Raw genomic sequence first — 57671 nt, 5'->3', positions numbered from 1 at the left:
TGAGCGAACCGGCCGTCGCGACCGTCGCGTTGCCGATGTCCAGCATGATGACCGGCAGGCCCGCGGACGCGCCCATGAACGTCTGCACCACAGGCAGGCAGAACGCGCCCAGATTCAGGCCGGACGCGTTGAGCATCTGGAACGCGCGGTAGTTGCGCTCGTCGCCGCGCGAACCCGCGTAGACGACGAACAGCGGGACGGCGCACGCGAAGAAGCCGAACAGCACGATCCACAGCATGCGCATGTCATGCTTGTTCGTGGCGAACGAGAGGATGATCGCGCACGGCAGGGTCAGGTTGAATACGAGACCCTGCGTCACCTTGTAGTCGCGGTCGCCGAACACGTGCAGATGCTTGAGCGCGTACGGGCCGATGATGGCGAGCAGCAGCGCGCCGGATTGGAACAGCATGGAATGGCCTTTTTGATGTGGGGTTGGTGTGGGTTGGTGTGATTGCGTAGGTTGTGGTTATGCGTGGGTTGTGGTTATCGGATACGCAAGACACCATAGGCGCGTGAAGGGCGGGCGGCGGCGGGACGGTCACATGGCGTTCATCGTTGGTGGCGGCGGTGGTATTGGCGCTGGCTCAGGACCAACGCGGTCAGCCGGATCAGGAACTCGCGCCACTGTTCGGCGTCCTTCAAGGTGTTGTTGTGCGCGGTCAGCACCTCCCAACCGACCGCGGTGAGCGCGGACTGGCGGGACACGTCGTCGCTCCACTGGTCGGCGTGATGACGTCCCGCGTATTCGATGCCGATGCGCAGATCGGGCAACGCCATATCCAGATATACGAAGGCACCGTTTTCGTTAATCGCCACCTTGTGGTTGACCTGTAATGAGCGAAGCTCCGGCAGCGGCTCGGCCTCCAATCTGAGACGAAGCCGGGTCTCCATCGAGGAATCGGTGTTCTCGCGCATGCGGCGCATGGCGTTTAGGCATTTCACGCGGCCTTTGAACCGCGGCGGCAGGACTTCGAACAGCGCATTGAAATCATCCGGGGTGAAATGCGGGTCGGATTGGTTGCGGCGCATCATCGAGTCGGCAAGCACCGTCAGCTCGTCCTCGTCGAGAATCCGCGCCATCTGAGCCCAGACCAGCAGCGGATGCGTCGCTTGCACGCCCTCGATGATCTGGCCGGGCGAATACTCGCGACGGTGTTCTTGGGGAATGGTCAGCCACGCGGGCTTGGTCAACAGATGGCATTGCACTCCATTCCAGATGCGCCGCTTCGCGGGGTCGTCCACGACGATGTGCAGCTTCTCCAGGTCAAGCGCGCCGCGCGGGAGCAGCGGCAGCTCGATGCCATGCAGCCGGAGGGCTGAAATCAGACCGCACTCGAATGCGACACCATGCCTGTTCGCGAGGTCCATGGCCTTGCGCAGTTCGTCAAGCCGGTTCAGCGCCAATTGCCTCATCGCAATGCCCGGGGTCGTCGGTGTGGTTGCAACGTTCATGGCATGAAGCGTAGGCGGTCATGGATCGGAGCTGAAATCCAGCCGGCCCGCGGTGGAGGAGCACGTATGAGACGGTGGATAACCGGAGATGACTTTCGGGAGGAACCGTACATGGGAGCCGCCGAGTGAGGATTTGCCCCATGCTTGGCAGTTCTGCACGCCATCGGGCCGGCCCGGGCCGGCCGGGGCCGGCCAAGTGTGTACAGGCGCATGGGGACAGGACCATACAGGGCGTATCCGTATCCGAACTTGTATGCTTCAGACGCATTCCTGCATGGTTCGGGTAGGTACCTGCATAGTCCAGGCGGAAACCTGTAGAAGAACCGGACGAACCTGTAGCCGATTGGCTTGAACCTGTAGGGCACGACCTTGAAGAACGTCTTCCCGCCGGCTGCCTGCAAGACCACGATCCTTGGAATTCCGCGGAAGTCGGCGACATAAATAATCGTAGATGCGGATGCCTTCAGGACCATACACTGCAGGTTGGCGTTATTCTCCTACATGTTGCATGCTCGTTTATGCACGTTGCCCTTCCAACCATGCACGTTACGTGCCCAACCACGCACAAAGCGGGGCAAACCATACATGTTCGAGAGCCCCAAGTCTCCGCGTTCCGGAGTTTCCACGCAGGTTCATGCCCTGTGGGCAAATCAGCCTGCAGCGTGCGCGGCATGCACAGCGTGCGCAGCATGCACAACGCAAGGCGGAGAGAACGAGGCCGCAGAAGGAGTGACGAGGCAAACGGGCATACGCGCCCGCGCGCTGCCCCCCATACGCCTATGTGATTTACGGGGGTGCCGTAACCAATAGGGGGTCAGGAAGGGGGCATGCAGCCTATCCGCTGAAGCTGAACAGGGGTATGGAGCCATACATACCCCCTAACCAGCAATCGGTGCACGCGTACGGGCGGCACAGACAATAACGGCGCTAGCACGAAAGCGGCGAGTTTCCGGGATTACCCGAGTCGCGCACATTACAGGCCTGACATGGCACCCCGTTCTGCGGTCCTCCATTCTGTCGATAGGGGGTATAAACGGGGGTAATGCGATTCGAAGACGCCCGGGCAGTAAGGGGGGAATAGCCCCCTAAAATGCCCCCATATTTTTTAGTAGTCAAACAGGCAACGCGGCACGGCGCCTTCCGTCCGAGCCCCAGGGGACGTGGTCGAGCCACCGAACGTTCGTTGTGTGTCACGGAGCACCATTCACGCCGCTAGCTCCTGCACCACCTGAGCCGAATGAGGCAGCTGAGATCAATCGGACATGTCTTGAGGGCAGGGTTAGTAGCCCAACTCCAATACTCCGTTCTTCTTTACACCATACCCCCGTAAAGATTCTTCGCAGCTGTCCCCCTATGCAATCCCCCTATAGGCAGAAATACCCCCTATTGTCAGCCACCACGGGGGGCTCCAGATCTCGCCACTTCTACCTGCATAGATCTGACAAGCTCTGGAACATCACGCCTCCGGGCGTCAGCACCGACATGACTCCGTCCGCTTCTTGCGCGTGGGTGTTATACCCCCTTCAATGCCCCCCTAACACCCCAAGAGCGCAAGCCATTAAAAATGGGGTTTATAGGGGGCATACCCCCTATAAACCCCTGTTGGCAGACCGTACTCAAGCGCCATCACCAATCGCGCGGCAGACACAACGGCAGACGCATCCGCAGCGCACCGGTCGGCGGAACCGGCCCCGAATCAGTCGTCGAGCACGTCGGGCAGCGGGCACGGCATCGGACGCCACGCGTTGTCGTGCAGGAGCTTGCGGGAATCCCACCAGCCCTTCGCGATCTGGACGACGCCGGTCTTCAAGTGCTCGCGGTCGACCATGACGAGGCGGATGAGCTCCTTCGCGGCGGTGGCGATTGTGCCGAGGCCGAAGAGGAACGGACGGTAGTCGCCGTACACCATGAAGTAGCGGGCCATGTAGCCGCGGTTGCGCATGATGTGGTAGCGGTTCATGTCGGACGTGGAGTTGAGCTGACGCAGGCCGGCGATGTCCCAGTTGCCGATTTCGCGCGTACGGCGCAGCACGACGTCGGGGATGACGATCGGCGCGGTGACCTTGCTCGCGCGGTAGCCGTAGATCGTGTCATCCCAATAGATGAAGAAGCGCGGATCGGGCAGGCCGATCTCCTTGACGACGCGACGGTTGAACAGGCCGCCCTCGAAGCACAGCGTGTTCATCGTGCGGAAGCCGGCGCGGCCGAACGCGGCCGGCGCGATCGGGTTCGGGATGCCGAGACCGATGCGGAAATCGTACTGCCAGTAGAACGGGCCGCCGTCATAGTCGAAGCGGCTGCCCTGGATGACCTCGTGGCGACGGGTCCACGGGGCGAGCTTGGCGATGCCGTCGGGCAGGACGGCGACGTCGTCGTCCATCACCCAGAACCATTCCGCGCCGAGCTGGTACGCCTTCTTCACGCCGGCGGAGAAGCCGCCCGCGCCGCCCAGATTCTCGGTCTGCGGCGCGTAGACGACGCGCGACTGGTTGCCGGAACGGTCGGCGACGGTCTTGCCCCACTGCGCGGTGACGTCGGCGGCGAAATCCTCGACCATGGACTTGGTCTCGTCGGAATGCTCGTTGTCGACGACGATGACGCGCCACGGCGCCTGTTCGAGCGCGAGAATCGACTCGAACAGGGTGGCGAGCAGGTTCTGGCGCTTGTAGGTGGTGATGACCATGGCGAGCTTGTCGATGGTCCTGGGGTCCTTCTTCGCGGTCTTCGCGGTCTTCGTGGTCTTCGCGACGGTTTTGTCGGTCTTCGCGGCGTTCGCGGTCGTCTTCACTTCGGTCATGGACGTATTCTCTCACCACCCGACGAACGGCGGCCACGACGTTTCCGGCATCGTCAGCACCCGGTCGACGACCACCACATTCCGTTAACCTTCACACCCTATGATTGTCAGTGGGGAGAAGGCTCACGACGCCCCGGAACGAGGCGAACGAGACCACCGTCGTCAACGTCGACGACGGCTCGCGACACGCCGATGGCACACAAGATTGGACACATCCGCAAATCCCATGCTATTCTCTCTCAATTGTGTGCTGAGCTTGCTTGTTCAGGAGTTCAGGGAAACACATGGAGGATTCGCCTAGTGGTCTATGGCGCACGCTTGGAAAGCGTGTTGGTGTAACAGCCTCACGAGTTCGAATCTCGTATCCTCCGCCAACAGGGTTTTCGGAGTTTTCCGGAAACCCTTTTTCATTGCCGACGACCCCGAGAAGTGGGGTCCAAGCGCTGCGGCGTCCAGCCCAAGGCGGACACGTCGAGACGGTGCGCTCGTTCAACAACCGGTTCGGACAGACGCGCAGCCAGAGCCCCGCATCCCACAGGCATCCCCCATCGGCCCGCACCCGTACCCGAACCTAGGAACCTTACCCACACCCCACTTCCTAGGTTCCTAGGTAACTTCCCAGGTTCGGGTTCGGAGTACGCAACGCAGCCCCGGCTTCTACTCGGAAGCCACCAGCCGGTACCGGCGCTTGGGACTGTACTTGGACCCGATGCCCTCGACGAGGTTCTCGTCCATCAAACCGGACAGGTAGTCGCGGATGGTTTTCGCCGATACTCCCGCCGCGTCGGCCAGTTCGGATGTGCTGGCGCTGTTCCGCTCCGCCAGATACGAGAGAATCGCCTGACGCATGTTGTCCCGCGAGTATGAGGTTCCTTCCTGCTCGGTCATTCTGCGATGTCCGAAGATGATGCGGAATTCGCTCAACGTACTCACCGGCACCGGCGGATCCATGAGCGCATCGGCTCGGACAGACGCGGCGCATGGCGCATCCTCACCCCATCACAGTCATCCCATGAGTGATGCGACGGCTCGTGCCAACATGGCGTGGACACAGTGACGGAGACGGAATCGTGGACTCCTGATGGAACCCAACCTCCACCCGAACCTAGGAACCTTACCCACACCCACTTCCTAGGTTCAGACCCCTAGGCCCGCTCCCGGGCAAGACACACGATTCCCATCACCCTTTAGCGAGCGACCCGCTCCATGCCATCGGCGAATCTGTCCAGGCGTAGCCTACGCAGATGTGCCAGCTCCTCGGCCATGGTACGCGGCGGATTATCCTTACTGGACACGACGGCGTTCATCGCATTCACGATGCCATCGTGGTCGCGCGTGAGCATCGTGCTCAGGAACTCGTCCGGATGAACGGCTTCCACAGCGTACCGTTCAAGACTCAGCGGCGGGAAATCCTTGAGGTTGTACGTAACGATGTAATCGGCATCGGCGGACAGGGCAGCGGCGAGCACGTGCCGGTCATCCGGGTCCGGCAGCTCAAGCGTCGCTTCGAGATGTTCCCAACCGTAGACGCAATGGGTAGGGTTCATCGGCGTGATGAACGAGAGCAGACGATCCGCCTGTTCCGGCGTACGATTGCGTCTTTCAATGAGCGCGCGGCGAGCCTCCTCTAGAATCCGCTCGGACCACACGGCGTCGATCACCTGTTCCTCGTCCAGCGTGAGCATGATGTCGAGCAGCCAGACCGCGGGAAAGACATTGGCGTCAAGCAATACGACGGGTTTCGTCACGATTCGTCCCCGGCTCGTCAGTCGAAATCGGCGACGTAGGCCGCATCATCGTCGCCGTACAGCCCCATCTCCACAGCCGCGTGGCGCATCGAAGCCAGGGACCGTTCCATGCGCTCACGCTCACGCTTCTGATAGTCCATCACATCGACCACATCCACCATGCGGCGACCGGCGGCACCATTGCGGGTGAACGGCAGCCTGCCGGAATCGAGGATGCGGGCCACCGTGCGCGCCGAGCAGTTCAGCAACTTCGCTGCCTCTCCCGTCGTAATCATGCGGCGACGTCCCATCGCACCGAACGCCGCGTTCAACGCCGCCTCATACGCCTCGGCGCTCAACTCCACCACGTCACCGTCCGAACCGACGAGCGCGCGATTGCCGCGCGGAATCGTCGTCCCACCGGCACGCGGCATTTCAAGTACAGCCGTCATGATTCCTCCTTATGTTGCCGCCATTCTATCAGTTTCTGACAAAATCGACAATAGTCAAAATTGTCCTGTTAATTCGCGTCGAATGGGCGCGAAGATGAGTCCGTGGAACCGTCGAAACGCGAAACCCCAGTCGGCAGTAAGGCGGAGCCAGCGTGAAGGTTGGGGTCTCGCATCCTCCGCCATCGCCCCGGAACCACGCGGTTCTGGGGTTTTTCGTTTTCCAGCAACCCCACGTAACCGGGCAACAGAGGCAACCCGGCAACCCCTTCAGGGCAATGCATCGATGTTGTTTCGCAGGTGCTCGATGAATCGCATGGCCGCCAAGGGGAGCCTGTCGCGGTCGGCATAGGCGATGGCGATGGTGCGGTCCACGGGCGGGTCGGTGGGACGCAGGACGATCCGGTAGTTGGCACTGGTGCGGTGGAGGATGAGTTCGGCGAGGATGCTGAAGCCCAATCCGGCCTCGACCATGGTCATGATCGAGTAGTCGTCGTGGATGCGCAACCGCACATTCGGCTTGAGCCCGATAGACGCGAACGCCTCCAACGGCTCGGAATAATGCCCCTCCTCCAGCAGGATCATGGGTTCCTTGGCGAGCGCGGCCAATGGCACCCGGTCAAGTGCTGCGAGCGGATGACCTTGCGGCAGGACGGCGAGCATGGCGCCCCGTTTGATGGTGATGGTCTGCACGTCGCGCGCGGCGGCGGGGTTGATGAATCCGAAGTCGATGGTGCCGTTGTGGATCCATTCCTGGATGGTGGTGTAGTCGCCTTGGTGCAGGACGAACCGCACGTTCGGGTGACGCTGTTGGAAGCCGCTGATGAGCCCCGGCAGCCAGTGGGCGGAGATGCTGGCGATGGTGCCCATGCGGATCACGCCGGTGTCGAGGCCGAGGATCTCGTCGGTCCGTTCGCGGATGCGCAGACCGTCCTCCACGTAGCGTTCGATGAGCGGGTAGAGCTGGCGTCCCTCCTCGGTGAGCGTGCATCCGCCGCGCTGCCGGTTGAGCAGGGTGACGTCGAGTTCCTTCTCCAGCGATGCGATCATCTGGCTGACGGCCGACTGGCTGCATCGCAGCTCGTCGGCGGCCGCGGAGAAGCTGCCGTATTCGACGATGTGCCGCAGGGCGAGATACCGGTTGTCCATAATCGTTCATCATAGACGTTGCATAAGCATCGCTTACATGTCCATTAGCGGATTTGATTGTACTTATCGTATATGCACGTCATACGATGGCCGCCATCGGACACGTCCAGCGCAGTTGGATCGTTCGACACATGCACGGGAACATCAATGAAGGAAAGGATCCCCCGATATGGCGTTGTTGCGTACGGCGTTCCGGGCCGCGTTGCCGCCCACGCTGCCGATCGCCGCCGGCTTCCTGTTCTTCGGCGGATCCTACGGACTACTCATGCATGCCAAGGGATTCCCAATCGTGTACCCGCTGGCCATGGGCTACGTCATCTTTGCCGGGTCGATGGAGTTCGTCACCGTGAATCTGCTGTTGTCCGCGTTCGATCCGTGGTCCGCGTTCCTGTTGGCGATCATGGTCAACGCGCGTCATCTGTTCTACGGTCTGTCGATGCTGGACACATTTCGTGGATTGGGCTGGAGAAAACCGTATCTGATCTTCACGATGATTGACGAGACATTCGCCATCGGTTCCAGCGTTCATATTCCGGCATCGGTCGACCGGGGATGGTTCATGGTGTTCGTCTCCGTCCTCTGCCGCTCCTACTGGTTCGGTGGAATAGCGTTGGGTTGGCTGGCCGGCGGCGTGCTTCCGTTCGACACCAAGGGCATCGAGTTCGTGCTCGCCGCCCTGTTCCTGTCGATTCTCCTCGAACAGTGGGATGACGACCGGAACCGGAAGGAGAGCGACGACAGCGACCCGCGTCCACACCCGGCGGTCGCGAATCTCGTGGATTCGGCTCGGCCTCATGCGCCTGCGCTGGTCGGGCTGTCGGCCTCCGCGATCTGTCTGGCGCTGTTCGGCCCGGACCGGTTCATGATTCCGGCCATGGCGCTGATGCTGGTGACGTTCCTGATATTGCGTACGAGATTGGAAGACGCGGACGACGAGCACGGCACCCGGAACAGGGAGGAACGATGATGACCATGACCACATGGCAAGCCGTCGTGACCATAGCGGCGGTCTCGTTGGGCACCATACTCACCCGCTTCCTGCCGTTCACGCTGTTTCCCGATTCACGCCGACCACCCAGAACCGTGACCTACCTCGGCAGGGTTCTGCCGCATGCGATGACCGGTCTGCTGGTGGTGTACGCGCTCAAGGACGTGTCGCCGCTCTCCGGATCCCATGGAGCGCCCGAGGCGATCACGGTCCTCGTCATCGTGCTGCTGCATCGGTGGCGCCACAGCATGCTGGTGTCCGTCGCCGGAGGAACCATCGCGTATATGATGCTCGTCCAGCTGGTGTTCGTGTGACGGGTTTGCGGATTCCTGCCCCGTTGGGGGATTCATGGCGACGGACATCCGACGGTAGACGACGACGGTAGACGACGAAAGCAATGGGAGACAAGTATGGCTATGCGGCAGTATGTGGTGGATGCGTTCACGGACAGGGTGTTCAAGGGCAATCCGGCGGCGGTGTGCCTGCCGGAATCATGGCCCTCTGACGAACTGATGGCGGATATCGCGATGGAGAACCTGTTCTCCGAGACCGCGTTCGTCGTACGCGAACCGGAAGGATGGCACCTGCGCTGGTTCACGCCGGGCGGCGAGATCGACCTGTGCGGTCACGCGACGCTCGCCTCCGCGTATGTGGTGCTGCGGTTCGTGGAACCGGACGCCGACGTGGTGCGGTTCCGCACGATGAGCGGCGTGCTGACCGTGACCCGACGGCGGGGCGGCGGGCGTGATGGCGACGACCACGCCGGCGACGTGTTCACGATGGACTTCCCCGCCTTCGACCTGAAACCCACACCGGTCACCGACGCGATGGAGCAGGCGTTGGGTGCCCGTCCGGCTGAGGCGTGGCTCGGCCGCGACCTGCTGTGCGTGATGCCCGACGAGCGGACCGTGCGCGGACTCGATCCCGACCAAGGGCTGCTTGAGGACCTGCCCGGCCTGCTGGCCAACGTCACGGCGGCCGGCGATGCGAGGTCGGGCTTCGACTGCGTGTCCCGCTCATTCGCACCGAAGCTCAACGTCCCCGAGGACCCGGTCTGTGGCTCCGGCCATTGCCACATCCTGCCATACTGGAGCAAACGCCTCGACAAGACCACGCTCACCGCGTATCAGGCCTCGGCGCGCGGCGGCGTCATCCACGCCACGGTCGGCGACGGCCGCGTCAGCCTCGGCGGCGGCGCGGCGCTGTTCTCCATCGGCACCATCCTGCCCGACTTCGGTTTTCGAATGTCCCGCATCGATTGACTTGTCCGCCCTGCAGTTCGATGATGGCGGGCGTGGGCATCATGGTGAAACGTATCTATGACGAGCCGGAACCCGATGACGGCTGCAGGATTCTGGTGGATCGGCTGTGGCCGCGCGGCATGAGCCGGGAACGCGCCGCCCTTGACCTGTGGCTAAAGGACATCGCGCCCTCACCCGGACTGCGCAAATGGTTCGGACATGATCCGGCGCGCTTTGCGAAGTTCTCCGAACGGTACCGGGCGGAACTGGACGCCAACGTAGAGACGGTCGCGTCCCTGCGCGACGTCGTCATGACCCATGAAACCGTCACGCTCCTGTATGCGGCCAAGAATCCGCTGGTCAATCACGCGGTCGTCCTGTGCGACTACATGGCCGGCGGTACGGGAATCATCAAGTCACACTGAAACGCAGGGGCACGGAAAGGAATCGGCCATGAGGAAGCTGGGACTGATCGGCGGGACCGGGCCGGAATCCACGATCATCTACTACAAGGAGATCACCGACGGGGCGCGCAGACGCTTGGGACAAGACCGGTTCCCGCATCTGAGCATCGAAAGTCTGGACGTGTTCGAGGTGCTGGGCTTCTGCAGACGCGCAGACTATGACGGGCTCACCGACTACCTGACCCATGGAATCGCCAATCTCGCCGTCGCGGGGGCCGAGTTCGCCGCGTTCACGGGCATTACGCCGCATGTGGTGTTCGACGAGGTGACGCGACGCTCGCCCATCCCGATCGTCAGCATGCTGGACACGTCCTGCCAGTACGCGGTTGACCGGCATTACGATCGAGTCGTCTTGATGGGTACCGGTCCGACCATGGACGGCGATTTCTTCCAGCACCCATTCCAAGTGCATGGCATCGACGTCGTCACACCGGACGATGAGGACAAGCGGTACATAGCCAAGGCAATCGAAACGGAATTGGAATACGGCATCGTCAGACCGGCGACCCGGAAGGCGCTGCGAGACATCGCCGTTCGGCTGGCCGAACGGGAGCATGCCGAGGCGATCGTGCTGGGCTGCACGGAACTGCCATTGGCGTTCGATGGCACGAGCCTACCGGTGAACGTCATGGACGTCATGCGCATCCACATCAACGCCCTCATCGACCGCATCATCGGCGAATGACCAGCACAATAGATCCTCTACTGAAACGACCACCAGCACATGTGGAAGTCACCCGCGCCTCACGGAACGCCCTATGGGTCGGGATGAAACGTTTCAGCGACTCCTCCTTGCCCAGCAGCAGCAATCCGGTCAATGTCGGCATGATCTTGCCGTCGATGGTCACCGTCAGCTGCAGGGATCGCTCCAGTTCCCCGTCAGTGAGCTCCAGTAGATTACGGTCGCCGGACTGGTACGTACCGATGATTCGGCGCAGCGAACTCACGCGCATTCCACGCCCCACACACACCGCGAAGGCCCGTCACCGAGCCGGCCTGTCTGCGCCGTCGGGGCTCTCGGCATGCTGCTGTAACCTGTAGCTGGTATCCGCAAGGAGGGCAGCATGGCCGTATTCGAGGACGATTTCATGGACATCCAGGCGGGTCTGGTCGCGCTTGCCTTGGAGGCCGTCGGCGACGTCAACGTGGAGGATGTGTACATATACGGATCCATCGAGGGCTGTATGACGGCCTTCAACGTGTTCTTCCGCGTGGACGGAACGATTCAATACCTGCGGGATGTGGTCGACGACCAGTCAATCAGATTGCAGGTGCTGGAATTGGGCACCGGCGACTTGGGAAAGCTCCGCGACCTGTGCTTCGCGAACGGCCACGACTGCCCAACCCAGATCCGGGGTCGCTACAACGCGGCCTCCGGCGGCTACCGTGCCCATTATGCCTATGATCCCATCGTCTGCGACGAGCAGCATGGCATCGCGCCTTCCGAGGCGTTCGTCATGTGGGTGGACGACGTGCGGGCCGGCCGTGACGATCTGGCCTCGGACGATGCCGAGGAATAGGTGAAGCTCAGCGCTCGATGCCGTATTCGTCGTACACGTAGGCATCGTACTGGCTGTCGTCGAGATGCGACGTGTTGTAGTGATACGCGTCGTAATGGTTGTCGTTCTGCATGATCGCTCCTTCGTTCGTTCGTCCCTTGAGTCGGACCTCATCGTTGTCGGTATCCGGTGTACTCCGCGCGCGTTTCCGCAGGATGTGTGTTCGACCACGCGCAGGTGAACTCGTGCCGTCATCATCGTGAATGCGATGATGACGGGTGCCGCGACCGCGACGGTACGGCGCGACCCGCGCGACCTGCGCGACCCGCGCGACGTGCCGACTTGCGCGATGTGCGATGACGTGCCATTATGTTCAGGTTGCCTTTATGGGGTCGGGCTGAAAGGCCTGGCCGCGGAGGGAACGGATCGGCGGATTTCCCAAGCGGTCAAAGGGAGCTGACTGTAAATCAGCCGCTTCGTGCTTCAGTGGTTCGAATCCACTATCCGCCACGCCCCGATAGCTCAGTGGTAGAGCACTTCCTTGGTAAGGAAGAGGTCGTGAGTCCAATTCTCACTCGGGGCTCTCCGAAAGGAACCAACTACGCCCCTGTAGCTCAGTTGGTTAGAGCAGCTGACTCTTAATCAGCGTGTCCAGGGTTCGAATCCCTGCGGGGGCACAGACAAGACCGGAATCGAAAGATTCCGGTCCTTTTGCATTTCCGGCCGCCCTCAGTCAGGCGGCCTATAGGAATTTTGGCTCGGCCTGTCAGCTCCCGCCGGCGGGAGTGGGAGGCCGGGCGCCGACGACCATCCAGTTCAGGGTTTCTCGCTTGAGAGGGGTACATCTCTGCTGTCTCGAATGCGTATCTGCGTTGCGAGGGGTACCAGACCCGAGTCATTCCGAGGCCACACACCGATATGACGCCATCTGCACCGGCATTCCCCCTGTCCAAGTACCCCTCATACGCCAGTTACGCTTGGAGAGCGACGGGGAAGTACCCCTTTCAACCGAGAAAGCACAGGAATCGGCAGCTCCCGCACATCGCCAGCGGAGGCCGCAAGCGAATGCTCCCATCGGCATCGCCGCGATTGGACGCGCCGAGGCCCACAACGCATCGCGATCGCCGCACAGGCGACCGGAAGACCTGATGCCTGATAATGGATGGTGACGAAACATCCATACGCCCAACGGGGCCGACGAACGGGAGCGCATCATGGCAGATGAGACCACCCAGACCACCAACGAGACCGGGCAGCCCGCACAGCCGCAGCCAGCACAGCCCACGCAAACCGGGCGACCCGCACAGCCCACGCAAACCGGGCAACCCGCACGGCACCACCAGTGCAGGTGCGGCAACGGACACGGGCACGGCGCATGCCGCCGCGACGCCGAAGGGCACGCCATCACCGCCGAATCGCATCTGGGTTATGTCGCCGATCTGGCCTCGCTGATCGACATCCAGGAGGAGGCGACCGTGTCGCGCACGGTGCTGCGCGAGGACGGGCTGCGCGCCGTGCTGTTCGCTTTCGACAAGGACCAGGCGCTGAGCGAACACACCGCGGCCATGCCCGTGACGATCCAGGTGCTCGAAGGCCGGCTGCGCATCGGCGGCGGTGAGCGCGAGGTCGAGCTCACGGCGGGCGGCATCGTGTATCTGAGCGCGCGCCTGCCGCACACGGTCTACGCGCTCGAGCCGAGCAAGATGCTGCTGCAGATGTTCGACAACCGCGGCTGAACGCAACCGCTCCGGACGGGCGAAGGCGCGGAGACACGAGAGCCGGAGGAACGGCAACCCGAGGGCCCGCCGATGCGTGACAAACGCGTCGACGGGCCCTCGCCGGATCGGCACCAGACCGGCCTCACCGGATCACCGGGAGGCCGGCCCCGCGCCGATTCCAATCACTTGGTCGGGACCTTGCCTTCCTGCGCGTGGTCGAAGTTCGGCACGTTCTTCGCGTCGAACTTGTACACGCCGATGTTGGCGGAGCTCGGGTCGTTGCTCGAATTGAACGGGCCGATGCCGGTCACGCCCTTATAGTGGATGCTCTTGCCGGACTTCAACGCGGCGAGGCACTCCTTGTAGGTCGTGCACACGGTGCCGCCGTTCGCGCCGGAGACGGCGGCCATGTTCTTCTGGATGGTCTCGCCGTCGGCGCTGCCGCCCTTCTGCGCGGCGAGCGCGGCGAGGATGATGCCGTCATACGTTTCGGCGCCGTAGGTGAAGGTGCTGATGTCCTTGCCGTACGCGCCGACGAGCTTCTTCTGGAACTCGTCGGACGCCTGCACGCCCGGGATCGTGCCCTTCGAACCTTCGAGGAGCCCCGCGTCGAGGTCCTTCGAATAGTCGGACGTGTTGCCGTCGACGAAGTACAGTTTGTGCGTGTCGACACCGGCGCTCTTCAGCGCCTTGACGAGCGGCTTGGTCTGGCCGAAGGCGATCACGGCGACGGCGTCCGGGTTGCTCGCCTTGATTGCGGTGGCGATGGACGAGAAGTTCGTCTCGGTCGGGTCGAACGCGTCCTTCTCGCCGTAGACGATGTTGACGCCCGCGTCCTTCACGGTCTTGACGACCGTGTCGCGCAGACCGGTGCCGTACTCGTCGTTGAACACCGCGATGGCGAGGTTCTTCACGCCGTCCTGCGCGATGACCTGGCCGAGCACGGTGCCCTGCACGGTGTCCGGCGGGACGGTGCGGAAGAAGTACGGGCTCAGTCCGGAGAAGTCGGAGCTGGTGGCGCCCATCGAGAGCATCGGGATTTTCTGTTCGGTGATGGTCTTGTACACGTTCTTGACGACGGCGCTGGAGGCTGGGCCGATCACGAACGACGGGTTCTTCGACATCACGGACTGCACGGCGGACGTGTTCTGGTCCGCGTGATCCGCGTCGGAGGTGTCGGCGTCGGTGGTGGTCACGTCTTTGCCGAGCACGCCGCCTGCCGCGTTGATGTCGCTGACGGCGAGTTTCTCGGCGGCGAGTTCCGGCGGTGCGAGGTACGCGAGCGAGCCGGTTTCCGGCCAGAGTCCGCCGAGCACGAACGCGTCCTTCTTGCCGGATGAGCCGGATGCGCCGGCACTGGACGACGAGCCGGCCGAGCCGCAGCCGGCGAGCGCCATGACGGCGGCTGCGACGACAGCCGTCGCGGTGATTAGGATCCTCTTTTTGCTGTTCATGATTGCTTCCTCTCTATTCAAGCGAATATGAACGTGTGACGGGGCGATGTGATTGTCGCCTTGTGATGGTGCACCCCCTCAGTCCCGCTTCGCGGGACAGCTCCCCCTTCAGGGGGAGCAAGGAAATCGCATGCGCCGAGCGCATTCCGCCCCTGCGTTCCTGCGCCCCCTTTAGGGGGAGCTGGCGGCCGGAGGCCGACTGAGGGGGCGCTTGCGGCCGGGATTCGGTGTCTCTCCCTCCGTCCGCCTTCAGCGGCCACCTCCCACGTCAGAGGGAGGCAGAGCCGGGGTACAGGTCACTGGCCTTCTGCGAGAAGGTCGGTGATGTGTGTGGCTTCAAGGCGCACCGAGGGAAGGCGTGCGAAGGCACGTCGACCGAGGAGCAACGCCGAAGACACACCATCACTGGCCTTCTTCTTCGACTTCTTGTTCGAGGTTGCCTAGGTAGAGGGAGATGACTTTGGGGTCTTCCAGGAGGTCTCGGCCGCGGCCGGAGTAGGCGTTGCGGCCTTGGTCGAGGACGTAGCCGCGGTCGCAGATCTGCAGGCAGCGGCGCGCGTTCTGTTCGACGATGATGACGGAGACGCCGGCCTTGTTGACCTGGCGCACGCGGATGAAGGTCTCGTCCTGGAGCATCGGCGACAGGCCGGCGGAGGGCTCGTCGAGGAGCAGCACGGACGGGTTCATCATCAGGGCGCGGGCCATGGCGACCATCTGGCGTTCGCCGCCGGACAGGGAGCCGGCGAGCTGGTCCTTGCGCTCCCCCAGCTTGGGGAAGATCGAGCACACGTAGTCGAAGCGTTCGTTGAACTTCTTCGGTGCCTGGTAGGCGCCCATGTGCATGTTCTCCGCGATGGTGAGCGAGGGGAACACGTTTTCGGTCTGCGGTACGAAGCCGACGCCGAGGGAGACGAGCTTGTCGGCACGCAGGTTGGTGATGTCCTCACCTTTCAGGATCAGGTGCCCGGAGTGGATGTGGACGAGTCCGAACAGTGATTTGAGGAGCGTGGATTTGCCGGCGCCGTTCGGGCCGATGATGCCGACGATCTCGCCTTCGTGGAGGGTGAGGGATGCGCCGTTGAGGATGTTCACGCCGGGGATGTAGCCGGCGACGAGGTCGACGGCGTCGAGGAGGGGTTCGCCTTCCGGCTCGCCCACGTGGATTTCGGCGCGCGGGCGCGTGTCGGTCGTGGGCGCGGCGGGCGCGGTCAGTGTTGCGGTGTCAGTCATCGTATGGCCTCCTTGACCCCCTCAGTCCGCTTCGCGGACAGCTCCCCCTGAAGGGGGAGCAGGATGTTGGGATACCCGCCCAGTCCGGCCGAACCGGACAGCTCCCCCTGAAGGGAGCGCATAGTGTCGGAACCGGTCATGTCAGTGTTCCTCGCTTTCCTTGAGGTCCATCACCGAGTCGTCGCCGAGGTCGATGTTGGCGTGGGCGCCGAGGTACGCGTCGATGACGGCGGGGTCGTTCATCACGCTCTTCGGCTGGCCTTCGGCGACGATCTTGCCTTCGGCCATGACGGTCACCCAGTCGGCGATGTGGCGGACCATGTTGATGTCATGTTCGACGAACAGCACGGTGGTGCCCTCCTCGCGCAGCGACAGGATGTGGTCGAGCAGCGACTGCTTCAACGCCGGGTTGACGCCGGCCATCGGCTCGTCGAGCATGACGAGCTGCGGGTCGCTCATCAGCGCACGCGCCATTTCGAGCAGCTTCCTCTGGCCGCCGGAAAGCGAGCCGGCGAAATCGTCCTTCTTCTTGATGAGCAGGAAGCGTTCGAGCAGCGCCTCCGCCTTCTCGATGTTCGCCTGCTCCTGGCGACGCCACAGGCCGGGCACGAGCGCGCGGAACAGGCCCTCGCCGGGCTGGACGGGCGCGCCGAGCAGCATGTTGTCGAGCACGGTGAGGCGGCTCATCACCTTGGTCAGCTGGAACGTGCGGACCATGCCCATGCGCGCCACCTGTTCGGGGTGCACGTGCGCGAGATCCTTGCCGTCGAACCGCCACGCGCCCGTGTTCGGGGCGTCGAAGCCGGTCATCAGGTTGAAGAACGTGGTCTTGCCGGCGCCGTTCGGGCCGATCAGCGCGGTGATGCCGTGCCGTTCGATCTCGAAGTGCCTGACGTCGACGGCGGTCATGCCGCCGAACCGGCGCGTCACGTTGTCGGCCACGAGGATCGGATCGGGCTTGTGCACGCCGGGCTCGTTCTTGACGAACTTGAGATCCTCCTTCACCTTGTCGCCGAACGCGGTGGAGATGAGATGCTCACCTTCCGGGGCCTTGGTGGCCCATTTGGCGAGGTCGTGGAACGGCTTGTTCCTGAGTGGTTCAGCTGTGTTCTCAGACATTGAAGGCCAGCTCCTTTCGGTCTCCCAGCAGACCCTGCGGTCTGAAGATCACCAGGCACATCAGTGCGACGCCGACGATCACCCATCCGAGCGATTCGACCTGGTTGGAGGAAATGACGGTTTCGGGGATCGCGCCGCGCATCAGTTCCTTGACGAACGTGAGTAGCACCCACAGCAGGCAGGAGCCGATGATCGGCCCGAAGATCGTGGCGGCGCCGCCGAGCAGCAGGATCGTCCACGCGTAGAACGTGACCGCGCGTCCCAGCGAATCGGGCTGCACGGAACGCGGCAGGACGAAGATGATGCCGCCGAGCGCGCCGAAGATGCCGCCGATGATGAGCGCCTGCATCTTGTAGACGGTGACGTTCTTGCCGAGCGAGCGGATCGCGTTCTCATCCTCGCGGATGCCCTTGAGCACGCGGCCCCACGGGGAGCGGAACCAGCGCCAGCACAGCACGGCGGCGATCGCGACGAGCACCCAGGCGACGATGCGCAGCCACCACGAGTTCGCGATGTTGTTCGAATACGTCCAGAACAGGAACGTGGTCGAATCGTTCGGCAGCGGCGAAAGGTTCTCGAACTTCGTGGTGAAGTCCTGCGGCGAGATGCCGGCCGAGCCGCCGGTGATCGTCGTCATCGCCGTGGAACGGCCGATGATGCGGATGATCTCGGCCGCGGCGAGCGTGACCATGGCGAGATAGTCGGGCCCGAGCTTCAACGTCGGGATGCCGAGCAGCAGTGCGTAGATCACGGCGAGCAGGATCGCGGCGCACACGGAGGTGAACAGGTTCGCGCCCATCGACTGCGTGATCGCGAAACCGTACGCGCCGAGCAGCATGAAGCCCGCCTGGCCCATGTTCATCAGTCCGGTCATGCCGAAGTGGATGTTCAATCCGATGGCGGCGAGCGCGTACGCCGCCGTGGTGGGCGCGATGAGCTCGCCCAGCGTGTTGGTGATGATGGTCATGATGTCCATGTCTCAGCCCACCCTTTGCTGTTTGCCGAAGATGCCCTGCGGGCGCACCAGCAGGACGATGATGAGGATCGCCAGCGCGCTGGCGTATCGCATGTCGTTGGGGATAACGAGCGAGCTCATGTCCGCGACGATGCCGATGATCAGCGAGCCGACGAGCGCGCCGTTCGCGGTGCCGAGGCCACCGAGCGTGACGGCGGCGAACATGAGGAGCAGCAGCGTCGCGCCGGTGTTCCACGAGATGCCGTTCAGGTAGACGCCGAGCAGTACGCCGGACAACGCGGCCATCGCGCAGGAGATGATCCACACGATGCGCACGACCTGTTCGACGTTGATGCCGGATGCGGCGGCGAGCGCGGCGTTGTCGGAGACGGCGCGCGTGGCGCGGCCGAGTCGCGTCCGGTAGAGGAACAGGCTCACGCCGACAATCGCGACGATCGCGATGGCCGCGGAGATGAGCGTCGGCGAATCGGTGGTGATCGGGCCGACCTGGAAGCTGTTCGGCACGGATTTGACGATGCCTTTGATGTCGCCGCCGAAGAAGAACTGGAACAGGTATTGCAGCGCCATCGACAGGCCGATCGTGACGATCATCTGCTGCATGGTGCCGACGTGCTTGCGGCGCAGCGGCGCCCACACGATCTCGTTCTGAATCCAGCCGGTGAGACCGCCGATCGCGATCGCGACGATCGCGGCGGGCACGAGCGGCCAGTGCAGGATCTGCGTGCCGACGAACGCCATGAGGCCGCCGAGCGTGACCTGCTCGCCGTGTGAGAAGGAGCTCAGTCCGGTGGTGCCGTAGACGAGATTCATGCCGACGGACATGAGGCCGAGCATGAGGCCGAAGATCACACCGGAGTAGAGCTGCTGCCAGAATCGTGCGCCGATGTTCGAGCCCGCGCCGCCGGCGTCGGACGAGGCCGGCGCGGTCGAGGAGGTCGAGCCGGACGCGCTCGAACCCGAACCGGATTTGCCGGACGCGGTGCCGGAACCGGAACCGCCCGACCCGCTCCCGGCCGGTGCGGGCTTGTCGAAGCGGACCACCTGGCGGGCCGCGTCGAAGCTGTTCTTCTCGACCTTGACGGTGGCGGTCGCGGCCTTGAGTCCGTGCTCCTTGGCGACGGACTCGTCCATCGTGACGGTGTACGAGCCGTCCTTGCCGACGCTGAACGCCCAGTTGCCATTCGCGTCGGTCGTGGTCGTGGCGCTTTCCGCGCCGGTGAGCTTCAGTTCGACGCCGGCGATCGGCTTCTTGGACGCGTCCTGCAGGATGCCGTTGACGCATCCGTTCGTGGCGGACGGGTTGCATGTGGGGACGGCTTCGGCCGCCTGGGCTTGGTTGGGTGGTGTGAAACAGAACGCCATCAGTAGGGTCAATGCCGCCGCGCAAAGCGACGAGCGCAACAATCCCATTCGACGACGCCGTTCGATGTTCTTCACGGCTGTCATGTGAATGTCCTCTCTGGATTTGTCTCACAACCTAGAGAGGCAAACAGCGCTCACCGTTATGCCATGATTTCCCGCGAGTTACCGTGAGGCCCGCATATTACCCGAGTATGTCGCGGCGCCGCGTTTGGTTTCACGGGCATTACAACATGTCGCCCACGTTACAGAATCGGGGCGCGTGATGGCCCCCTCTGACGAGGGGGCTCCCGGCGAAGCCGGGTGGGGGAGAGATACCGGGAACGTTACGTTCCAGCTATCTCTCCCTCCGTCATCGCTACGCGATGCCACCTCCCTCGTCAGAGGGAGGCGAAGAAGATGGGTCTCCTCCTCAGAGGGTGTCGGATATCGTCATGCGCCGAGGGAGGCGAGCCACCAGCCAGCGGCGACGCACAGAATCGGCACGAGAATCGTCATCGCGCAGTAGAACGCGGCCATGCGGTGGCGGCCGGCGCGCGCGAGCGACACCATCTCGTTGATCGCGGTGGAGAACGTCGAGAATCCGCCGAGGAATCCGGTCACGAACAGCAGATACGCGTGATGGTCGACGGTGGCGGACGCGTAGGCGCCGGCGGCGATGCCCGCGCAGAACGTGGCGATCACGTTGATGATGAACGTGGACAGCGGGAACGCGCGGCTCCACCAGCGCTGCACCGACGTGTTCACGATGAAACGCGTCACCGCGCCGACGCCGCCGCACAGGCAGACAAGCAGGAACGTCATCGCGTCGCCTCCCGTCCGTCGCCATGCGACAATCCGTCCTGCGACGGTCCGGCGTGACGCGCGGCGTCGTCGCGACGCTCCTCGCCATGCGCGTCGCCGGTGACGGGATCGCCGACCATCGGAATCTCATCGGTGACCGGCGCCGGCTCGAACGACGGAATCGCCGATCCGCCGACGAAATCACCCGAAACACCGGAATCATCGGAAACACCGGACGCCGCCGACGCCGCGACACGCGGCACGGCAGGCGGCAACGGCTGACCATAATCACCCTCCGGCGGCGTGGACGCCTTGATCTCGACCGGACCGGACGCCGGATCGCCGACCATGATCGGCTTGTCGGCGAGCGCGACGCCGTCGACGTCACGCTTCGGCGCGGCGTGCGCAGGACCCGCCGCGCCGGAAGCGGCGGCGAGCGCATCGGCGACGACGCGCGCGGAGCGGCGCGAGGACGCCGCCAGCGCGAGACGCACGCCCGTCGCGGCGACGATGAGACCGCCCGCGAAACTGGCGAACATATAGAAGAGGAAGCCGCCGATTTGATCGGCGTGAATGGAGATGAGCTCCTCGATGACCATCGCGGACAGGGTGGAGAAACCGCCGCACATGCCCATGCCGATGCCGCGCGAGGCGAGCTGTCGCACGCGTTTGCGGATCCACGCGGCTTGCGACATGTAGGTGGAGACGAACGCGAAGACGAGACACGCAATCATGTTCGCGAGGAACGTGGCCGTGTGGAACGCGCTGAAGAAACCGTGCGCGGCGGCGGGCGCGGGCAGCAGCAACGACAGAGCGTAGCGCATGGCGGTGCCCACGCAGCCGCCGACGAACACGACGAGATAGATCATGCCGTCGGCGAGCGGATTGAACTGCGCCTGCACGCGCTTGGCGGGGGCGAGCGGAATCGCGGGAGGGGCGGGCGCGGCGGCGGCGCCCTGCGGATGCGGCACACCCGCCGCGTACGAACGGGCGTGCGCGGCGGTCATCTCCTGCGTCGCCGGATCAGGCTCGGCGAAATATTCGGGCTGTTCGGTCGTGACGGCCATATCGGCTCGGCGGACGGGCCGGCGTCAGTCGATGAGCGAGTGGACGGAGATGATGTGGTCGCGCTGCGGGCCGGTGCCGATCGCGGAGATGCGGCAGTTGCTCAGCTCCTCGAGACGCTTCACGTACGCCTGGCAGGTGGCGGGCAGCTCGTCGAAGCTGTGGCAGCCGGAGATGTCCTCGTCCCAGCCGGGCATGGTCTCGTAGATCGGCTTCGCGGCGGCGAAGGCGGCCTGGTCGGTCGGCATGTCGTCGTGGCGTTCGCCGTCCACGTCGTAGGCGACGCAGATCGGAATCTCCTTGAGGCCGGTGAGCACATCGAGTTTCGTGAGCACGATGTCGGTCAGGCCGTTCACCTGGCTCGCGTAACGGTTGACGACCGCGTCGAACCAGCCGCAGCGGCGCGGGCGGCCGGTGGTCACGCCGAACTCGTGGCCCTGCTGGCGCAGCCATTCGCCGGACTCGTCGAACAGCTCGGTCGGGAACGGGCCCTCGCCCACGCGGGTCACGTACGCCTTGGAGACGCCGATCACGCGGGTGATCTTCGTGGGGCCGACGCCGGTGCCGGTGCAGGCGCCGCCGGCGGTCGGGTTGGAGGAGGTGACGAACGGGTAGGTGCCGTGGTCCACGTCGAGCATCGTGGCCTGGGCGCCCTCGAACAGGACGGTCTTGCCTTCGTCGAGCGCCTTGTTGAGGATGAGGCCCGTGTTGGCGACGTACGGCTTGAGACGCTCGCCGAGCTTCAGGAGCTCGTCGGTGGTCTGGTCCACGTCGATGGCGCGACGGTTGTACAGCTTGACGAGGATCTGGTTCTTCTGGTGCAGGCTCGCCTCGACCTTGTCGTGCAGGTGGTCGGCGTTGAACAGGTCGTGCACGCGGATGCCGACGCGGTTGATCTTGTCCGCGTAGGCGGGGCCGATGCCGCGGCCGGTGGTGCCGATCTTGTGCTTGCCGAGGAAGCGTTCGGTCACCTTGTCGAGCGTGCGATGGTACGGCGCGATGATGTGCGCCGCCTCGGAGACGAGCAGGTGGGAGCAGTCGATGCCACGGGCCTCGAGGCCGTCGATCTCCTCGAACAGGACCTCCGGGTCGACGACGACGCCGTTGCCGATCACCGGGGTGAGATGCGTGTTGATGATGCCGGAGGGCAGAAGGTGCAGCGCGTACGACTCATCGCCGACGACGACGCTGTGACCCGCGTTGTTGCCGCCGTTGAAACGCGCGACGTAATCGACCTTCGTGCCGATCAAATCCGTGGCCTTGCCTTTGCCTTCGTCGCCCCACTGGGCGCCGATCAGAACGATTCCAGGCATGATGCACCTCCGCAATTGCATGATTTCCGCATGATTCCGCCGGGGAACAAGACTACCTTACGGCCCCTACGGTGGCGCGCGGCGTCTCGTTTGGGGGAAGACCCTCCGAGGTGGAATCCGTGAGACAAGCGGCCCGGCGGACCGTTGGCAGGCGACGTTGCGGACGGCCGGCGCAAGAAATCCCGGGAATACGCCCTATCGTCCGGGATTCCTTGCACTGAGATGACGCCAGCGCAAAGAATCCCGGAAAACAACGGCCTCGTCCGGGAATGGTTGTACTGACCTTGTCTCAGCGCAACTATTCCCGGACGAGAGGAAACGAGCAGACCATCGGGCATACATGTTGGCCCATAGCCTGATTTCGTTTTCTTGGTTGGCAGGGGTACTTTCCCGTCATTCTCCGAGCGTAACCGGCGTATGAGGGGTACATGACCGGGGGAATATCTCGGTTTGTGCCGGTGCAGATGGCACCATGTCGGCGTGTGGACTCGGAATAATCCGGGTCTGATACCCCTCGCAACGCAGATACGCGCTCGAGACAGCAGAGATGTACCCCTCCCGAGCGAGAAACCGCGCTCAACCATAAACCCGCGCTCGGCTTTCTGAACAGTCGGTCAAGATTACAAAAAGGAAACCCCTCCGCGGGCTGCGCCGCCCGGAGAACAGTCCAGTGGACTGTTCTTAGGCGCAGGTCGGCGAAGCCGACGACGGCCGGCCGACACATGGGCGGGAATCAGTAAAAGAAAAACCCTCCGGGGCCAAGCCGTAAAGCGAACGGTCCAGTGGGCCGTTCGCAGGCTTGGGTCGGCGAAGCCGACAGCTGCCAGCCCGGCGGTCGGGCGGGAATCAAGTAAAAGAAAAACCCTCCGGGGTGGAATCCGGAGGGTTTGTGGAGCTGATGGTAATCGAAACCACGACCTCTTCGATGCGAACGAAGCGCTCTACCAACTGAGCTACAGCCCCTTGGTTTGTTGTCTTGCTCCGCAGGACAACTCGACCAATATTATCCCGCGTTCAGGATTTCGCAACCCGACACGCCCGGGAAATTGAAGATCGCTCGCGATCGCACAGCGACCACCCGGCGATCACTCCGCCTCAGCCACGTGGTGCGGAGCCGGCTCGGCGGTCTCCCCCTTCTTCTTGCCGAACTTCGCCTTGACGAGGCCGACGATCGTCGGAATCAGCGAGACGGCGAGAATCAGCACAATCACGAGCTCGAAGTGCTTCTGCACGGCGGGGATGTTGCCGAAGAAGTAGCCGAGCAGCGTGAACAGGGACGACCAGATGAAGCCGCCAAGCACCGAGAACGGCGTGAAGCGGCGCCAGCGCATGCCGGAGATGCCGGAGATGAACGGCATGAACGTGCGGATGAACGGGAAGAAGCGGCCGAGGAACACGGCGAGCGGACCCCACTTCTCGATCATCGCCTCGGTCTTCGCGATGCGCTCCGGCGTCATGGCCTTGACCTTGCCGGAGGCGATGATGCGGCGACCGAAGAAGTGGCCAATGAAGTAGTTGCACTGGTCGCCGATGATCGGTGCGCACCACACGACGGGCAGCAGGTAGTGCAACGGCAGCGCGACCTGGCCGGTGGCGACGTCGGGCGCGGCGAACACGCCGGCCGCGAACAGCAGGGAGTCACCGGGCAGGAACGGGAAGAAGACAACGCCGGTCTCGATGAAGACGATGAGGAAGATGAAGCCGAGCGTGGGCGCGACGCCCATCGCGATCCAGCTGGCGATGGCCGCGCGCGGATCCTTCAGCAGTTCGATGATGAAATGTACAAAACCCATGGATTTTCCGTGTTTCCTATGCTCTCTTGTCTTATGCGGACTGCCTCTCGGAGAGGTCTCGCGCAGACGGATAAGGGGCCGCCGGCAATCGGACGGACGGCCGCGAATCAACCGCCAATCACCATACCAGCAGCCCCTATAAGAAATGACTAAGAGACCGCGCTTCCGGCCGCGTCACGCCTCGGCGGCGAGCGCGGCGAGGCGCTTGCGCACGATCGTGTCGATCGCCTCCGCGTCGACGCCCGCATACCCGTCGATCGACGTGAACTGCGGCCCGTCCGACGTGTCGGTGCGGATCGTGCACGTCTGCGCGATGACGGTCGCCCCGGACGCGGCACCGGCGGCGAGGCCGACGGGCGTGTCCTCGAACACGGCGCAGGAGGCCATGTCTTCGGGCGCGATGCCGAGGCGCGAGGCGGCGAGCAGGTACGGTTCGGGCGACGGCTTGTGCTTGGCGTCGTCGTCGCCGCACACGTAGCCGGAGAACAGGCCGGGCGCGGCGGCGAGCACGTTCTCGACGATCGGGCGCGGCGAGGTGCTCACCAGCATGGTCGGGATTCCGGCCTCCTTGAGCGAGCGCAGGGTGTCGAGCACACCGTCGATCCACGGCATGTGCATCTTCTCGTGTTCGAACACGTAGGCCTTGAGCTGCACGTCGATCTCCTCGACGCTCAGCGTGCACCCGTGTTCGATCATCTTGCGGGCCACGTCGGGCACGGGCGTGCCGGAGCATTCCCAGCCGAGATCCTCCGTCCAGTGGCCTCCGTTGGCCTCGGCGAGTTCGATTTCGCCGTCGTGCCACAGCGGTTCCGAGTCGATGAGCGTGCCGTCGAGATCCCAGAACACGGCTTTGAGCTGCATGGTTCCTCCATCCATCACGGTTGGGCGGGTGCGTTTCCATGTCCATCTCACCAAAGCGCGGCGACAGATCCGCCGCGACACGCGGCCCGGCGCGCGCGAGCGCGACGCGGTCCGCGCAGGTCGCAACGTGATTGCGATTTCCGTGGACGATTGCGATATTCCGTGCGACGGTACGACGGTCACGCGATGACGCGATGGCGACGGCGATGATGCGATGACGCGATGGCGACGGCGATGATGCGATGACGACGGTCACGCGGCGATGATGACGTGACGATCGATTGCGCGATTCCCGATGCCGCCGAGACACCGACGCCGGCAAAGGACGGCAAACCCCGTGATGGCGATGGAAGGGGTTACAATATCCAGCAAACGTCATGGGAACGCTCACAATGGGGTGCCGCATGACGGGAACAGCGGACACGGCGACGAGGCGACTCCCGCACGGAACAGCTCCATGGAACGGCTCCACGGAACGGACGACCCACGGAACGGGATGGAAGACCCGGACCGACGGCACGACGACCGGCGAATCACCCGAACGCGCCCACCGCAACGGCAACAAGAAGAAGGAACCGCATGCACGAGAACAAGGGCGCGCCGAAGCGGACGCACCTATGGCAACGCAACCAGACCGGTAAAGCCGACCAGACCGGCCAGACCTACCAGACCGCCACTTCCCCGGCCCACGACGCCGCGGGCCGCAACCTGCGCCGCGTCACCGCCGCGCTCGCCTCCCTCGCGATGCTGGGCACGTTCGCGGTCGCCACGGCACCCGCCACCGCCGCGACCGCCGCGTCGCCGACCGACCCGGTCGACGTCACCGTGGACGGCGCGGACGTCGCCGCGGCGGCGAAGAACCGCAACGGCCTGACGTTCAAGGGCTTCGGCGTACTGTCCGCCAACTCCACCAGCTCGCTGCTGATGGACTACAAGGCGCAGAGCCCCGAGGCCTACTGGCGGATCATCACCACCTTGTTCGGCGGCGACCATCCGCTGATGAACACCGTCAAGATCGAGATGGGCAACGACCGCAACAACTCGACCGGCCCGGAGCCGGCCACGATGCGCTCGGCCGACGCCTACCCGAACGTGGCGCTGGAGCCCGGCTTCCAGCTGGCCGCCGACGCGATGAAGGTCAATCCGGACGTGCGCGTGAGCATCCTGCGCTGGCGCTCCCCCGCCTGGGTCAAGAGCAACGACGACGTGTACACGTGGTACAAGAACACGATCCTCGCCGTCTACCGCCAGTACGGCTACATGGTGGATTCGGTGAACCCGCACATCAACGAGACCGCGCCGGACCTCAACTGGACCAAGGAGTTCTCGAAGCGCGTCAAGGCCGACGAGACCGGTTTCGTCGGCGCGGGGACGGTCAAGGACCTGGACGGCAACGACGTGCCCGCGTGGAAGGACGCGACCGAGAAGAACCTGTTCCACCGCATCCGCGTCGTCATCTCCGACGAGGTGAGCACCGGCTCGTTCGGCGACGACATGCTCGCCGACAAGACGCTGCGCGACGCGGTGGATATCTCCGGCTACCACTACACCACCGGCGACCAGGGGAACAACTTCAAGACGCTCGCCGACGACTACGACAAGGAGATCTGGAACTCCGAGGCGCAGGCCACCTTCTCCAACACCGCGGACCGCGTCAACAACACCGTGGACTCTGCGTCCGGCGAGAACGCGGGCGACCGCAAGGGCACCGGCATCGGCGGCATCAACTCCGCGCTGGAGATGGGCAACTGGATCGTCGCCGGATTCGACCATTCGCGCCGCACGATGAACGTCTACCAGCCGGCCATCGGCTCGTTCTACGACGGCTTCCAGTACTCCTCGAAGGAGCTGCTGAGCGCGCGCGACCCGTGGAGCGGCTGGACGTACTACGACGGCGGCCTCGCCGTGCTCGAGCAGATCGCCGACTTCAGTACGATGGGCTACGAGACCGACGCGGACGATCCAGACGCGAACGGCGTCTGGCGCGGCATCCCGCAGGCCTCGGCCAGCGGCCTCAAGGACGGCAATCCGCCGGGGCGCGGCACGGGCTCCAACACCTCACGCGGCGGCGCCTCCTCGTACATGACGCTCGCCGCTCCGGACGCGAAGGACTTCTCCACCGTCATCGTCAACGACAGCGCCACCACGAAGACCTACCGGATCACCGCGAAGGACATGAAGCTCGGCGACGACAAGACGATGGAGCTGTGGCAGACGACGGCCGCCGCCAAGGGCGAGGCCTACGACGCGAACTACGTGCGTCTGCGCGAACAGATCCAGCCGGACGCGAACGGCACGTACACGGTCACCGTGCAGCCGTGGAGCATGCTCACCGCCACGACGCTCGACCGCGGCGCGACAGTCGGCGAGCGCATCAGCCGCCTGCCGCGCTCCGAGGAGTACACGGACGGCAAGCGCGCGGTGCTCGACACGGACGCCACCGGCGACCGCCAGGGCGTGACCGACGACGATACGCTGTACGCCGACGACTTCGAGTATCAGGGCAAGACGGTCGTCTCCTACGATCCGAAGACCGGCAAGGACGTGACGCAGGATTACCTCGCCTCCCGCGGCGGCGACACCGGCGCCACCCCGCGCTACACGAACGACACCAACGGCGCGTTCGAAGTGGTCAGGACCGACGACGGCAACCATGTGATGCGCCAGCAGGTGGGCCCCGGCATGGCGCAGGGCTCGTTCAACGGCGGCGCATGGAACGGCGGCGACCCGCAGACCACGATCGGCGACTACCGTTGGGCCAACTACGAGGTGAGCGCCGACGTGCTCTTCGAGGACGGCGGCTACGCGACGCTCGGCGCACGCCAGATGGGCGGCAACAACTCCGGCAACGGCACGTCCGCCGCCGAGATCAAGCTCTACCCGGACGGCCGGTGGTCGATGCGCCGCTACGGCGCCGAGGTCGCCTCCGGCAACGTCGCCTCGAACGCAAAGGTCGGCTTCCACAAGGGGTCGAACGTGTGGAACAGGCTGTCCGTCAAGGTCGCCGGCGACACCTACACGGTCGGCGTCAACGGCGTGGACGTCGCCACCTACCAGGACGCCTCGCCGCAGTCCAACGGCCGCGTCCAGCTCGGTTCCAGCTACGATTTCGTCCGCTTCGACAATCTCAAGGTGACGACGCTGCCCGGCTACACGCCGTACTACACGGACGTGATCGACGGCATGCATCAGACCAGCTGGGACGATTCCTCGACGCCGATCCTACAGTATGACGGCAAGTGGGATCATCTCATCGGCAAGGGCATGTTCGAATGGCTGCGTACGTCCGATACCAGCACCGGCAAGGGCGCGACGATGACCTACACGTTCGACGGCACCGGCCTCGACGTGATCGGCTCCAACGGCGGCAAGGCCAAGCTCGACGTCACGGTCGACAGCAAGCCGGTCGCGAAGGGCGCCGCGACGCAGAGCGGCGGCAACCTGCACACGTCGTTCCGTCTGCGCGGCCTGGCCAACGGCCGCCACACCGTCGCGCTCACGACCGCCACCGACGACGCGTTCAACATCGACGCCGTCGGCGTGGTCAAGGCGGACGCCGCGACCGCCGCCGGCGTGGACGTCGCCGCGCTGAAGACGCTCGTCGACTCCTACGCCGACCTCGACGCCGCCGACTGGAACGCCGACAGCTGGGTCGTGTTCGCCGCAAGCCGCGACGCCGCGACCGTTGCCCTCGCCGATCCGGCCGCCTACGGGCTCGACGCAGAGGGCGCGGCCGCGTTGACCGCGCGACTCAAGGCCGCGCGCAAGGCGCTCGTCGACAAGAACATCGCCGCCGAGACGCAGGACCTCGGTTTCACCGGCCACGCCGTGACGAAGACCGACGCCTCCACGCTGCCCGCGAAGCTCGCCGTCAAGGGCGAGACCGTCGACGTCACGTGGGACGAAGACACGGCGGAGATCCTCAAGAACACGGCCGACTACACGAAGGCCACGATCACCGGCGTCACGAAGACCGCCCTCGCCGACGGCATGAAGTACCGCTTCACCGCGCAGGTCGAGGCGGTCCCCGCCAACGTGACCTACTTCATCGACTCGAACGGCGCGGAGAACGCGCCCGAATACGCGGCGGTGAAGCAGGCGGCCACGCTGTCGAACGACAAGTTCGACCAGCGTTCCGACGGCACGACGTGGGGCTACGACGCGACCGGCCTCAAGGCGAAGAGCTACGCGGGCGACCTCGCCGCCAGCGACAAGACCGACACCGGCTGGTACCAGGACGGCGACACGCTGACCTACTACCTGCCGCTCAAGGCCGGCACGTACAAGCTGACCGCGGGCGCGCGCGAATGGTGGAACCAGACGCGCGAGATGTCGCAGACCGTCAAGGCGGCCGACGGCACGACGCTCGCCACCGGCGCGAGCATCAAGCTCGGTTCCTCCGCGCAGACGGCCACGGGCACGGTTGAATTCTCCGTCCCCACCGACCAGACCGTCACGTATACGCTCGGCAAGGTCGGCTCCCAGAAGCCGGTCATCAGCTGGCTCGCCGTCGCCGAGAACACCGACTACGGCTTCGTCGGCGCGACCGTCAAGGGCGAGGCGCTGCCGAAGCAGGTGACGGTGAACGGCGCCACGGTCACGGTCAAATCGTGGAGCGAGGAGTCGGCCGCCGCCGTGAACAACGCCGACGACTACACGAAGGCCGCCGTCTCCGGCGTCACCGCCGAGGGCAAGACGTTCACCGCCGAGCTCGAGGCGCTGCCCGCCGACGTGCGCTACTTCATCGACTCCGGAACCGCGCAATCACCCGAATACGCGGCGGTGAAGGCCGTCGTGCCGGACCTGCTCAACGACGCCGCCGACCGCACGTCGGACGGCACGTCGTGGGGCTACGACGCCGACGGCGTGAAGGTGAAGGGCGGCACCGACTCGAACGACAAGTTCAGCACCGGACTGTACGCCGAATCCGGCAAGGACATCACCTACCGCCTGCCGCTCGAGGCCGGCTCGTACACGCTGGAGGCCGGCTTCCACGAATGGTGGCAGTCGCGCAGCATGAAGGCGTACGTGCGTGACGCGTCCGGCAAGGAGCTCGCCTCCGGCAACATGGACATGTCCGGAGCCGGCGACTCGAAGACGCTGCCGGTCGAGTTCACGCTCGACTCGGCGCAGACCGTCACGTTCACGGTCTCCAAGGTGAGCGCCGACCCGGTCCTGAGCTGGCTCGCCATCGCCGGCAAGGCCAAAGAGACGCCGACGCCGAAGCCCGCCGACAAGACCGCACTGGACGCCGCGATCACCGAGGCGCTGACGAAGCGGGAGGCGGACTACACGGCCGCCAGCTGGAAGCCGTTCGCCGCCGCGCTGGACGCCGCGCGGAAGGTGGCCGACGATGCCGCCGCCACGCAGCAGCAGGTCGACGACGCCGCGAAGGCGCTGACCGAGGCGACGAAGGCGCTCGTCAAACGTCCGTCGGTCGAACCGACCACGCCGGCCGACAAAACCGACCTGCGCACGCTGGTCACACGGATGCGCGAACTGCGTGAAGGCAGCTACACGCCCGACAGCTGGAAGCCGTTCGCGGCCGCGCTCAAGCGGGCCGAGACGGTGCTCGGCGACGATGACGCGACGCAACAGCAGGTCGACGACGCCGCGGCCGCGCTCGAACAGGCCTACGGCAGGCTGCAGTCCGCCGGCGACGGCGGCAACAGCGGCGACAACGGTGGCAACGAGGGCACGGGCGATGAATCCGGTAATGGTTCCGGTAACGGCAATGGTTCCGCCGGCTCCGGCGCGAACGGCGGCACCGTGAACGGGTCGAACGGCACGAACGACACGAACGGGTCTGGCGCGGCGCTGTCCGCGTCCGGCGCGTCCGTCGCCGTGGCCGCGATCGCGACGGCCGCGCTGGCGGTCGCCGGCATCGCCGTCACCTTCGCGCGTCGCCGCGCGCGGTGAGCGGCGCACGGTGGGAGTCGCGTGTGACGCGACGCGCGCGACTCCCGTGACATGAGCATGGCCCGATGGCACGTCTTCCGACGTGGCCATCGGGCCATTTCGTTACGTTGTGGTGCGTTCCGTCACGTTGTGTGCGGATTTACGTTGTGTGCGGATCGCGCGCGTGACGTGGCACGTTCAGCGCCACAGCACGATCGATTTGGAATCGGGGTCGGCGTCGACGCGACGATGCGGGCGACCGGGCAGTTCACGCGTCTGCGTGCGGATCGCGCGACGCCACATGCGTGCGCTGTTGGACCGCTGCATCTCGATGATGTCGCCGTCGCGGCCGGCCGCGAACACGCTCTCCTCACCGGCCGACTGCAATCGACGGACCTGACGACGCAGCTGGCGGTTCTCCTCCTGCAACGTGAGGATGCGGGTGATGCCGGACAGGTTGATGCCCTCCGACTGGCTCAATCGCTGCGCCTGCACGAGACGGTCGATGTCGCGCAGACAATAGCGGCGGGCACCGCCTTCCGTGCGCTGCGGCGTGACGAGACCGACGCGGTCGTACTGGCGCAGGGTCTGCGGGTGGATGTCGGCGATCTCCGCCGCCTGACCGACGGTGAACACCGCCAGATCGAGGTCGAAGCCGGCGTCGTCGGCACCGTCGAGATCGGCGCGGCCGAGCACGATCGCCGCCGCGCACATCGCATACAACTGGCGCACCTCACGGGCGATCCTCGCCATCATTCACCTCCTGACAACGGGCTCACCGCGGAATGTAGTCGCCGGCGGCCTTGTCGAACTCCTTGGCGGCGTGCTTGACACCGAGACCCGGCTTGGCGGGCACCTGGATCATCACACGACCGACGAGGTCGCCCGGGGTGTTGCCGGATTGCACGCCCTTGCCGGAGATTCGCACTTCGGCACCGCTGGACGAGCCGGCGGGCACCTTGAACGTGACGGTCTCGCCGTCGATGTCCTTCGCCTCGACCTTCGCGCCGGCGACGGCTTCGGCGACGCTCACGGGCAGGTCCATGACGAGGTCATGACCGCGCATCGTGAACTTGGAGTCGGGCTTCACGTTGACCTGCAGGTACAGGTCGCCGTGCTTGCCGCCGTTGACGCCTGCATGGCCCTTGCCGGCCAGACGGATCTTCTGCCCGTCCTTCACGCCGGCGGGGATGTGCGTCTTGAACTTGGAACCGTCGACGGACAGGGACACGGTCGCGCCCTTCGCGGCCTGACGCAGGGTCAGGCTGATCTTCGAGTTGCGGTCCTTGCCCTTCTGAGGTTTCGGGGTCTCCTCGTAGCCGCCGTACGCGCCGGCGTCACCGTACGCGCCGTAGGGCGAGCCGCCCTGCGCGCCGGCGCCGGCCGCGCCGCCGAACATCGAGAAGATGTCGTTGAGGTTCGGATTGCCGCCGCCGGACGTGGAGAAGCGGATGCGGGAGCCGTTGCCGCCCATGCCCGAGCCGCCGCCGAACATCGAACCGAAGATGTCGGAGAATCCGGAGGCGTCGAAGCCGCCCTGACCGGAGCCGCCGGCGAAACGGGCGCCGCCCATGCCGAACTGGCGGATCGCATCATACTTCTGGCGCGAGTCCTTGTTGCTCAGCACGTCATAGGCTTCGGAGATGTCCTTGAACTTCTCCTCCGCCTCCTTCGTCTTGTTGAGGTCGGGATGGTACTTGCGGGCCAGCTTGCGGTAGGCCTTGGTGATGTCGGAATCGGAGGCGTCCTTGGAGACACCAAGGACTTTGTAGAAGTCTTTGCTCAGCCATTCGTTCTCAGCCATTCATGTCTCCTTTCGTGTTGAAGTCTTGTATGTATGATTCGGCCCCCTCTGACGAGGGGGCTGTCAGCGAAGCTGACTGGGGGAGAGAAACCTCAGCCGTCACGTTCCGACCATCTCTCCCCCACCCGCTTCGCGGGAGCCCCCTCGTCAGAGGGGGCCTGCACGACGTCAGTTGTGCGGGGAGGCGACGACGACTCGGGCGGCGCGGATCACGCGGTCACCGATGCGGTAGCCGGCCTCCACGACCGTGTCGACGGTCTCCTTCTCGGCGTTCGCGTCCGGCTTGTGCAGGATCGCGTCATGCTTGGTCGGGTCGAACTCCTCGCCGGCCTCGCCGAACTTCTCGACGCCGAACTTCTCGAACGCCTTGTCGATCTTCGCGGCGACGGCCTTGAACGAATCGTCCATCTCGCTGTTGGCACGGATGCGGTCGATGTCGTCGAGGGCGGGCAGCAGCGCGGTCAGCACGTCGATGATGCCGTGCTCGCGGAAGCGCTCCTGCTCCTTCTTCGCGCGGTTGCGGTAGTTGATGAACTCCGCGCGCTCGCGCTGCAGGGCCTCGAGGTAATCGGCGGCCTCCTTCTTGGCCTGGCCCAGCGGGGTCAGGGTGTCGGAGTCAGCCTTGGCGTCGGCGGTCTCTCCCTCAGTCGCGGCGTTCGCCGCGCCAGCTCCCTCGTCAGAGGGAGCCGAAGAGGAGGCCGCGGCATCAGCCGCGTCCGTTCCCTTGTCGGAGGGATCCGAAGAAGGAGCCGGCTTCTGCGCGGCGGCGGCCGCGTCGGCGGGGGTGTCGGCCGGGGCCGACGAGCCCGCCTCGCGGGCGTCGTCGGCGTCGGGCAGGTCGTTCAGGTAGTCGTCCTTGTTGAACTCAGCCATCGGACGGGACCTTACTTGTTGTCCTTGTCGTCGTCGTCCACGACCTCGGCGTCCACCACGTCGTCGTCACCGCCGTTGGAGGCGGAACCGGCGCCCGCGGCACCGGCGGCGCCGGCCGCACCGGCCGCACCGGCGGCATCCGCCGCGCCCTGCTGGGCGTAGAGGGCCTGGCCGATCTTCTGGGCGGAGGTCATCAGCTCGGTCTGAGCGGTCTTGACCTTCTCGATGTCGTCGCCCTTGAGGGCTTCCTTGAGGGCGTTGACCTTCTCGGTGACCTCGTTGGCGACCTCATCGGAGAGCTTCTCCTTGTTGTCGGCGACGAGCTTCTCGGTCTGGTAGGCGAAGGCCTCGGCCTGGTTGCGGGTCTCGGCGTCCTCCTTGCGCTTCTTGTCCTCGGCCTCGTGGGCTTCGGCCTCCTTGACCATGCGGTCGATCTCGTCCTTCGGCAGGCCGGAACCACCGGTGATGGTCATCGACTGCTCCTTGCCGGTGCCCTTGTCCTTGGCGGACACGTGCACGATGCCGTTGGCGTCGATATCGAAGGTGACCTCGATCTGCGGGACGCCACGCGGGGCCGGAGCGATGCCGGTCAGCTCGAAGGTGCCGAGCGGCTTGTTGTCGCGGGCGAACTCACGCTCGCCCTGGTAGACCTGGATCAGCACGGACGGCTGGTTGTCCTCGGCGGTGGAGAACACCTCGGAACGCTTGGTCGGGATGGCGGTGTTGCGGTCGATGAGCTTGGTCATGATGCCGCCCTTGGTCTCGATGCCGAGGGAGAGCGGGGTCACGTCGATGAGCAGGACGTCCTTGCGGTCGCCCTTGATGACGCCGGACTGCACGGCGGCGCCGACGGCGACGACCTCATCCGGGTTGACGGACTGGTTTGCTTCCTTGCCGCCGGTGAGCTCCTTGACGAGCTCCTTGACGGCCGGCATACGGGTGGAACCGCCGACGAGCACCACGTGGTCGATCTGGCCGACGGAGATGTTCGCGTCGCGCAGCACGTTGTTGAACGGCGTGCGGCAGCGGCCGAGCAGGTCGGAGGTCATTTCCTCGAAGTGCGCACGGGTCAGGGTCTCGTCCAGGTGCACCGGGGTGCCGTCGGGCGTCATGGCCAGGTACTGCATGGAGATGGAGGTGGAGGTCGAGGAGGAGAGCTCCTTCTTGGCCTGCTCCGCGGCTTCCTTCAGACGCTGCAGGGCGATCTTGTCCTTGCTCAGGTCGATGCCGTACTTGTTCTTGACTTCGGTGACGAGCCAGTCGATGATCTTCTGATCCCAATCGTCGCCGCCGAGGTGGTTGTCGCCGTTGGTGGCCTGCACCTGGATGGTGGAGAAGCCGTCCTCGTCCTTGCCGATCTCCAGCAGGGAGACATCGAAGGTGCCGCCGCCGAGGTCGAAGACCAGGATGCGCTCGTCCTCCTTGCCCTTCTCGAGGCCATAGGCCAGCGCGGCCGCGGTCGGCTCGTTGATGATGCGCAGGACGTTCAGGCCGGCGATCTTGCCGGCGTCCTTGGTGGCCTGACGCTGGGCGTCGTTGAAGTACGCCGGGCAGGTGATGACGGCGTCGGTGACCGGCTCGCCGAGGTAGGCCTCGGCGTCCCTCTTCAGCTTCATCAGGATCTGCGCGGAGATCTCCTGCGGGGTCCACTTCTTGCCGTCGATCTCGACGGTCCAGTCGGTGCCCATGTGACGCTTGACGGAGGAGATGGTGCGGTCGACGTTGGTCACGGCCTGACGCTTGGCGACCTCGCCGACGAGGATCTCGCCGGACTTGGAGAACGCGACCACGGACGGCGTGGTGCGCGCGCCTTCGGCGTTGACGATGACCGTGGGCTCGCCGCCTTCGAGGGTGGCGATGCAGGAATTCGTGGTGCCCAGATCGATACCAACTGCACGTGCCATAATGTGTGCTCCTTTTGTTCTTTGTTCGTTCTTACGTTCTTCGCTCAGGTTCCGGATGCGATCGGTGCGGCCCGATTGCCCGGCCCTTTGCCGTTCCAAAACTTGAGCCTACACCACTCAACTTCCACTCCGCAAGTTTTATTCCCACATTCGCCACAAAATCTTGAGCACATCCCACTCAAGTTCGAAAACACGGACGGCGACGGCAACGTTCGCAGTATGATGGAACGCCACACGGCAACGCACGCACGAGGAGGAGGACACCATGGGCAAGGCCGATATCCACGACGTGGCCAAGGCGGCCGGGGTGTCCATCTCCACCGTCTCGCGCGCGTTCACGCGCCCCGAGCTCGTCTCCGCGAAGACCCGCGCCAAGGTGCTCGCGGTGGCGGACCAACTCGACTTCAACATCTCGCGTTCCGCCACCGCGCTCAAATCCGGCCGCACGAACCGCGTGGCGCTGCTGATGAACGAGGAAATCACCAGCTGGTTCAACGCCGAGGTTTTCGCCGGACTCGAATCGGCGATGCACCCGGCCGGCTACGACATCTCCCTGTTCCAGCACATCGACACGGCGGAGAACCGGCGCGAGTTCTTCACCAACCTGCCGATCCGCCGCAACGTGGACGCGGTGGTCGTCGCCTCGTTCGCCATCGACCCGCACGAGGTGGAACAGCTCCGCCGCATCCACGTGCCGATCGTCGGCATCAACACCCCTTCCGACGAGGGTCTCGACGCGTCGGTCGGTATCGACGATGAGGAGGGCATGCGCAAGGCGACACAACATCTCATCGGTCTCGGGCACCACCGCATCGTCTACCCATGTTCGGAGGCGGTGAAGAATCTGGACGCCTCGATCGACGCCCGCACACGCGGGTTCGTCCGCGCATGCGAGGAGGCGGAAGGCAAGCACGACATCGACTGGCAGGTGCTCACCGTGCCGCGCGGCCCCGAATTCGTGGATTCCGCGCTGGCGGCCCTGCTCGCGCTCGACGAGTTCCCGGACGCGATCTGCTGCCAGATGGACATGATGGCGATTCCACTCATGGTCAAGCTGGAACGCTACGGTCACCGCACGCCGCGCGACTATTCGATCGTCGGCTTCGACGACAGCCCGTATGCGGACACGCTCAACCTCACCACGATGCGGCAGGACCCGTACGCGATGGGGCGCAAGGCGGCGGAAAAGGCGCTCGATCTCATGCAGGGCAAGACGCTCGACGCCCCGCACGAGACGGTCGAGGCGCAGCTCGTCCTACGCGGCACCGACGCCCCATACCACGACTGAACCGAACCGTCACGGACGCCCGCCAGTCCGCACCTCCAGCAGGCATATCTACAGCAGGCACCCCGCCCACAGCATCAGCGGGTACAGCGCGGCGAACACCCATGTCACCCATGCATGCCCATGCCCATTGCGATCGCGATAGCCGAGTTCGCCGTTGCGATAGTGGAGGATGGCGACGCCCACCGCCGGCGTGATGCACATGACCGCGCCCAGCAGGCCCGCGGTGAACATCATCGTGTTCTCGCGCGGCGACAGGAAACGGAACACCAGCACGAACATGAGCGTGAGCACGCCCACGGGCATGACCCTCTGCCGCACCCCGACGTGCAGCAGCAGATCCCACAGCACACCGGCCACGATCACGACCGCGGCCGTCGCCCATCGCGCGGCGCCCGCGTACCGCGCGCGGAGCCGGTCGAGCACGACCAGCACGATGAGCGCGACCAGCAGCCCCCACACGGGATTCTGCACGCGCAGGTCGAGCCATCGCCCGGTCGCCAACCGGTCGTAGGCGGGCTCGGAGAGCGCCGCGACCGCACACAGACGCAGCGCGTACCGCCTCACGTCACGCGTGTGCCGCCATCCGTCGAACAGCAGCCACGCGTAGATCGGCACCGCGCACCAGGACGCCGCCTCGCAGACGACCGCGGCCGTCAGAGCGGTCATGTTGTCCGCCGTGGGCGCGCCGAACAGCAGCGGCACGACCGTCGTCGACGCGACGGACAACGCCATAAGCACCGCGCCGACCACCTTGAGCCGGAACACGGTCAGGCCCTTGCGCCGCCTGTTCCCCGTGCCCTGTGCAACGCCGCTCATGCGCGCCTCCAGATGGTGAGGCTGCGGGCCGGCAGCGTGAGCCTGCGGCGCCGCGCGACGGTTCCGTCGTCCGCGACGTCGCCGTCATCGTCGGAACGGTAGACGCACCGCCAGTCGTCGGGGGCGATTCTCGTGACCTCGTCGTATGGCGCGGGCGTCTCCAAGGCTACGGTCGGCTGCGTGCGCACGTCGTCGGTCGGGTTGACGGCCACGCAGTCGTCGCCGACGCGGAACACGACCACCTCGTCGTCGCGCGGCACGATCATGCGCGCACCTCCGAAGTAGGCGGGGTTGCCGCGGCGCAACGCGATGAGCGTGCGATAGTGCTCGACGAGGCGCGCGAGCCGCCGCGCGCGCCGCCAGTCGAGCCGGTTGAGCGAGGCGGGGCTGCGGTACGAATCGGAATCGCCGCGCTTGGTGCGGGCGAACTCCTCGCCGGACAGCAGGAACGGCACGCCGGCGGCGGTGAACACGATGCCGGCGGCCAGACGGTTCGCGGCCATGAGGTCCGCACACCGGCCGTCGACGTCCACGTCGTCCGCCGCGTAGTCGGCTTCCGTGGGGAGCCGGCGCATCGCGGCGCACAGCTTGTCCCACAACGTGAGGTCGTCGTGGGCGGAGACGTATTGGATGACCTGCGCGACGGACGCGGTCTCGTGCGGCGTGCCGCGCCACGCGTCCGCCGCATGGCGGATGTCGTCCGCGTAGTCGGCGGCCGCGCCGGACAGGTACCCGGGTTCTTTGTGGAAGAAGATGTGGCCGCGCACCGCGTCGCGCGTCGTATCGCAGAACGCGCCGATGCGCGGGCTCAGGTACGGCAGGCCGCGTTTGTCGGCGAGGACGACGCCGGCGGCCGGGTCGAGCGCGGTCCTGCGCGCCGACCACGGCTCGCCGTGCATGAGGATCGTCGCGCCGCCCGGCAGCTCGTCGAGCGCCGTGCGGATCGCGTTCATCGTGTCGACGTCGATGAGGCCCATCAGGTCGAAGCGGAATCCATCGACATGGTATTCGCGCGCCCAGTAGGCGACGGAATCGACGATGTACCGGCGCATCATCGGATGTTCGGTGGCGACGTCGTTGCCGCAGCCGGAGCCGTCGGCGAGCGTTCCGTCGACGCGGCGGCGCAGCGCGTATCCGGGAATCATGCGTTCGAACCAGTTGTCGGCGGAGAACAGGTGGTTGTAGACCACGTCCATGATGACTTTGATGCCGGCGGCGTGCAGCGCCTGGATCATGCGCTTGCATTCGCGGATGCGCACTTCGCCGTGGAACGGGTCGGTGCTGTAGGAGCCTTCAGGCACGTTGTAGTTGAGCGGATCATAGCCCCAGTTGAAGCCGTGGCGCGGATCGTCGTGCGCGAGGGATTCGTCGATGGAACCGTAGTCGTAGAACGGCATGAGCTGGACGGCGGTGACGCCGAGACGCTTCAGGTAGGCGACGCACGTGGGGAATCCGCCGTCGCCGTCGACGCTCGTGCCGTCGTAGGTGAACGCGAGATACGTGCCGCGATGCTCGAACGGGACGCCGCTGTGCATGTCGTCGCTGAAGTCGCCGACGTGCGTCTCCCAGATGACGAGGTCATGGCTGGCGACGTGCGGGCGGCGGTCGGACTCCCAGCCGTCCGGGTCGGTGCGCGCGAGGTCGACGACCATGCTGCGCCGGCCGTTCACGCCGGCCGCGCGCGCCCACGGGTCGGCAGTGCGGTTCGTCGTGCCGTCGGGGAAACGGACGATGTAGTCGTAGTAGACTCCGTGGCCCACGCCGTCGCAACGGACCGCCCACGTGCCGGCCTCGCCGGGCGCGAGCTCGTGCGAGGCGAACGGGCCGGGACGGCCGCCAGCGGACGTCGTGTCGTCGTCGACGGATGCCTCGGGCTCCTCGACGGCGGCTTCCGCGTCCGAACCGTAGCGGAACAGCCGCAGCGTCACACCGGACGCGGTCGGTGCCCACACGCGGAACGTGGTGCCGGCGGGGTCCGGGCGCGCGCCCAGATTGTCGCCGGTGTACACCGGATAGTCAGGGCACGGCGGGGCCGGTTCGGCGGGAGTGCCTGCGTACTGTGCCATATGGTTCCTTTCACACTCGGACCGCTTCACGGCTCGGCTCCGGCCCCTGCAATTACGGACCGGCCTGCGGCCGGACTCAATTCTGCCTTCGTTCGGCTTTCGCCTCACTCAGGCTGAGCCTACGGACAGCCCACTGGGCTGTCCGCTTTACGGCTCAGCCCTTTACCGATCCCGCCATGGACTCCTGGTAGAAGCGCTGCATGACGATGAAGAGGATGGCGATGGGGATGGAGATCAGGACGGCGGCCGCGGCGAAGCGGGCGTACCAGTTCTGAATGTACTCCTTCTGCAGCATGAGCCATAGTCCGAGCGCCACCGTGTAGTTCGACTGCGTGCGGCAGATCACCTTCGCCATGACGAAGTCGAGCCACGGGGTGAGGAATCCGATGATGGCCTGGTAGACGATCATCGGCTTGCAGATCGGGACGATGATCTTCGTGAACACCTGCAGCCGGGTGCAGCCGTCGAGCAGCGCCGCCTCGTCGAGCGAGGTGGGGATCGTGTCCATGTAGCCCTTCATCACGTAGAAGCCCGCGCCGGTGCCGGCCGAGTACACGAGAATCAGCGCGAGAATCGTCATGCCGTCGCCGGTCAGGCCCATCGCCTTGAGGATGAAATAGATCGCGGAGACGGCCATGATGCCGGGGAACATGCCGAGGATGAGCACCACGTTCATGAACGTGCGGCGCGTGCGGAAGCGCAGACGGCTCATGCAGTACGCGACGGACAGCACGAACGCGATCGAGATCACGCACGTGAAGCACGCGACGATGAACGTGTTCGCGAACATCTTCGGGAAGTCGAGCACCGATTTGTCGGTGAACAGCGCGATGTAGTTGTCCAACGAGAACTCGGTCGGGAAGAACGTCTTCGTGTACGGCGCGGTGTTCTTGTTGAAGCTTTCCGCGAACACCCACACGATCGGGATCAGCCAGATCACCGCCATGACGGCGAGGAACAGGTGCGCGAGCACGTCGCCGAGGATGCGGCGCTTGCGCGAATCGTGCATGAGGCCGTGCGATTCGGCCTTCACCATGCCGCCGGTCGCATCGTCCGTGACGGCGGTTTCGCTGTGCTTGCTCATCGGAACGCCTCCTCGTTCTTGTAGGAACCCGAATTGCGGTAGGTGACGAGCGACACCACCGCGAGGACGATGAACGTCATGATGCCGATGACCGCGCCGAGGTTGTAGTCGCCCTTGTCGACGGTCAGCTTGTACAGCCACGTGATGAGCAGGTCGGTCTTGCCCGCGGACGAGCCGATCGGCGTCGGGTCGCCGCCGGACAGCAGGTAGATCACGTTGAAGTTGTTCACGTTGCCGGTGAACGTGGTGATGAGGTACGGGGTGAGCACGAAGATGATGTACGGCATCGTGATCTGCGTGAAGATCTGCCACCAGTTCGCGCCGTCGAGCCTCGCCGCCTCGTACAGGTCGGCGGGGATGTTCTGCAGGATGCCGGTGATCTGCATGATCGTGTATGGGATGCCGACCCACAGGTTGATGATGATGACGGTGACGCGCGCCCATGTGGCGTTCGTGAAGAACGGCAGCGCGGAGTCGATCCACCCCCATTCCATGAGCAGGCGGTTGACGGCGCCGGTCGGCTGGAGCATCGTGCGCATCACGAGCAGCGAGACGAACTGCGGCACGGCGATGGACATCGAGAAGCAGGCGCGCCAGAACCCCTTGAACCGGGTGGTCCTGCGGTTGATGACCATCGCGAAGAACAGACCGAGGAAGAAGTTGAGGAACGTGGCGAAGAACGCCCACACGAGCGTCCAGATCAGCACGGACACGAACAGGCCCGCGTTGACGGTGCCGCCGCTGTTGGAGAACACCTTGCCGAAGTTCTCGAAGCCCACCCAGTCGAACAGGACGAGATGGTCGTGGTCGTAGCTGGTGAACGCCATCGAGATCATGAAGATAAGCGGCAGGACGGTGAACACGAGGATGCCGAGCGTCGGCAGGAACATGAGCAGCTGGTGCGCCCGCCCGTCGGTCAGATCGTGCAGGTCCTCGCGGAAGGTCGGCGCATGGCCGTGCTCGCGGGCCTCGCATTCGGCCCGGTAGGCGCTGCGCACGGATACCGACCACAGGACGACGAACGCGGCGATGAGCACGACGGTGCACACGCCGTACAGGAGGATGACCACCGAATTGTCGCCCTTGGTGTACACCCAGAAGCCGTCGACGAGCGTCTTGCCTTGCTTCTGGTCGCCCAGACCAGGCAGCTGCGACAGGTAGTCGACGCCGCTGACGGCCATGAACACGATGAACGCGATCTCCAGGGCGAGGAGGACCGCGCCCTTGACGAATTGCCGGCGCGCGAAGTTGCCCAGGCCGAAGACCAGGGCGGACAGCCTGGTGAACACGTCGCCGCGGGTCAGCGCGTTGCGCACCGAGTACGGCGACGGCGCCACGTAGTCCGCGCCCAGCCTGCGACGGCGTTTCATCTCGCGCGGGGAAAGGGTTGCCGATGTCATTGCACCCTACCGCCTCTCAACATGGTTGTTACGTGTGGAATTGATACGTGTGAATCGATGATCGATAGTCGACTGTTCGACGATTGTCGTCGGCCGACGAGGGAACGGGGCCGGGCCCCGAAGGAGGGAGGACCCGACCCCGCGGGAATCACTTGGCGTAGGATCCGACGGACTTGACCCAGGCGTCGGTCTTGGCCGCGGCGTTGTCGGCCGTGACCTCCTTGTTGACGATGGCCTTGCCGAAGGTCTCGGCCGGGGTCCACCAGTCGTTCATGCCGGCGAGACCGGACTGCAGGATGGCGGTGTTGGCCATCGTGTCGGACTGGGCCTTGGCGACCGCGTCATCGGCGGTCAGGGCGGCGAGGGACTTGTCGGTCGGGATGATGCCGCGGGTCGTGTAGTGCAGCTTCTGCGCCTCGGTGGAGCCGAGGTAGGCGGCGAACTGGGCGGCGGCCTTCGGGTTCTTGGCGTTCGGGTTGTAGGCGGCGGCCTTGGTGGCGGCGAAGGACTTCATCTGCTTGGTCTCACCGTTGACGGTGAAGGTCGGCAGCTGGGCGACGCCCATGTCGTCGCCGAGGGCCTTCTTGATGTCGGCGGCGGACCAGGAGCCTGAGAAGAACGCGTCGGCGGTGCCGGCCTGGATCTCGGACAGGCCGGAGTTGTCGGCGCTGTTGTGGAAGTTCGGGTTGGCGGCCATGTCCACCAGATACGTGGTGATGTCGGCTGAATCCTTCGGGAAGACCATGCCGGCCTTCTCGTCGTTGCCCTTCTCGCCGAAGAGCGTCAGGCCGTCGTAGAAGCCGCCGAGGTACCAGGAGTCGGCCAGCGGGAAGGCGACGACGCCCTTGGAGAGCATCGTGTCGAGGCTCTTGACGTCGTCGTCGGAGAACTTCGCCTTGTTGTAGTACAGGAACCACGTGTTGTCGGCGTACGGCACGCCGTAGTACTTGCCGTCGGAGCCGGTGACGGAATCGACTTCGAGGCTGCCGTCCTGCTTCTTGATCTGCTTGGCGGCGTCGGTGCCGAGCTCGCCGATCGCACCCAGCTTGATGAGCGTGCCGAGCTGGTCGGAGGCGAACATGTAGACGTCGGCCGCGGCGGACGGATCGGTCTGGACCTGCTTGGAGGCGTCGCCTTCGGAGACGACGTCGTTCTTCCACGTGATCTTGTACTCGGGGTGTGCCTTTTCGAAGCCCTTCTCGACCTGGCTCAGCCACGAGTCATTGCCGTCCTGGTCCTCCTGCGGGGCCCAGACGCTCAGCGTGACGGCGCCGCCGTCGGCGCCCTGCGCGGAATCACCCGAATCGGAACCGCATGCGGCGAGCGGCGCCAGCATGGCGGTCGCGGCGACAAGTCCGACAAGCTTCTTCTTCCAACTGATCATCTTCGATCGTTCCTTTCCTGTTCAGTCGACTCTCCAACTTCACGATGACCACGTTTGCAATGCCGAATTGACATTATCGCTGAATACGTTAACACCACCGCTTTGGGGCGTTGAGATGCCTTGTATTTGCAACGCTGCGGAACATCGTTGGCTCACAGTGTAGCACCGTTTCTGCATACGTTCGCATTTCGCGTTTCCCTGCTAGAATTGCAATCGTTGGTCAATGACGAGAAACCGCATGAACATTGGAGTTTTCATGGATAAGACAACACGACACACCCGTCCCGCATGGCTCGCCGACGCGGTCTTCTACGAGGTCTACCCGCAGTCGTTCAACGACACGAACGGCGACGGCATCGGCGACATCCCGGGCATCATCGCCAAACTCGACTACATCCGCGACCTCGGCTGCAACGCGCTGTGGATCAACCCCTGCTACGATTCGCCGTTCAAGGACGCCGGCTACGACGTGCGCGACTACACGAAGGTCGCCCCGCGCTACGGCACGAACGAGGACCTCGAACGTCTCTTCGCGGAGGCGCACGCGCGCGGCATGCACGTCCTGCTCGACCTCGTCCCCGGCCACACCAGCGAGGAGCACTCCTGGTTCCAAGCCAGCACCCGCGCCGCCTACGCCGACCGCACCGTTCCGGCGGTCTCTCCCCCAGTCGCCTGCGGCGACAGCCCCCTCGTCAGAGGGGGCCAAGACGCCACATCCGCCTCGCCCTCCTCCTCGGCACCCTCTCCCTCGGCCCCAGCCTCCTCCTCGGCCCCCTCTGACGAGGGGGCTCCCGCGAAGCGGGTGGGGGAGAGACCGGCGGCGCAGAGCCCGCAACCAGCCTCCGCAAGCCCCGTCACCCCCGCAACCCCGATCAACGTGTCCGAGCGCTATATCTGGACGGACTGCTGGATCGCGGGCGGCGACGGGCTGCCGTTCGTCGGCGGCGAGGCCGAACGCGACGGCACGTACATCCTGAACTTCTTCAAATGCCAGCCGGCGCTCAACTACGGGTTCGCGCATCCGAAGCAGCCGTGGCAGAAGCCGGCGCTCGGCCCGGACGCCCTCGCCACCTGCGACGCGATGCTCGACGTGATGCGCTTCTGGCTCTCCCGCGGCGCGGACGGCTTCCGCGTCGACATGTCCGACAGCCTCGTCAAGCATGACGACGACGGCAAACCGTTCACGATCCGCACATGGCGACACATGTTCGCGCAGATCCGCCCCGAGTTCCCCGAAGCCGCGTTCGTCGCCGAATGGGGCCGCCCCTACGAGTCGATGCAGGCGGGCTTCGACATGGACTTCTATCTCGATTGGCGTTGGGGCGGCTGGCCGAACGGCTACAACATGCTGCTGCGCAACACCGACACCCCGTTGGTCCGCGACGGCGACGCCAGCTATTTCAACGCGGATTCCGGCGCGGCGATCAAGCCGTTCCTCGACCAGTATCTGCCGCAGCTCGCCGACTGCGAGCGCGCGGGCGGCCTGTTCGACCTCATCACCTGCAATCACGACACGATCCGCGTCGGCCAACGCCTCACCGAGCGCGAACTGAAGGTCGCGTACGGCATGCTGCTGACGATGCCCGGCTGCCCGTTCGTCTACTACGGCGACGAGATCGCGATGCGCTACCGCCCGCTGCCGACGCACGAGGGCGGCTACATCCGCACCGGCAGCCGCACGCCGATGCAGTGGGACGCCTCCCGCCCGAATCTCGGCTTCTCCGCGGCGACGCCCAATCCCGCGACCGGCGCCGTCGTCTCCGGACCCGACGTCACCGCGGCGGCCCCCGACCTCTATCTGCCCGTCGACCCCGCGCCGGACGCGCCTACCGTCGCGGCGGCGCAGGCCGATCCGCAATCGTTGTGGCATTGGCTGCGCACGCTGCTCGCGTTCCGTCACGCGAGTCCCGCATTGCGCGCGGACGCCGGTTTCGAGGTGGTCGCGGGCCGCGACGGCGGCCGCGCGTTCGCCTTCCGCCGCGTCGCGCGCGACGCCGGCGAGGCGGACGCCGCCGGCGCGCGCCGCGACGTTTCCGGCGGATGTTCCGGCGGCGACGTGATCATCGATGACGTGATCATCGCGATGAATCCCGGCCATGGCACCGTCACGATCGACGTGCCTCCACGCGATGACGGCGAGCGCACGATCGCACTCGCGCTCGGCAACCCGACGATCGCCGGCGGCACTCTGACTCTCCCGCCGCAATCCTTCGCGATTCTGCGGTGATTCGTGGCGGACACCCCCTCAGTCCGGCTTCGCCGGACAGCTCCCCCTGAAGGGGGCGCAAGGCGAACTGACATGCGTGAGCGCATGGCCATTCTCTGCGCCCCCTTCAGGGGGAGCTGGCGGCCGTAGGCCGACTGAGGGGGTTTCCACGCGACAAAACAAGTGGAGCCTTGGGGACGTACCCCAAGGCTCCACTCACTTACTCAGCCGATCAGTCGCGACAATCCGTTTCAGCGGCGGGCCTTCGCGAACTTGACGGTGAGGGCGGCGGCGATCAGGACGAGCGCGAGGAGAATCACGCCGGCGATCGCGGTGCCGGTCTTGCCGAGCGGACCGAAGCCGTTGGCGGAACCGCGGTCGAGCTTGGCCTGGCCCTGCGCGATGAGGGCGCCGTTGCCGGCGGCCGCGTTCCCGCTGTTGTCGCCGTCGCTCTTGTTGGCGGCGCCGGCGGCGGGGGCGGTGAACTCGGGGGCGGCCACGGCACCGGACTGGCGGCCGGTGACGGTCAGGCGGTAGCTCTTGCCTTCGGTGAGGTTCAGCGGGATCTCGGTGGTCTGGCCGGGGGCGATGCGCACGCCGGAGACCGGGGTGCTGTTGTTGGAGGCGGCGATCACCTGGTTGGTGGCGCCGTCGCGCAGCTCGTAGGCGGCGACCGCGTCGCCGTTGAAGCCGGTCAGGTCGGCGTAGTACTTGCCGTCACGGGTGACGACGTCCACCTTGGCGTTCTGGGACAGGGTCTTCTGCTCTTCGGTCGTGGTGGCGAGGCCGAGCGCGCCGGCGATCGTGTAGAAGTTGTCGGTCTGGTCGGTCAGTCCGATGACGCGCTGTGCGCCGGGGCCGGAGGCGGCGATGCGAAGCTGGGTGCCGGTGTGCTCCATGCCGCCCGCGGTGTAGCCCTTGGAGGGGTCGGACGCGCCATCGTCGATCTGGGTGGCGGTGCCGTAGGAGATGACGATCTTGGCGCCGTCGACCGGGGACTGGAGGATCGTGCTCAGCGCGTAGGCCGGCGGATCGTTGACGATCTGGCTGGTGTGCGCGTGGTCGGCGGTCACGATGATGAGCGTGTTCGACAGGTCGACGTGGTTGAGGGCGGCGGAGATGGCCTTGTCGAGGTCGTCGGTCTCGCCGATCTGGCCGCAGGCGTTGGCGGCGTGGTCCTGCTTGTCGATGGACGCGCCTTCGACCTGCAGGAAGAAGCCGTTCTCATTGGTCTTCGGGTTGGCCTGGAGCACGTCGAGGGCCTTGTTGGTCATGTCGGCGAGGGAGGCGGAGTTGCCGGCCGCGGTCTTGTTGCCGAGCCAGCCGCCGTTCACCTGGCACTGCAGCGGGCCGCGGGCGATCGTGGCCTCCTGGTCGAGGGCCGGGGTGGCCTGGAACTGGGTGGGCAGGTTGCCGTCGCCGAGCAGGGCGAGGACCGGCTGGTTCTCCTTGTACTGGAGCTTGGCGAAGTCGTCGACGTTGTTCTCGACGGTCTGGAAGCCGCGGGCCTTGGCCTGATCCCACAGGGTCTTGCCCTGGTATTCGCCGGCCTGCGCGGTCTGGCGGAAGTACTTGGCGCCGCCGCCGATGGTCACGTCGGCGCGGGTGTCGAGCAGCTGCTCGGAGATGGAGCCGATGCCGCCGTTCTCCTTGAGCTGTTCGGCGCGGCACTGCTTGTCGGCGTTGTTGCTGCTGCCGTCGGTCTTGCCCTGCGGGCCGTAGCAGGAGCGCTCGGTGGAGTGGGATTCCAGCACGGCCGGGGTGGCGTCCTGGATCTCGGCGGTGGTCACGTTGCCGGTGGTCTTGCCTTCGGCCTTGGCAAGCTCGAACAGGTTGAGCTGCGGGTTGCCGTAGATGTCGACGTCGACCGCGTTGTTGTAGGTCTTGGTGCCGGTGGCCCAGCTGGAGCCGGAGGCGGAGGAGTCGGTGACGGGGGTGACGACGCCCGGGTTGTCGTTGATGCCGCCGGCCTTCGGGTACTTGCCGTTGTCGGAGCTGTAGCCGAGCGAGAACGTGGTGTACTGGCCGGTGCCGGCGTTCGTGTCGCCGAGCGCGCCCGGCTGGCCGATCTTGTCGAGGCCGTCGAACGAGCCGTTCGCGCCGTGCAGGTAGTCGCGGGCGGCGGTGATCTCGGAGTCGCCCATGCCGTCGCCGATGAACAGGATGACGTTCTTCGCCTTGGCGGAGCCGATGGCGGCGATGCGCTGCGCGCCGCCGTGCTGCGCGAGATCCGCCACCTGCTTGCCGTCCTGCGCGAACGCGGCGGGCACGGTGAGCGCGCCGAGCGCCGCGACCGAGGTCAGCGCCGCTACGGCCGCCCTCGCGATGTGCTTGATGTCCATGATTTCCTCTTCTTCCTCCGTAGGTACTGCCGAATGAGTACTGCCAACGGTGTCATCGGGCAATCTATGCCCGCCAGACCACGACTCGGCGGAGAGGAGGCGAACACGGCGTGAACGAAGGTGAATTACGATGAATTATGGTGTACGATACGGTAATGCAATCGTTTGCAAACCGCGTTGTCGGCAGTGTCGCGACCGCGCGCCGTCAAGTAGGAAAGGAACCGCATGACCGCGAACAACATGCATGAGGACTGGTGGAAGCAGGCAGTCGTCTACCAGGTCTACCCACGAAGCTTCAAGGACGTGAACGGCGACGGACTCGGCGACATCGCCGGCGTCACCGAGAAGATGGACTACCTCGAGAAACTCGGCGTGGACGCGATCTGGCTGAGCCCGTTCTACCCGTCCGACCTCGCCGACGGCGGCTACGACGTCATCGACTACCGCAACGTCGACCCGCGGCTCGGCACGATGGACGACTTCGACGCGATGGTCGCCGCCGCCCACAAGGCCGGCATCAAGGTGATGGTCGACATCGTCCCGAACCACACCGCCGACAAGCACGTCTTCTTCCAGGAGGCCCTCGCCGCCGCCCCCGGCTCCCCCGCGCGCGACCGCTACATCTTCCGCGAGGGCCGGGGCGAGCACGGCGAACTGCCGCCGAACGACTGGCAGTCCATGTTCGGCGGCCCCGCGTGGACGCGCGTGCCCGACGGCCAGTGGTACCTCCACCTGTTCGCCAAGCAGCAGCCGGACGTCAACTGGAACAACCCGGACATCCACGCCGAATTCATCAAGACCCTGCGCTTCTGGGCCGACCACGGCACCGACGGCTTCCGCATCGACGTGGCCCACGGCCTCGCCAAGGACCTCGATTCCAAGCCGCTGGCGGACATGGCCGCGAACGACGTGCAGAACCAGCTGTGCCACGACTTCACCAGCCCGCTGTGGGACCGCCATGAGGTGCACGAGATCTACCGCGAGTGGCGCCGCGAGGTGTTCGACCGCTACGATCCGCCGCGCTTCGCCGTCGCCGAGGCGTGGGTCGTGCCCGAGCACCAGCACCTGTACGCCTCCACCGACGAACTCGGCCAGTGCTTCAACTTCGACTTCGCGAAGGCCGCATGGCTGCCCGACGAGTTCCGCGCCGCCATCGAGGGCGGTCTCGGCGCCGCCGCGGCCACGCACGGCTCGACCACCACGTGGGTGATGAACAACCACGACGTGCCGCGCAGCCCCAGCCGCTACGGCCTGCCGCAGATTCCGAACGCGCCGTACCACCAGCTCGCGCACGACTGGCTGATGCGCGACGGCTCCACGTATGTCGAGGACCGCGTGCTCGGCACGAGGCGCGCCCGCGCCGCCGCGCTCATGGAGTTCGGCCTGCCCGGCGGCATCTACGTCTACCAAGGCGAGGAGCTCGGCCTGTTCGAGGTCGCCGACATCCCGTGGGACCAGCTCGAGGACCCGACCGCGTTCAACACGCGCCGCGCGGCCACCGACAAGGGCCGCGACGGCTGCCGCGTGCCGCTGCCGTGGACGGCCGGCGACGAGGCGTCGTTCGGCTTCTCGCCGAGCGAGAAGGCCGACGGCACGCCCGCCGCCGCCCCGCACCTGCCGCAGCCCGCATGGTTCAAGGATTTCGCGGCGGACGCCGAGGAGCATGACGAGACGTCGATGCTCGCCCTGTACCGTACGCTCCTCACGTTGCGCGCCGAGCTGCTCACCGCCACCGGCGACACGTCCACCTTCGACTGGGTGGACATGGGGTCCGACGTGATCGCCTACCGTCGTCCGGCGACCGACGCCCGTACGCTCACCTCCATCACCAACTTCGGTGCGGAGCCGGTCTCGCTGCCCGCCGGCCAGATCGTCCTCGCCTCCACGACGCTCACCGACGACGGCCGCCTCCCGCAGGACGCCAGCGTCTGGGTCCTCGACTGACGCGATCGACGAGACACGTTCATCGCCGATTCCGATGATGTGGTGAGGGGCGGCCTTGCAGTTTTCTGCAAAGCCGCCCCTCACCACGTTCCGGACACTACGCTGGGTGTCATGTGCGCCGTCGACCATGATCATGATGCGCGGGCGTCCGATGCGGCCGCCGCGCCCATCGCCGCCCATCCCGCCACCGTGCGTATCGGGGTATTGGACAATGACGCGCTCGCACTGGACTGCATCAGACGGATGCTGGAATCGCAAAGCCGCGGCGTCACCTACGGCGTGAGCATCTGGACGTCCACCTCGCCCGCCTACGCGATCCAGGAGTGTCGGAACGGAACGGCGACCGACGTCCTGCTCATCGACATGGCCCTGAACGGCGTGACCGGACCGCAGGTCGCCGCGGAGATCCTCAAACGCTCGCCCGACACCGTCATCATCGGCATGACCTCCTACGCGCTGGAGGCATATCGCAACGAGGCCATGCACGCCGGCATCACGGTGCTGCTGGACAAGGCCGCGTTCGGCCAGCGACTGCTCGGCACCATCGAACGGATCCTCGAGGAGCACCACAAAGCGATCCAGACGCATCGCGAAGCGTCACGGAACGGCAGGACCGCCGCCGGCGAGCGCGCGGATGGGACGCAACGCCCGCTGAGTCCCATCGAACGCGACATCGTCGCGTTGAGTCTCGGCGCGATGACCACCCGGCAGATCGGCACGCGCCTGGGCATCACGGCGAACACGGTATCGTCGCACCGACGCAACATCAAACGCAAACTGGGCGTCGGCACGTGGCTCGAGGCGCTGGACCGTTGCCGTGCGCTCCACATCGCGTGACATCGCGGCAAGGCGAGGGGACGGAACCATGACGATATCGCATGCGGAACCGAACGACGCGGCCCGCAACGGAAAGCCTCTGCGCCGGTTCTTCCGGACGGCCCGGCGCGTTGCCGGCCCCCATCCCCTGCTGTCGGCGATGGCGCTGGCGGCGGGGCTCGCGGCGACCGGAGAGACCGCCCACTACGTGTTCGCCGTGTTCGGCGGATTCGGCGGGGCCGACGCCGGGTGGGGACCATACGGGTTCCCGCGCAACGTCGCGCTGCTGTGCGCGTTGGCGGCGGCCTCCGCGTGGAACGTCGTCAGACCGCGGTACGGCGGGTACGCCGTCATGGCGATCGTCGCCGTCATGACGGTGACGGCGTTCCCCGTGCCGCTCACCGTGTTTCTTCTCGCGTTCGTCGCGACCGCCTCGCTCACGTTCCTCGATCCGATATCCGGGTGCGCGGGCGGCATCGCGTTCTCCTCGCTGATGATCATCTACGGAAGGCTCGAACCATACGGCATCATGGGGTACGGCAGCGCCTACACGTTGGGGGCCTGCGTCGCCGTGTCGGCCGTCATCGGATATTGCGGGCACGCCATCGTCCGTGCCGTCGCGGAACGCCGTCGACGCGACGAACTCGCGCGCGGCATGCGGCTCGCGCGCGAACTGCACGACCACGTCACGAACGATCTCAACGACATCGTCATGCTCATCGACGGGCAGCTGGCCGACGCGGGCGAACCCACGGACGGCCCCACCGACGAATCCGCCGAACGGTACAGGATCATACGGAATCTCGCGATCGACGCGCTGCGGCATACGCGCCGGACCATCGCCACATTGGACGGACGCACGCACGCGCCGGAGACGCCGAAACCACCGGCGGCGGTACCGGCGATGGCGGCACCACCAGTGCCATCGCCGGCAGCCGGCGGACTGTCCGAAACCATCGAACGGCAACGGCTGCAGCTGGAACGGATCGGGCATTCCGGCGAAGTCATCGTCATCGGGGACACGAAACTCCCGCCCGCCTCGGCGCGCGCCTTCATCGCCGATTTCCTGCGCGAACTGTTCGGCAACATCGCCAAACACTCGGACCCGCGGCAGGGCTATACGATGTTCATCGCGTTCGCCCCGACCGATTGCACGATCGAGCTCTGCGACCATCCCAAGCATTCCGGGCCGTCCGCGGAAGGGCTGCGTTCCGGGCTCGCCCGGTACCGTACGCTGATCGAGCAGGCGGATGGCGCGCTGACTGTCACGGACGGCGACGCATGGACGATGCACGCGCGAGTCCCCTATCGGATAGCGGGCACCCGCTAGCGGACGGCTGTCGGCTGACGGTTGTCAGCTGACGGTTGTCGGCTGACGGTTGCTAGCTGACGGTTGTCGGCTGACGGTTGCTAGCTGACGGCACCGCTCGTCACCTGATGGTACCGATCCGTCGCGCACGCCCATTGATAGTACGGCCGGCAACGTGTGGCCCCATAGCGGAACGCATCCTGCGGGCTCAACGGGTCGACGGAATAGAGGCACCCGTAGGAGGCGCATCCCTCGGCGGGGTCCGCTCCCGTCTCCTCCACGTACGGTTGGTAGAGACGCTGCCGCAGTTCGGGCAACGTCCTGACCCGCAACGCGCGCGACACCCTCACTCCGGCAATGACGTCGTATTCGTGCGCCGCGTTCGGGGGATATACGGTCATCCACACGGCGACGATTCCCAGAGCGAGGGCCATCGTCACGCTCACCACGCGTACTCCCAACCGCAGATTCTGCTGCCGCCGGTCGTTCTGCTCCTGATACTGATCGGACATCCTCGCCTCCGTCACTCGGCCCGTCACTCGATTCTCCAAATCAACTCATGTATACGCCCGTCACCTCCACAAGATCGCCTGAACCAAATTCGAGTCCCGTATGAGGGCTTCTCACGCGCGTATTGTTGTGGGCTCCCTTGTAGGTGAAATCGACGCTGGCCCACCAGCCACCTGTATAGAAGCGCTTCGATTGCGGCCAGTAACCGTCGTAATGGGAACCGTGATGAGAGCCGTAATACGCGCCGGCGGTGCTGAACGACGTGGCGATGCCGCCGCTCCGATCCAGGACGGCTGGAGCTGCCGTGCCGGAAGCCGGGGCCGCGGCATCGGCATTGCGGGAGACCTCGGACTCCTCCAGCACCTCGTCGAGGGTCTTGGTCCCGTCCATCACCGCCTTCGCCTGCTCGGGGCTGACACGCCCTTCAGGGCCGTCAAAGCCCAGATCCAGACGCACGTCCTCCCCTGTCTCGGGATCGATCGTATAGGTTTTCGGCACCGAGGACATGGCAAGGGCGTCAAGTTCCGCCTCGGTGGTGATGCCGAACCCCTTCGCCACCTCGATTCCGCCGATCATGACGTACCCCGGTTCGATGACGGGCTCCTCGGCCTGTGCGCACGCCGGAAGGACGCCGAGCGCGAACGTGCAGGCCGCGAACAGCGCGACCAATCTGACAGCCCACATCCTTGTCGAGCGAATCATGGGAGGCTCCTTTCGCTATGGCAGGTCTTCGATGACCTGTACACCATCGACGATAGAAGACGCCTCACGCGCGGGACGACGGTTTGCAGAAAAGTGCACGGCGGCCTCGGCGGCTCGGCAACACAACCGGCGGTGCCTGCGCGGTCGCCGGCGGCGCGGAAAATCCGGTGAAGACGCCACGTGAAGATGCCACGCGCGAGCGCCGATATGCCGGGGTGACATGCCGTGCAGCGTGTAATCTGGATACGTTTCGATTGTTTCCGTTAACAAGGTGGTTCGCATGAACAGCAGCATCCAGGATGTCGCCAAGGCGGCGGGCGTCTCCATCTCGACGGTGTCGCGATCGTTCACCCGGCCCGACCTGGTGTCGGCGAAGACGCGCGCACGCGTGCTCAAGTTCGCCGACGAACTCAACTTCTCCCTGTCGCGTTCCGCCGCCGCGCTGAAATCCGGCCGATCGCTGCGCATCGCCGTGCTGATGAGCGGCCACATCCGCATGTGGTTCACCGCCTCCGTGATCGAAGGCCTCAACGACGTGCTCCACGCGGAAGGCTACGACATCTCGATCTTCCAGATCTCCAGCATCGAGGAGCGGCGCGAGTTCTTCGAAATGCTGCCGGTGCGCCGCAACGCCGACGCGGTCATCGTCGTCTCGTTCGACATCGACGCCGCCGAGACCGCGCAACTCACGTCGATCGACGTGCCGATCATCGGCATCAACTCCGCCGACTCCGAACAGCACGGATTCGCCGCGTCCGTCACCATCGACGACGCACAGGGCGCGACGCTCGCCGCACGCCACCTGCTCACGCTCGGACACCGCGACATCGCGTACATCACGACGAACCGCGACGTCTCGCTGAGCTTCTCCGTGCGCGGCCGCTTCGACATGTTCATGGACTACTGCCGCAAGGAAGGCGTCGAACCGCGCGCCATCGAGTGTCAGGTCGACGACGACGGCCATTACGAGATCGGCAGCGTGGTCACGCAACTGATGAGCCTGCCGACGATGCCCACCGCCATCGCCTGCCAGGAGGACGGCATCGCGCTGCCGCTCATCTTCCAGCTGGAACGCAACGGGTTCGCCGTTCCCGGCGACGTGTCCGTCATCGGCTACGACGACAGCTTCTACGCCGACGACATCGGATTGACGACGATTCGCCAGGATCCGGTCGAAACCGCGCACATCGCCGCCCGCATGACCCTCGACCTCATCCACGGACGGAAGCCCGACGACCCGTTCCGCACATTGCCCGCCCAACTCGTGGTCCGTTCCAGTACGGGACGGTGCTGACGCCTTCCCCTTCAGCTCCCCCTTTTAGGGGGAGCTGTCCGCAAAGCGGACTGAGGGGACTACGGGACGCTACACAGCGCTAGCAGTTCCAGCGTTCGATGACGTTGTCGCCCTTGTACTTGCTGAGCACGCAGTAGTGCGCCGTGTCCAGCCGCAGCAGGCGCGCGAACCGCGGTTCGACGCCCAGCCACTGCGACGTGAGGATGCGCAGGATGTGCGCGTGCGCGACGAACAGCACGTTATGCCCCGACTCGAGCAGCGGCAACACCGCTTCGATGGCACCACGCGCACGCGCGGCCGCCTCCTCCACGGTCTCGCCCGGGCCCTCGTGCACCGGCACCTGCCGCCCGTCCGGCAGCGTCTCCGTCCAGTCGCCCTGCATCGACTCCGGCAACGATCGCGGACCGTCACGCCACACGTCCCACTGGAATCCGGCCAGTTCGCTGATCTGCTGACGCGTGCGGCCTTCCGCGCTTCCGTAATCCCACTCGGCGATGCCGTCCAGCGTGCCGGGATGCTCGAAACCAGCCAGCACGGCGGTCTCATGCGCACGCACGAGCGGGCTCGAGAATACGCAGCCTTCGTCGAATCCGCCGGGGAACGCGGCCTCGAGACGCTTGCCGGCGTCCACGGCCTGCTGCCTGCCGACCTCGGTCAGCGGGATGTCGGTACGTCCGGTGTGCTGCCCCGATTGGCTCCACGCGGTCTGCCCGTGGCGCAGAAGAACAAGGTATCCGGTGCCGCCGAGGGACGCGTCGACGGCCACAGTGCCGTCCGATTGATGATTGTTCATGCCTCCCACTGTAGCCCGTGAACGCTCCCGACTCCACTGAATCGCCGTGGGTTGTTCGATTGATGGGCGGCTGACGGAACCGTTAGACTGGGTGATATGAGCGAAGAGAAGCGTATCGGAGCGCATGCGGCGCCGTCGTCGACCGATCGGATGATCGACACGTTCCATCGCATCGATGAGAAGGTCGATGCGATGCGCGAACACCGATTGAACGATCCCGATTCCCTGGGCGACAAAATCGTGAAGTGGGCGTTGCCGTCCGTCGCGGGACTCGTCGGCGGCAAACTGTTCCAAATCATCTGGAATCGCGGCGTCTCCCGTCGCAACGTGCGCCGCGGCCTCGCCGCCGACGCGCCGCAGGGATTCCTCATGCAGCTGCTGTTCACCGCACTGTCCGCCGCGTTCGGCGCATTCGTCTCCCACATCTCGAACCGCGGCTCCGAAGCGATCGTCGACCGGCTGCATCGTCACTGACGGCACTCCTCTGTCTTGCACTCCTCCACAGTGGGCGTCGTCGTTTTGGGCCCCCTCTGTCGAGGGGGCTCCCGGCGGAGCCGGGTGGGGGAGAGCGCGCCCCCTTCAGGGGGAGCTGGCGGCCGCAGGCCGACTGAGGGGGCACGCTGACGCACTGACGGCGTCATGTACTTGTACTTGGCCAGCGGTGGAATGACAATAGGAACCATGGTTACTAACAGCACTATCGAAACCCTGTTGAACCGCCGCTCGATCCGCGCCTTCAAGGACGAGGCGATCGACGACGACACCCGTATCACGCTGGAAACGGTCGCACAGCACGCCGCTTCCAGCCAGTATCTCAACGACTGGTCGGCGATCCGCATCTCCGATCCGGCGATCAAGGCGAAGTTCGCCGAATTCGGACATCAGCCGTATATCGCGCAGGCGCCGCTGCTCTATCTGTTCGTCATCGACGAGCATCGCAACGCGCTGATCGCCGAGCGCAAAGGCGTCGACACGCACAGCGACGCGTGGACGCTCGATTCCAGCTACCGCTTCACGCAGGCGCAGAACGACGCCGTGCTCGCTCTGCACGCGATGGAGACCGCCGCGTACTCGCTGGGCCTCGGCTGCGTGATTCTGGGTTCCGTGCTCAACGATATCCCCGGACTGATCGACGTGTGCCATCTGCCGGAATACACGTATCCGGTGCTGGCGATCGCAATCGGCAAGCCGGATCAGGAACCGGCGCTGAAGCCGCGCATGCCGCGTGCGATGCAGTTCTTCGAGAACACGTATCCGGCCGATGACTCGGCGGCTGGTTCCGATGCCGCCGTGCTGTCCGGTATCGACGATTTCGATGCGACGGTGCACGAATACTACGACCTGCGCAACACGGACCGCCCGGTGGACACGTTCAGCGACCAGATCGCCAAGGTCGGCACGCAGGACGTGAGCGGCAAATCGCTCCTCCCCAAGGCCGCCGCCCAAGGCTTCCGCCTGGATCGCTAGGTTCGGTTCCCGAGCCCCGGCGGGTGTGATGCATTCCCTCCGCCCGCCTGTGTCGCTTGGCTCCCCCTTGGAGGGGGAGCTGTCCGCAAAGCGGGCTGAGGGGGTCCAGTGTCTGTTGTTGTGGTTCCTCCCTTGGCTCCCCTTGTGAGGGGGAGCTGTCCGCCGGGGGCGGGCTGAGGGGGTGATGGCGCGTGTCTGTAGATATGCGGGGGCCCTTGGGAGCTGTTGCTCGACCAAGGGCCTTCCTTATCGTGTGATGCGGCGGCGTGCTACTCTCCCACACTCTCTCGGGTGCAGTACCATCGCCGTGCCAGGTCTTAGCTTCCGGGTTCGG

The 57671-nt window shown here is 65.3% G+C and carries 47 protein-coding genes and 5 tRNA genes (1 of these 52 running past the window's edge); 20 read left to right on the top strand and 32 right to left on the bottom strand.

The window, feature by feature from the left end:
• The 3 genes from AC1AYX_RS09205 to AC1AYX_RS09195 form a co-directional block, all read right to left on the bottom strand.
• Positions 1-409 carry the 5' end (the start) of an AEC family transporter gene (locus tag AC1AYX_RS09205; protein ID WP_476503191.1) on the bottom strand. Its footprint begins 521 nt before the window's first position, so the window shows 409 of its 930 coding nt (coding positions 1-409); the start codon lies at positions 407-409; its stop codon lies beyond the left edge, outside the window.
• A 140-nt stretch (positions 410-549) separates the two neighbouring features.
• Entirely contained in the window at positions 550-1452 is a 903-nt protein-coding gene (locus tag AC1AYX_RS09200) for a DUF559 domain-containing protein (protein WP_476503190.1), read from the bottom strand.
• 1696 nt (positions 1453-3148) lie between these two features.
• Positions 3149-4135, bottom strand: coding sequence for a glycosyltransferase family 2 protein (locus AC1AYX_RS09195; RefSeq protein ID WP_476503198.1), 987 nt, complete (start codon positions 4133-4135; stop codon positions 3149-3151).
• A gap of 400 nt (positions 4136-4535) precedes the next feature.
• Here AC1AYX_RS09195 and AC1AYX_RS09190 point away from each other — a divergent pair.
• Positions 4536-4623 (top strand) — tRNA-Ser (locus AC1AYX_RS09190).
• 283 nt (positions 4624-4906) lie between these two features.
• On the opposite strand, the gene AC1AYX_RS09185 is transcribed toward AC1AYX_RS09190, so the two are convergent.
• The 4 genes from AC1AYX_RS09185 to AC1AYX_RS09170 form a co-directional block, all read right to left on the bottom strand.
• Positions 4907-5182 carry a FaeA/PapI family transcriptional regulator gene (locus AC1AYX_RS09185; protein ID WP_476503189.1) on the bottom strand — a complete coding sequence of 92 codons (276 nt, stop codon included), beginning with the start codon at positions 5180-5182 and terminating at the stop codon, positions 4907-4909.
• Between the two features lie 254 nt (positions 5183-5436).
• Positions 5437-5997, bottom strand: coding sequence for a PIN domain-containing protein (locus AC1AYX_RS09180; RefSeq protein ID WP_476503188.1), 561 nt, complete (start codon positions 5995-5997; stop codon positions 5437-5439).
• A 17-nt stretch (positions 5998-6014) separates the two neighbouring features.
• Complete coding sequence (locus tag AC1AYX_RS09175; RefSeq protein WP_476503187.1) at positions 6015-6428, bottom strand: helix-turn-helix domain-containing protein; 414 nt, start codon at positions 6426-6428, stop codon at positions 6015-6017.
• Between the two features lie 267 nt (positions 6429-6695).
• Positions 6696-7574, bottom strand: coding sequence for a LysR family transcriptional regulator (locus AC1AYX_RS09170; protein WP_476503186.1), 879 nt, complete (start codon positions 7572-7574; stop codon positions 6696-6698).
• Positions 7575-7776: 202 nt separating this feature from the next.
• Between AC1AYX_RS09170 and AC1AYX_RS09165 the strand changes: the two genes are divergently transcribed.
• The 5 genes from AC1AYX_RS09165 (at position 7777) to AC1AYX_RS09145 (ending at position 10952) form a co-directional block, all read left to right on the top strand.
• Positions 7777-8541 carry an AzlC family ABC transporter permease gene (locus AC1AYX_RS09165; protein ID WP_476503185.1) on the top strand — a complete coding sequence of 255 codons (765 nt, stop codon included), beginning with the start codon at positions 7777-7779 and terminating at the stop codon, positions 8539-8541.
• On the top strand, positions 8541-8876 hold the full coding sequence (locus AC1AYX_RS09160) for a branched-chain amino acid transporter permease (protein ID WP_476503197.1): 336 nt from the start codon (positions 8541-8543) through the stop codon (positions 8874-8876). Before AC1AYX_RS09165 ends, AC1AYX_RS09160 begins: the two co-directional genes overlap by 1 nt.
• A gap of 96 nt (positions 8877-8972) precedes the next feature.
• Complete coding sequence (locus tag AC1AYX_RS09155; protein WP_476503184.1) at positions 8973-9824, top strand: PhzF family phenazine biosynthesis protein; 852 nt, start codon at positions 8973-8975, stop codon at positions 9822-9824.
• Positions 9825-9847: 23 nt separating this feature from the next.
• Positions 9848-10228 carry a DUF488 domain-containing protein gene (locus AC1AYX_RS09150; protein ID WP_476503196.1) on the top strand — a complete coding sequence of 127 codons (381 nt, stop codon included), beginning with the start codon at positions 9848-9850 and terminating at the stop codon, positions 10226-10228.
• A 28-nt stretch (positions 10229-10256) separates the two neighbouring features.
• Positions 10257-10952, top strand: coding sequence for an aspartate/glutamate racemase family protein (locus tag AC1AYX_RS09145; RefSeq protein WP_476503183.1), 696 nt, complete (start codon positions 10257-10259; stop codon positions 10950-10952).
• Here the strand turns inward: AC1AYX_RS09145 and AC1AYX_RS09140 are convergent.
• On the bottom strand, positions 10939-11214 hold the full coding sequence (locus tag AC1AYX_RS09140; protein ID WP_476503182.1) for a hypothetical protein: 276 nt from the start codon (positions 11212-11214) through the stop codon (positions 10939-10941). The genes AC1AYX_RS09145 and AC1AYX_RS09140 overlap by 14 nt on opposite strands.
• A 117-nt stretch (positions 11215-11331) precedes the next feature.
• Between AC1AYX_RS09140 and AC1AYX_RS09135 the strand changes: the two genes are divergently transcribed.
• The 5 genes from AC1AYX_RS09135 (at position 11332) to AC1AYX_RS09115 (ending at position 13502) form a co-directional block, all read left to right on the top strand.
• A complete protein-coding gene (locus tag AC1AYX_RS09135) occupies positions 11332-11787 on the top strand; it encodes a hypothetical protein (protein ID WP_476503181.1) in 456 nt (151 codons plus the stop codon).
• 407 nt (positions 11788-12194) lie between these two features.
• A tRNA-Tyr gene (locus AC1AYX_RS09130) sits at positions 12195-12276 on the top strand.
• Between the two features lies 1 nt (position 12277).
• Positions 12278-12349 (top strand) — tRNA-Thr (locus AC1AYX_RS09125).
• A 20-nt stretch (positions 12350-12369) separates the two neighbouring features.
• Positions 12370-12443 (top strand) — tRNA-Lys (locus AC1AYX_RS09120).
• A 537-nt stretch (positions 12444-12980) separates the two neighbouring features.
• A complete protein-coding gene (locus AC1AYX_RS09115; RefSeq protein WP_476503180.1) occupies positions 12981-13502 on the top strand; it encodes a cupin domain-containing protein in 522 nt (173 codons plus the stop codon).
• Between the two features lie 164 nt (positions 13503-13666).
• Here AC1AYX_RS09115 and AC1AYX_RS09110 read toward each other — a convergent pair whose 3' ends face one another.
• From AC1AYX_RS09110 to AC1AYX_RS09060, 11 genes are all read right to left on the bottom strand, one after another.
• On the bottom strand, positions 13667-14938 hold the full coding sequence (locus AC1AYX_RS09110) for an ABC transporter substrate-binding protein (RefSeq protein ID WP_476503179.1): 1272 nt from the start codon (positions 14936-14938) through the stop codon (positions 13667-13669).
• Between the two features lie 402 nt (positions 14939-15340).
• Entirely contained in the window at positions 15341-16168 is an 828-nt protein-coding gene (locus tag AC1AYX_RS09105; protein WP_476503178.1) for an ABC transporter ATP-binding protein, read from the bottom strand.
• 141 nt (positions 16169-16309) lie between these two features.
• The gene (locus tag AC1AYX_RS09100; protein WP_476503177.1) at positions 16310-17287 is read right to left on the bottom strand and encodes an ABC transporter ATP-binding protein; all 978 of its coding nucleotides are present in this window, start codon (positions 17285-17287) and stop codon (positions 16310-16312) included.
• Entirely contained in the window at positions 17280-18263 is a 984-nt protein-coding gene (locus AC1AYX_RS09095) for a branched-chain amino acid ABC transporter permease (protein ID WP_476503176.1), read from the bottom strand. Before AC1AYX_RS09095 ends, AC1AYX_RS09100 begins: the two co-directional genes overlap by 8 nt.
• Before the next feature lie 3 nt (positions 18264-18266).
• On the bottom strand, positions 18267-19709 hold the full coding sequence (locus AC1AYX_RS09090; RefSeq protein ID WP_476503175.1) for an ABC transporter permease subunit: 1443 nt from the start codon (positions 19707-19709) through the stop codon (positions 18267-18269).
• A 345-nt stretch (positions 19710-20054) separates the two neighbouring features.
• A complete protein-coding gene (locus AC1AYX_RS09085) occupies positions 20055-20426 on the bottom strand; it encodes a fluoride efflux transporter FluC (protein WP_476503174.1) in 372 nt (123 codons plus the stop codon).
• The gene (locus AC1AYX_RS09080) at positions 20423-21472 is read right to left on the bottom strand and encodes a fluoride efflux transporter FluC (RefSeq protein WP_476503173.1); all 1050 of its coding nucleotides are present in this window, start codon (positions 21470-21472) and stop codon (positions 20423-20425) included. The genes AC1AYX_RS09085 and AC1AYX_RS09080 overlap by 4 nt, the downstream gene beginning before the upstream one ends.
• Before the next feature lie 24 nt (positions 21473-21496).
• On the bottom strand, positions 21497-22783 hold the full coding sequence (locus tag AC1AYX_RS09075) for an adenylosuccinate synthase (RefSeq protein WP_476503172.1): 1287 nt from the start codon (positions 22781-22783) through the stop codon (positions 21497-21499).
• An 890-nt stretch (positions 22784-23673) separates the two neighbouring features.
• Positions 23674-23746 (bottom strand) — tRNA-Ala (locus AC1AYX_RS09070).
• A gap of 122 nt (positions 23747-23868) precedes the next feature.
• Positions 23869-24576 carry a DedA family protein gene (locus AC1AYX_RS09065; RefSeq protein ID WP_476503171.1) on the bottom strand — a complete coding sequence of 236 codons (708 nt, stop codon included), beginning with the start codon at positions 24574-24576 and terminating at the stop codon, positions 23869-23871.
• Positions 24577-24750: 174 nt separating this feature from the next.
• Positions 24751-25437 (bottom strand): HAD family hydrolase, encoded by a 687-nt coding sequence (locus AC1AYX_RS09060; RefSeq protein WP_476503170.1) that lies wholly within the window; start codon positions 25435-25437, stop codon positions 24751-24753.
• 579 nt (positions 25438-26016) lie between these two features.
• Between AC1AYX_RS09060 and AC1AYX_RS09055 the strand changes: the two genes are divergently transcribed.
• Positions 26017-31356: a 3-keto-alpha-glucoside-1,2-lyase-like domain-containing protein gene (locus AC1AYX_RS09055; protein ID WP_476503169.1), complete on the top strand. Its 5340-nt coding sequence runs from the start codon at positions 26017-26019 to the stop codon at positions 31354-31356.
• Between the two features lie 177 nt (positions 31357-31533).
• On the opposite strand, the gene AC1AYX_RS09050 is transcribed toward AC1AYX_RS09055, so the two are convergent.
• The 4 genes from AC1AYX_RS09050 to dnaK all read right to left on the bottom strand — a co-directional run bounded on the left by AC1AYX_RS09050 (position 31534) and on the right by dnaK (position 35916).
• Positions 31534-32088, bottom strand: coding sequence for a heat shock protein transcriptional repressor HspR (locus tag AC1AYX_RS09050; RefSeq protein ID WP_476503195.1), 555 nt, complete (start codon positions 32086-32088; stop codon positions 31534-31536).
• 22 nt (positions 32089-32110) lie between these two features.
• Positions 32111-33139 carry a DnaJ C-terminal domain-containing protein gene (locus AC1AYX_RS09045; RefSeq protein WP_476503168.1) on the bottom strand — a complete coding sequence of 343 codons (1029 nt, stop codon included), beginning with the start codon at positions 33137-33139 and terminating at the stop codon, positions 32111-32113.
• Between the two features lie 168 nt (positions 33140-33307).
• Positions 33308-34012 (bottom strand): nucleotide exchange factor GrpE, encoded by a 705-nt coding sequence (gene grpE / locus AC1AYX_RS09040; RefSeq protein WP_476503167.1) that lies wholly within the window; start codon positions 34010-34012, stop codon positions 33308-33310.
• 11 nt (positions 34013-34023) lie between these two features.
• Positions 34024-35916, bottom strand: a complete 1893-nt coding sequence (gene dnaK, locus AC1AYX_RS09035) for a molecular chaperone DnaK (protein WP_476503166.1) — start codon at positions 35914-35916, stop codon at positions 34024-34026.
• Positions 35917-36181: 265 nt separating this feature from the next.
• Here dnaK and AC1AYX_RS09030 point away from each other — a divergent pair, with 265 nt between their 5' ends.
• Positions 36182-37204 carry a LacI family DNA-binding transcriptional regulator gene (locus AC1AYX_RS09030; RefSeq protein WP_476503165.1) on the top strand — a complete coding sequence of 341 codons (1023 nt, stop codon included), beginning with the start codon at positions 36182-36184 and terminating at the stop codon, positions 37202-37204.
• Between the two features lie 48 nt (positions 37205-37252).
• Here AC1AYX_RS09030 and AC1AYX_RS09025 read toward each other — a convergent pair whose 3' ends face one another.
• From AC1AYX_RS09025 to AC1AYX_RS09005, 5 genes are all read right to left on the bottom strand, one after another.
• The gene (locus AC1AYX_RS09025; RefSeq protein WP_476503164.1) at positions 37253-38020 is read right to left on the bottom strand and encodes a TraX family protein; all 768 of its coding nucleotides are present in this window, start codon (positions 38018-38020) and stop codon (positions 37253-37255) included.
• Positions 38017-40086 (bottom strand): type I pullulanase, encoded by a 2070-nt coding sequence (gene pulA, locus AC1AYX_RS09020; RefSeq protein ID WP_476503163.1) that lies wholly within the window; start codon positions 40084-40086, stop codon positions 38017-38019. The genes AC1AYX_RS09025 and pulA overlap by 4 nt, the downstream gene beginning before the upstream one ends.
• Before the next feature lie 154 nt (positions 40087-40240).
• The gene (locus AC1AYX_RS09015; RefSeq protein ID WP_034530308.1) at positions 40241-41122 is read right to left on the bottom strand and encodes a sugar ABC transporter permease; all 882 of its coding nucleotides are present in this window, start codon (positions 41120-41122) and stop codon (positions 40241-40243) included.
• A 44-nt stretch (positions 41123-41166) separates the two neighbouring features.
• Positions 41167-42540 (bottom strand): carbohydrate ABC transporter permease, encoded by a 1374-nt coding sequence (locus AC1AYX_RS09010; RefSeq protein WP_476503194.1) that lies wholly within the window; start codon positions 42538-42540, stop codon positions 41167-41169.
• A 178-nt stretch (positions 42541-42718) separates the two neighbouring features.
• A complete protein-coding gene (locus AC1AYX_RS09005; RefSeq protein WP_476503162.1) occupies positions 42719-43954 on the bottom strand; it encodes an extracellular solute-binding protein in 1236 nt (411 codons plus the stop codon).
• Between the two features lie 256 nt (positions 43955-44210).
• Between AC1AYX_RS09005 and AC1AYX_RS09000 the strand changes: the two genes are divergently transcribed.
• Positions 44211-46181, top strand: a complete 1971-nt coding sequence (locus AC1AYX_RS09000; RefSeq protein WP_476503161.1) for an alpha-amylase family glycosyl hydrolase — start codon at positions 44211-44213, stop codon at positions 46179-46181.
• A gap of 230 nt (positions 46182-46411) precedes the next feature.
• On the opposite strand, the gene phoA is transcribed toward AC1AYX_RS09000, so the two are convergent.
• Entirely contained in the window at positions 46412-48502 is a 2091-nt protein-coding gene (gene phoA / locus AC1AYX_RS08995) for an alkaline phosphatase (protein ID WP_476503160.1), read from the bottom strand.
• Positions 48503-48727: 225 nt separating this feature from the next.
• Here phoA and AC1AYX_RS08990 point away from each other — a divergent pair, with 225 nt between their 5' ends.
• The 3 genes from AC1AYX_RS08990 to AC1AYX_RS08980 all read left to right on the top strand — a co-directional run bounded on the left by AC1AYX_RS08990 (position 48728) and on the right by AC1AYX_RS08980 (position 52592).
• Positions 48728-50446, top strand: a complete 1719-nt coding sequence (locus AC1AYX_RS08990) for a glycoside hydrolase family 13 protein (RefSeq protein ID WP_476503159.1) — start codon at positions 48728-48730, stop codon at positions 50444-50446.
• Positions 50447-50557: 111 nt separating this feature from the next.
• Complete coding sequence (locus tag AC1AYX_RS08985; RefSeq protein WP_476503158.1) at positions 50558-51283, top strand: response regulator; 726 nt, start codon at positions 50558-50560, stop codon at positions 51281-51283.
• Between the two features lie 28 nt (positions 51284-51311).
• Positions 51312-52592, top strand: a complete 1281-nt coding sequence (locus tag AC1AYX_RS08980) for a sensor histidine kinase (protein ID WP_476503157.1) — start codon at positions 51312-51314, stop codon at positions 52590-52592.
• A gap of 80 nt (positions 52593-52672) precedes the next feature.
• Here AC1AYX_RS08980 and AC1AYX_RS08975 read toward each other — a convergent pair whose 3' ends face one another.
• Together AC1AYX_RS08975 and AC1AYX_RS08970 are read right to left on the bottom strand one after the other, a co-directional pair.
• On the bottom strand, positions 52673-53083 hold the full coding sequence (locus tag AC1AYX_RS08975) for a hypothetical protein (protein ID WP_476503156.1): 411 nt from the start codon (positions 53081-53083) through the stop codon (positions 52673-52675).
• A 40-nt stretch (positions 53084-53123) separates the two neighbouring features.
• On the bottom strand, positions 53124-53783 hold the full coding sequence (locus AC1AYX_RS08970) for a hypothetical protein (protein ID WP_476503155.1): 660 nt from the start codon (positions 53781-53783) through the stop codon (positions 53124-53126).
• Positions 53784-54063: 280 nt separating this feature from the next.
• Between AC1AYX_RS08970 and AC1AYX_RS08965 the strand changes: the two genes are divergently transcribed.
• Positions 54064-55077: a LacI family DNA-binding transcriptional regulator gene (locus AC1AYX_RS08965; protein WP_476503154.1), complete on the top strand. Its 1014-nt coding sequence runs from the start codon at positions 54064-54066 to the stop codon at positions 55075-55077.
• Between the two features lie 79 nt (positions 55078-55156).
• Here the strand turns inward: AC1AYX_RS08965 and AC1AYX_RS08960 are convergent, their stop codons facing one another.
• Positions 55157-55870: a histidine phosphatase family protein gene (locus tag AC1AYX_RS08960; protein WP_476503153.1), complete on the bottom strand. Its 714-nt coding sequence runs from the start codon at positions 55868-55870 to the stop codon at positions 55157-55159.
• 96 nt (positions 55871-55966) lie between these two features.
• Between AC1AYX_RS08960 and AC1AYX_RS08955 the strand changes: the two genes are divergently transcribed.
• Together AC1AYX_RS08955 and AC1AYX_RS08950 are read left to right on the top strand one after the other, a co-directional pair.
• Positions 55967-56344 (top strand): DUF4235 domain-containing protein, encoded by a 378-nt coding sequence (locus AC1AYX_RS08955; protein WP_476503152.1) that lies wholly within the window; start codon positions 55967-55969, stop codon positions 56342-56344.
• Positions 56345-56551: 207 nt separating this feature from the next.
• Complete coding sequence (locus AC1AYX_RS08950; RefSeq protein ID WP_476503151.1) at positions 56552-57337, top strand: nitroreductase family protein; 786 nt, start codon at positions 56552-56554, stop codon at positions 57335-57337.
• The last annotated feature ends 334 nt before the right edge of the window (positions 57338-57671 follow it).

The organism is Bifidobacterium sp. LH_419, from assembly GCF_056356955.1.
The sequence above is the reverse complement of the archived record's forward strand: the minus strand, read 5'-3'. Positions and strand labels throughout refer to the sequence as shown.

Coding starts and splice junctions, on each gene's coding strand:
- AC1AYX_RS09045 (WP_476503168.1), bottom strand. CDS start 33,139: ATGGCTGAGAACGAATGGCTGAGCAAAGACTTCTACAAAGTCCTTGGT.
- AC1AYX_RS09160 (WP_476503197.1), top strand. CDS start 8,541: ATGACCATGACCACATGGCAAGCCGTCGTGACCATAGCGGCGGTCTCG.
- AC1AYX_RS08965 (WP_476503154.1), top strand. CDS start 54,064: ATGAACAGCAGCATCCAGGATGTCGCCAAGGCGGCGGGCGTCTCCATC.
- dnaK (WP_476503166.1), bottom strand. CDS start 35,916: ATGGCACGTGCAGTTGGTATCGATCTGGGCACCACGAATTCCTGCATC.
- AC1AYX_RS09170 (WP_476503186.1), bottom strand. CDS start 7,574: ATGGACAACCGGTATCTCGCCCTGCGGCACATCGTCGAATACGGCAGC.
- AC1AYX_RS09015 (WP_034530308.1), bottom strand. CDS start 41,122: ATGGTGAAGGCCGAATCGCACGGCCTCATGCACGATTCGCGCAAGCGC.
- AC1AYX_RS09075 (WP_476503172.1), bottom strand. CDS start 22,783: ATGCCTGGAATCGTTCTGATCGGCGCCCAGTGGGGCGACGAAGGCAAA.
- AC1AYX_RS09200 (WP_476503190.1), bottom strand. CDS start 1,452: ATGAACGTTGCAACCACACCGACGACCCCGGGCATTGCGATGAGGCAA.
- AC1AYX_RS08980 (WP_476503157.1), top strand. CDS start 51,312: ATGACGATATCGCATGCGGAACCGAACGACGCGGCCCGCAACGGAAAG.
- AC1AYX_RS08950 (WP_476503151.1), top strand. CDS start 56,552: ATGGTTACTAACAGCACTATCGAAACCCTGTTGAACCGCCGCTCGATC.
- AC1AYX_RS09065 (WP_476503171.1), bottom strand. CDS start 24,576: ATGGGTTTTGTACATTTCATCATCGAACTGCTGAAGGATCCGCGCGCG.
- AC1AYX_RS09150 (WP_476503196.1), top strand. CDS start 9,848: ATGGCGGGCGTGGGCATCATGGTGAAACGTATCTATGACGAGCCGGAA.
- AC1AYX_RS09005 (WP_476503162.1), bottom strand. CDS start 43,954: ATGATCAGTTGGAAGAAGAAGCTTGTCGGACTTGTCGCCGCGACCGCC.
- AC1AYX_RS08975 (WP_476503156.1), bottom strand. CDS start 53,083: ATGTCCGATCAGTATCAGGAGCAGAACGACCGGCGGCAGCAGAATCTG.
- pulA (WP_476503163.1), bottom strand. CDS start 40,086: ATGGCACAGTACGCAGGCACTCCCGCCGAACCGGCCCCGCCGTGCCCT.
- AC1AYX_RS09050 (WP_476503195.1), bottom strand. CDS start 32,088: ATGGCGAGGATCGCCCGTGAGGTGCGCCAGTTGTATGCGATGTGCGCG.
- AC1AYX_RS09100 (WP_476503177.1), bottom strand. CDS start 17,287: ATGTCTGAGAACACAGCTGAACCACTCAGGAACAAGCCGTTCCACGAC.
- AC1AYX_RS08985 (WP_476503158.1), top strand. CDS start 50,558: ATGTGCGCCGTCGACCATGATCATGATGCGCGGGCGTCCGATGCGGCC.
- AC1AYX_RS09080 (WP_476503173.1), bottom strand. CDS start 21,472: ATGGCCGTCACGACCGAACAGCCCGAATATTTCGCCGAGCCTGATCCG.
- AC1AYX_RS09115 (WP_476503180.1), top strand. CDS start 12,981: ATGGCAGATGAGACCACCCAGACCACCAACGAGACCGGGCAGCCCGCA.
- AC1AYX_RS08960 (WP_476503153.1), bottom strand. CDS start 55,870: ATGAACAATCATCAATCGGACGGCACTGTGGCCGTCGACGCGTCCCTC.
- AC1AYX_RS09085 (WP_476503174.1), bottom strand. CDS start 20,426: ATGACGTTCCTGCTTGTCTGCCTGTGCGGCGGCGTCGGCGCGGTGACG.
- phoA (WP_476503160.1), bottom strand. CDS start 48,502: ATGGACATCAAGCACATCGCGAGGGCGGCCGTAGCGGCGCTGACCTCG.
- AC1AYX_RS08970 (WP_476503155.1), bottom strand. CDS start 53,783: ATGATTCGCTCGACAAGGATGTGGGCTGTCAGATTGGTCGCGCTGTTC.
- AC1AYX_RS08955 (WP_476503152.1), top strand. CDS start 55,967: ATGAGCGAAGAGAAGCGTATCGGAGCGCATGCGGCGCCGTCGTCGACC.
- grpE (WP_476503167.1), bottom strand. CDS start 34,012: ATGGCTGAGTTCAACAAGGACGACTACCTGAACGACCTGCCCGACGCC.
- AC1AYX_RS09055 (WP_476503169.1), top strand. CDS start 26,017: ATGCACGAGAACAAGGGCGCGCCGAAGCGGACGCACCTATGGCAACGC.
- AC1AYX_RS09000 (WP_476503161.1), top strand. CDS start 44,211: ATGGATAAGACAACACGACACACCCGTCCCGCATGGCTCGCCGACGCG.
- AC1AYX_RS09025 (WP_476503164.1), bottom strand. CDS start 38,020: ATGAGCGGCGTTGCACAGGGCACGGGGAACAGGCGGCGCAAGGGCCTG.
- AC1AYX_RS08990 (WP_476503159.1), top strand. CDS start 48,728: ATGACCGCGAACAACATGCATGAGGACTGGTGGAAGCAGGCAGTCGTC.
- AC1AYX_RS09095 (WP_476503176.1), bottom strand. CDS start 18,263: ATGGACATCATGACCATCATCACCAACACGCTGGGCGAGCTCATCGCG.
- AC1AYX_RS09090 (WP_476503175.1), bottom strand. CDS start 19,709: ATGACAGCCGTGAAGAACATCGAACGGCGTCGTCGAATGGGATTGTTG.
- AC1AYX_RS09135 (WP_476503181.1), top strand. CDS start 11,332: ATGGCCGTATTCGAGGACGATTTCATGGACATCCAGGCGGGTCTGGTC.
- AC1AYX_RS09105 (WP_476503178.1), bottom strand. CDS start 16,168: ATGACTGACACCGCAACACTGACCGCGCCCGCCGCGCCCACGACCGAC.
- AC1AYX_RS09010 (WP_476503194.1), bottom strand. CDS start 42,540: ATGAAACGCCGTCGCAGGCTGGGCGCGGACTACGTGGCGCCGTCGCCG.
- AC1AYX_RS09060 (WP_476503170.1), bottom strand. CDS start 25,437: ATGCAGCTCAAAGCCGTGTTCTGGGATCTCGACGGCACGCTCATCGAC.
- AC1AYX_RS09155 (WP_476503184.1), top strand. CDS start 8,973: ATGGCTATGCGGCAGTATGTGGTGGATGCGTTCACGGACAGGGTGTTC.
- AC1AYX_RS09175 (WP_476503187.1), bottom strand. CDS start 6,428: ATGACGGCTGTACTTGAAATGCCGCGTGCCGGTGGGACGACGATTCCG.
- AC1AYX_RS09030 (WP_476503165.1), top strand. CDS start 36,182: ATGGGCAAGGCCGATATCCACGACGTGGCCAAGGCGGCCGGGGTGTCC.
- AC1AYX_RS09145 (WP_476503183.1), top strand. CDS start 10,257: ATGAGGAAGCTGGGACTGATCGGCGGGACCGGGCCGGAATCCACGATC.
- AC1AYX_RS09110 (WP_476503179.1), bottom strand. CDS start 14,938: ATGAACAGCAAAAAGAGGATCCTAATCACCGCGACGGCTGTCGTCGCA.
- AC1AYX_RS09195 (WP_476503198.1), bottom strand. CDS start 4,135: ATGGTCATCACCACCTACAAGCGCCAGAACCTGCTCGCCACCCTGTTC.